The 45,182-nt window shown below is 55.0% G+C and carries 43 protein-coding genes and 2 pseudogenes (1 of these 45 only partly in view); 18 read left to right on the top strand and 27 right to left on the bottom strand.

Annotation, left to right across the window (positions count from 1 at the left end; all coding sequences use genetic code 11):
• Positions 1-17 precede the first annotated feature (17 nt).
• Together B498_RS11415 and B498_RS11420 are read right to left on the bottom strand one after the other, a co-directional pair.
• Positions 18-1,058: an NADP-dependent oxidoreductase gene (locus tag B498_RS11415; RefSeq protein WP_008501302.1), complete on the bottom strand. Its 1,041-nt coding sequence runs from the start codon at positions 1,056-1,058 to the stop codon at positions 18-20.
• A gap of 65 nt (positions 1,059-1,123) precedes the next feature.
• Entirely contained in the window at positions 1,124-1,699 is a 576-nt protein-coding gene (locus B498_RS11420) for a helix-turn-helix domain-containing protein (protein WP_008501301.1), read from the bottom strand.
• Positions 1,700-1,847: 148 nt separating this feature from the next.
• On the opposite strand from B498_RS11420, the gene B498_RS11425 reads away from it, so the two are divergent.
• Both B498_RS11425 and B498_RS11430 read left to right on the top strand, forming a co-directional pair.
• Positions 1,848-2,366 (top strand): GNAT family N-acetyltransferase, encoded by a 519-nt coding sequence (locus tag B498_RS11425; RefSeq protein ID WP_008501300.1) that lies wholly within the window; start codon positions 1,848-1,850, stop codon positions 2,364-2,366.
• The gene (locus B498_RS11430; RefSeq protein WP_008501299.1) at positions 2,363-2,812 is read left to right on the top strand and encodes a DMT family transporter; all 450 of its coding nucleotides are present in this window, start codon (positions 2,363-2,365) and stop codon (positions 2,810-2,812) included. Before B498_RS11425 ends, B498_RS11430 begins: the two co-directional genes overlap by 4 nt.
• Positions 2,813-2,815: 3 nt before the next feature.
• Here the strand turns inward: B498_RS11430 and B498_RS11435 are convergent, their stop codons facing one another.
• Positions 2,816-3,049 (bottom strand): YdcY family protein, encoded by a 234-nt coding sequence (locus B498_RS11435; protein WP_008501298.1) that lies wholly within the window; start codon positions 3,047-3,049, stop codon positions 2,816-2,818.
• Positions 3,050-3,151: 102 nt separating this feature from the next.
• Positions 3,152-4,750, bottom strand: coding sequence for an ABC transporter substrate-binding protein (locus tag B498_RS11440; RefSeq protein ID WP_008501297.1), 1,599 nt, complete (start codon positions 4,748-4,750; stop codon positions 3,152-3,154).
• Between the two features lie 283 nt (positions 4,751-5,033).
• Between B498_RS11440 and B498_RS11445 the strand changes: the two genes are divergently transcribed.
• From B498_RS11445 to B498_RS11455, 3 genes are read left to right on the top strand one after another with little or no spacing between them, the layout of a single operon-like run.
• Positions 5,034-6,383 (top strand): SrfA family protein, encoded by a 1,350-nt coding sequence (locus B498_RS11445; protein ID WP_008501296.1) that lies wholly within the window; start codon positions 5,034-5,036, stop codon positions 6,381-6,383.
• A gap of 4 nt (positions 6,384-6,387) precedes the next feature.
• On the top strand, positions 6,388-9,369 hold the full coding sequence (locus tag B498_RS11450) for a virulence factor SrfB (RefSeq protein WP_008501295.1): 2,982 nt from the start codon (positions 6,388-6,390) through the stop codon (positions 9,367-9,369).
• The gene (locus B498_RS11455; RefSeq protein ID WP_008501294.1) at positions 9,366-11,543 is read left to right on the top strand and encodes a virulence factor SrfC family protein; all 2,178 of its coding nucleotides are present in this window, start codon (positions 9,366-9,368) and stop codon (positions 11,541-11,543) included. Before B498_RS11450 ends, B498_RS11455 begins: the two co-directional genes overlap by 4 nt.
• A 71-nt stretch (positions 11,544-11,614) precedes the next feature.
• Here B498_RS11455 and B498_RS11460 read toward each other — a convergent pair whose 3' ends face one another.
• The 9 genes from B498_RS11460 to B498_RS11495 all read right to left on the bottom strand — a co-directional run bounded on the left by B498_RS11460 (position 11,615) and on the right by B498_RS11495 (position 20,132).
• Positions 11,615-12,370, bottom strand: coding sequence for an alpha/beta fold hydrolase (locus B498_RS11460; protein WP_008501293.1), 756 nt, complete (start codon positions 12,368-12,370; stop codon positions 11,615-11,617).
• Positions 12,371-12,456: 86 nt separating this feature from the next.
• Positions 12,457-12,630 (bottom strand): GhoT/OrtT family toxin, encoded by a 174-nt coding sequence (locus B498_RS0121455; RefSeq protein WP_013096478.1) that lies wholly within the window; start codon positions 12,628-12,630, stop codon positions 12,457-12,459.
• Positions 12,631-12,812: 182 nt separating this feature from the next.
• On the bottom strand, positions 12,813-14,237 hold the full coding sequence (gene patD / locus B498_RS11465; RefSeq protein ID WP_008501292.1) for an aminobutyraldehyde dehydrogenase: 1,425 nt from the start codon (positions 14,235-14,237) through the stop codon (positions 12,813-12,815).
• 24 nt (positions 14,238-14,261) lie between these two features.
• Positions 14,262-15,068: an ABC transporter permease gene (locus B498_RS11470; protein ID WP_008501291.1), complete on the bottom strand. Its 807-nt coding sequence runs from the start codon at positions 15,066-15,068 to the stop codon at positions 14,262-14,264.
• Positions 15,058-16,002, bottom strand: coding sequence for an ABC transporter permease (locus B498_RS11475; protein ID WP_008501290.1), 945 nt, complete (start codon positions 16,000-16,002; stop codon positions 15,058-15,060). The genes B498_RS11470 and B498_RS11475 overlap by 11 nt, the downstream gene beginning before the upstream one ends.
• A 1-nt stretch (position 16,003) precedes the next feature.
• Positions 16,004-17,017, bottom strand: coding sequence for an ABC transporter ATP-binding protein (locus B498_RS11480; protein ID WP_008501289.1), 1,014 nt, complete (start codon positions 17,015-17,017; stop codon positions 16,004-16,006).
• A 17-nt stretch (positions 17,018-17,034) separates the two neighbouring features.
• The gene (ydcS, locus tag B498_RS11485; protein WP_008501288.1) at positions 17,035-18,180 is read right to left on the bottom strand and encodes a putative ABC transporter substrate-binding protein YdcS; all 1,146 of its coding nucleotides are present in this window, start codon (positions 18,178-18,180) and stop codon (positions 17,035-17,037) included.
• Between the two features lie 271 nt (positions 18,181-18,451).
• Positions 18,452-19,861, bottom strand: coding sequence for a PLP-dependent aminotransferase family protein (locus tag B498_RS11490; protein WP_008501287.1), 1,410 nt, complete (start codon positions 19,859-19,861; stop codon positions 18,452-18,454).
• Positions 19,862-19,943: 82 nt separating this feature from the next.
• Positions 19,944-20,132 (bottom strand): hypothetical protein, encoded by a 189-nt coding sequence (locus B498_RS11495; RefSeq protein WP_008501286.1) that lies wholly within the window; start codon positions 20,130-20,132, stop codon positions 19,944-19,946.
• Between the two features lie 391 nt (positions 20,133-20,523).
• On the opposite strand from B498_RS11495, the gene B498_RS11500 reads away from it, so the two are divergent.
• From B498_RS11500 to hslJ, 4 genes are all read left to right on the top strand, one after another.
• The gene (locus B498_RS11500) at positions 20,524-21,924 is read left to right on the top strand and encodes a cytochrome ubiquinol oxidase subunit I (RefSeq protein WP_008501285.1); all 1,401 of its coding nucleotides are present in this window, start codon (positions 20,524-20,526) and stop codon (positions 21,922-21,924) included.
• On the top strand, positions 21,924-22,934 hold the full coding sequence (gene cydB, locus B498_RS11505) for a cytochrome d ubiquinol oxidase subunit II (RefSeq protein WP_008501284.1): 1,011 nt from the start codon (positions 21,924-21,926) through the stop codon (positions 22,932-22,934). The genes B498_RS11500 and cydB overlap by 1 nt, the downstream gene beginning before the upstream one ends.
• Positions 22,934-23,062: a DUF2474 domain-containing protein gene (locus tag B498_RS11510; protein WP_008501283.1), complete on the top strand. Its 129-nt coding sequence runs from the start codon at positions 22,934-22,936 to the stop codon at positions 23,060-23,062. The genes cydB and B498_RS11510 overlap by 1 nt, the downstream gene beginning before the upstream one ends.
• Positions 23,063-23,188: 126 nt before the next feature.
• The gene (gene hslJ / locus B498_RS11515; RefSeq protein ID WP_008501282.1) at positions 23,189-23,626 is read left to right on the top strand and encodes a heat shock protein HslJ; all 438 of its coding nucleotides are present in this window, start codon (positions 23,189-23,191) and stop codon (positions 23,624-23,626) included.
• On the opposite strand, the gene B498_RS11520 is transcribed toward hslJ, so the two are convergent.
• On the bottom strand, positions 23,627-23,893 hold the full coding sequence (locus tag B498_RS11520; protein ID WP_008501281.1) for a DUF333 domain-containing protein: 267 nt from the start codon (positions 23,891-23,893) through the stop codon (positions 23,627-23,629).
• Between the two features lie 272 nt (positions 23,894-24,165).
• Between B498_RS11520 and nifJ the strand changes: the two genes are divergently transcribed.
• Together nifJ and ompC are read left to right on the top strand one after the other, a co-directional pair.
• Positions 24,166-27,690 (top strand): pyruvate:ferredoxin (flavodoxin) oxidoreductase, encoded by a 3,525-nt coding sequence (gene nifJ / locus B498_RS11525; protein ID WP_008501280.1) that lies wholly within the window; start codon positions 24,166-24,168, stop codon positions 27,688-27,690.
• Positions 27,691-28,077: 387 nt separating this feature from the next.
• A complete protein-coding gene (ompC, locus tag B498_RS11530) occupies positions 28,078-29,238 on the top strand; it encodes a porin OmpC (protein WP_008501279.1) in 1,161 nt (386 codons plus the stop codon).
• Positions 29,239-29,576: 338 nt separating this feature from the next.
• Here the strand turns inward: ompC and B498_RS23360 are convergent, their stop codons facing one another.
• The 7 genes from B498_RS23360 to B498_RS23115 all read right to left on the bottom strand — a co-directional run bounded on the left by B498_RS23360 (position 29,577) and on the right by B498_RS23115 (position 33,396).
• Complete coding sequence (locus tag B498_RS23360) at positions 29,577-29,654, bottom strand: hypothetical protein (RefSeq protein WP_223239581.1); 78 nt, start codon at positions 29,652-29,654, stop codon at positions 29,577-29,579.
• A gap of 68 nt (positions 29,655-29,722) precedes the next feature.
• The gene (locus tag B498_RS11535; protein WP_008501278.1) at positions 29,723-30,145 is read right to left on the bottom strand and encodes a GFA family protein; all 423 of its coding nucleotides are present in this window, start codon (positions 30,143-30,145) and stop codon (positions 29,723-29,725) included.
• Between the two features lie 2 nt (positions 30,146-30,147).
• Positions 30,148-30,345, bottom strand: coding sequence for a hypothetical protein (locus B498_RS11540; RefSeq protein ID WP_008501277.1), 198 nt, complete (start codon positions 30,343-30,345; stop codon positions 30,148-30,150).
• Positions 30,346-30,384: 39 nt separating this feature from the next.
• Positions 30,385-30,834 carry a hypothetical protein gene (locus tag B498_RS11545; RefSeq protein WP_008501276.1) on the bottom strand — a complete coding sequence of 150 codons (450 nt, stop codon included), beginning with the start codon at positions 30,832-30,834 and terminating at the stop codon, positions 30,385-30,387.
• 177 nt (positions 30,835-31,011) lie between these two features.
• Positions 31,012-31,365 (bottom strand): DUF1294 domain-containing protein, encoded by a 354-nt coding sequence (locus tag B498_RS0121450; protein ID WP_021240259.1) that lies wholly within the window; start codon positions 31,363-31,365, stop codon positions 31,012-31,014.
• Between the two features lie 95 nt (positions 31,366-31,460).
• Positions 31,461-32,984 (bottom strand): cyclic diguanylate phosphodiesterase, encoded by a 1,524-nt coding sequence (locus B498_RS11550; protein WP_008501274.1) that lies wholly within the window; start codon positions 32,982-32,984, stop codon positions 31,461-31,463.
• 202 nt (positions 32,985-33,186) lie between these two features.
• Positions 33,187-33,396: a hypothetical protein gene (locus B498_RS23115; protein WP_126287803.1), complete on the bottom strand. Its 210-nt coding sequence runs from the start codon at positions 33,394-33,396 to the stop codon at positions 33,187-33,189.
• Between the two features lie 288 nt (positions 33,397-33,684).
• On the opposite strand from B498_RS23115, the gene B498_RS11555 reads away from it, so the two are divergent.
• On the top strand, positions 33,685-34,095 hold the full coding sequence (locus tag B498_RS11555) for an ASCH domain-containing protein (protein ID WP_008501273.1): 411 nt from the start codon (positions 33,685-33,687) through the stop codon (positions 34,093-34,095).
• A 33-nt stretch (positions 34,096-34,128) separates the two neighbouring features.
• Here the strand turns inward: B498_RS11555 and B498_RS11560 are convergent, their stop codons facing one another.
• Positions 34,129-34,644 carry a GNAT family N-acetyltransferase gene (locus B498_RS11560; protein ID WP_008501271.1) on the bottom strand — a complete coding sequence of 172 codons (516 nt, stop codon included), beginning with the start codon at positions 34,642-34,644 and terminating at the stop codon, positions 34,129-34,131.
• A 286-nt stretch (positions 34,645-34,930) separates the two neighbouring features.
• Here B498_RS11560 and B498_RS11565 point away from each other — a divergent pair, with 286 nt between their 5' ends.
• Together B498_RS11565 and B498_RS22275 are read left to right on the top strand one after the other, a co-directional pair.
• Entirely contained in the window at positions 34,931-35,299 is a 369-nt protein-coding gene (locus tag B498_RS11565; RefSeq protein WP_008501270.1) for a hypothetical protein, read from the top strand.
• A gap of 54 nt (positions 35,300-35,353) precedes the next feature.
• Positions 35,354-35,596: pseudogene (locus tag B498_RS22275) on the top strand (integrase core domain-containing protein); the annotation flags it as partial.
• Here the strand turns inward: B498_RS22275 and B498_RS22270 are convergent.
• Positions 35,561-36,277, bottom strand: a complete 717-nt coding sequence (locus B498_RS22270) for a YnfC family lipoprotein (protein ID WP_008501268.1) — start codon at positions 36,275-36,277, stop codon at positions 35,561-35,563. The pseudogene B498_RS22275 and the gene B498_RS22270 sit on opposite strands and share 36 nt — an antisense overlap.
• A 152-nt stretch (positions 36,278-36,429) precedes the next feature.
• Here B498_RS22270 and B498_RS23355 point away from each other — a divergent pair.
• A pseudogene (locus B498_RS23355) lies at positions 36,430-36,519 on the top strand (hypothetical protein); the annotation flags it as partial.
• Positions 36,520-36,554: 35 nt separating this feature from the next.
• Positions 36,555-37,490, top strand: a complete 936-nt coding sequence (gene ttcA, locus B498_RS11570) for a tRNA 2-thiocytidine(32) synthetase TtcA (protein WP_008501267.1) — start codon at positions 36,555-36,557, stop codon at positions 37,488-37,490.
• A 42-nt stretch (positions 37,491-37,532) separates the two neighbouring features.
• Here ttcA and dbpA read toward each other — a convergent pair whose 3' ends face one another.
• The 4 genes from dbpA to B498_RS11585 form a co-directional block, all read right to left on the bottom strand.
• Positions 37,533-38,906, bottom strand: a complete 1,374-nt coding sequence (gene dbpA, locus B498_RS11575) for an ATP-dependent RNA helicase DbpA (protein ID WP_008501266.1) — start codon at positions 38,904-38,906, stop codon at positions 37,533-37,535.
• Positions 38,907-38,933: 27 nt separating this feature from the next.
• Complete coding sequence (locus B498_RS23350; RefSeq protein WP_304665500.1) at positions 38,934-39,098, bottom strand: hypothetical protein; 165 nt, start codon at positions 39,096-39,098, stop codon at positions 38,934-38,936.
• A gap of 291 nt (positions 39,099-39,389) precedes the next feature.
• Positions 39,390-40,373, bottom strand: coding sequence for a zinc transporter ZntB (gene zntB / locus B498_RS11580; protein ID WP_008501265.1), 984 nt, complete (start codon positions 40,371-40,373; stop codon positions 39,390-39,392).
• A gap of 155 nt (positions 40,374-40,528) precedes the next feature.
• On the bottom strand, positions 40,529-41,671 hold the full coding sequence (locus B498_RS11585) for a methyl-accepting chemotaxis protein (RefSeq protein WP_008501264.1): 1,143 nt from the start codon (positions 41,669-41,671) through the stop codon (positions 40,529-40,531).
• 457 nt (positions 41,672-42,128) lie between these two features.
• Here B498_RS11585 and B498_RS11590 point away from each other — a divergent pair, with 457 nt between their 5' ends.
• Together B498_RS11590 and B498_RS11595 are read left to right on the top strand one after the other, a co-directional pair.
• Positions 42,129-44,252 (top strand): putative bifunctional diguanylate cyclase/phosphodiesterase, encoded by a 2,124-nt coding sequence (locus B498_RS11590; RefSeq protein WP_008501262.1) that lies wholly within the window; start codon positions 42,129-42,131, stop codon positions 44,250-44,252.
• Between the two features lie 92 nt (positions 44,253-44,344).
• Positions 44,345-45,182, top strand: partial view of a sensor domain-containing diguanylate cyclase gene (locus tag B498_RS11595; RefSeq protein ID WP_008501261.1) — the 5' portion only. It continues 398 nt past the right edge of the window; only the first 838 of its 1,236 coding nucleotides appear in the window; it begins with the start codon at positions 44,345-44,347; its stop codon lies off the right edge, out of view.

Here is a 45,182-nt window from a genome sequence, read left to right as displayed (position 1 = left end):
CCCCGCCATATTGCGCTTTATTTATTGTCACTCGCGACGCGAATCACGACTTTGCCGAAGTTTCGTCCTTCCAGCAGGCCAATGAGCGCCTCGGGGGCGTTTTCCAGCCCGTCCGTGACCTGTTCGCGATAGTGGATTTTTCCCTCCTGCACCCAGCGCCCCATCTCTTCCTGGAACTCATGGATGCGATGTCCATAGTCCTGGCCGATGATAAAGCCCTGCATCCGAATGCGTTTCTTGAGAAGGGTCGCCATCAGAAGCGGCAGGCGGTCCGGCCCGTCAGGCAAGCCCGTCGCGTTGTAGCCGCTCACCAGGCCACACACCGGCACGCGCGCGGGGGTGTTCAGCAGGGGCAGCACGGCGTCAAACACTTTCCCGCCAACGTTTTCATAGTAGACATCAATGCCGTTCGGGCAGGCCTGCTTGAGCTGGTCGGCAAAATCCGCGGCGTGGTGATCCAGACACTCGTCAAACCCGAGCACCTCAACGGCATGGCGGCATTTCTCTGCGCCACCGGCGACGCCGACCACCCGGCAACCTTTGATTTTGCCGATCTGCCCAACCGTCGCGCCAACCGGGCCGGTCGCCGCCGCCACCACCAGCGTTTCACCCGCTTTCGGTTGCCCGATATCCAGCAGCCCCATATAGGCGGTAAAGCCCGGCATACCCAGTACGCCCAGCGACCAGGAAGGATGAGACGGATTTTCGCCCAGCTTCACCAGGCCGCTGCCGTCCGAGAGTTCATACTCCTGCCAGCCGCTGTAGCCCAGCACCCATTCACCGGCTTTGTAGTCGGGATGGTTTGACTGCTCAACGCGGCTGACCGTTCCCCCCACCATCACCGCACCGAGCTCAACCGGCGGGGAATAGGATGGCGCGTCGCTCATGCGACCCCGCATATAAGGATCCAGCGACAGCCAGACGGTACGAAGCAGAAGCTGCCCCGCACCCGGTTCCGGAACAGGCTGCGTTTCTAGACGAAAATTTTCCGCCACCGGTGCGCCCTGTGGACGAGAGGCCAGCACCCAGCGGCGGTTATGCGAAACAGAGTGATTCATCAGGATCTCCTTCTGGGACAAATGTCATTACAGCCTGGCTCACGTTCAGCGTTATCGCATTAGCATTACGAGCCAGACTGATTGAGGCGTACAACCAGATAGATGCAGGTTTCATTCGTCTCGTTGATGAACCGGCAGTCATTAGGCGGCCCCAGCTCAAGACAGTCTCCGGCGTGCATCTCGTGGCGGGTGTCGCCCTCCTGAAACACCAGCTCACCGGACTGCAGCCAGATAAGCTGACGCGCCAGCGCGTAAGAAGAAGCCGGCATCGGAACGTCGCTTCCCGCAGGCAGTTCCACCTGAACAAGGTCGATGGGCAGATCGGTACGGGGAGAAACATGGCGGCGGAGGTAGTGCGTCTGCGGATCGCGCCAGACGGGCTGGTTTGCCAGGCGCAGCAGCTTACCCTCCTGCATTTCGGCCCGGGCAATTAGCGTTGACATGCTGATGCCAAACGCGCCCGACAAGCGGGCAAGCAAGGTGGCTGTCGGGCTACTGTCCCCGCGCTCTATCTTATGGATCATGGCGCGGGAGACCCCTGCCCGGTCCGCCAGCTCGCTCAGGGACCATCCGCGAGACTCGCGTTCAAGGCGAATTCTTGCGCTAATCCGTTGATTCATCGTGTCTGTTATGGTGTTCATGACGTCATACTATAGTGTATGAACGGCAATTCAATGGGCTTTTGATAACAAAAAAATATGGCTTATGCCATAGCGATCGGGCGATACAGTTGTGTAATATCGTAGTGATAACGTAATACTATAGTGAACAACACACAGAGGCTTCATCATGATCGTTCGTCATGCCTGCAAAGAAGACTGCGCTGCGATAGGCGAGATTTACAACCACGCGGTGCTGCACACTGCCGCGATCTGGAACGATAAAACCGTCGATACCGATAACCGAATCGCCTGGTTTGAGGCGCGCTCGCTTGCGGGCTACCCGGTTCTGGTAAGTGAAGAGGACGGCGTAATCACCGGCTACGCCTCTTTCGGCGACTGGCGGGCCTTTGACGGCTTCCGTCATACGGTTGAGCACTCGGTCTATGTCCACCCGGCCCATCAGGGCAAAGGGATTGGCCGCACGCTGATGAAGGCGCTGATTAACGAGGCCCGCACCATCGGGAAACACGTGATGGTGGCCGGCATTGAAGCGCAAAACCATGCCTCGATTCATCTCCATGAAACGCTCGGCTTTGTGACGACCGGACAAATGCCGCAGGTGGGAACCAAGTTTGGCCGCTGGCTGGACTTAACCTTTATGCAGCTGCAGCTGGACGAGCGCAGCGATCCGGACGCGATCCCATGAATCAGTCACTGACGCTGGCGTTTCTGGTCGCGGCGGGCATCGGTCTGGTGGTGCAAAACACTCTGATGGTGCGTATCACCCAGTCCTCCTCCACCATTCTCATCGCGATGCTGCTGAATTCGCTGGTCGGCATCGTGCTGTTTGTCAGTATTTTGCTTCTGAAACAGGGCGTGGCCGGATTCAGCGAGCTGGCCGCGACGGTGCGCTGGTGGACGCTTATCCCGGGGCTGCTGGGGTCATTTTTCGTGTTTGCCAGCATCAGCGGCTATCAGAATGTTGGCGCGGCGACGACCATCGCCGTGCTGGTCGCAAGCCAGCTGATTGGCGGGCTGGTGCTGGACGTGCTGAGGAGCCATGGCATCCCGCTGCGCGCCCTGATCGGCCCGGTGTGCGGCGCGGTGATGCTGGTGGTCGGGGCCTGGCTGGTGGCGCGACGCCAGTTTTGATGGTTACAGTATGGTGCCGCCTTTCGTCAGCTGTTCCTCACGCGCGTCCATCTCCTCTTTATGCTGCTTACCATGGTGCGAAATCGCGGTGCGCAGACGCTGCTGCTGGGTGTAGCGATCTTCACGGCTGAGCTCTGCATCATCGCTTAATTCAATCAGCAGCTCGTTCATGTGGGTAATGACGCTCTCTTCGATAGCGGCATCGACGCGGGCGATAACTTCGTTTAAATGTGACATTGTCACTCCTTGTAATGTGCCCGGTGGCGGCTCCGCCCTTCCGGACCTACGCGTGCCAAATGTAGGCCGGGTAAGGCGTAGCCGCCACCCGGCTAAAAAGGCTTAGTTCAGCTTCGCTTTCGAGAAATCGCTGCCCATCAGGCTTACGCTGTACCCGGTCACATTGCTGCGGGTCGCGTAGAACGTTTTCCCGTTGGCCAGCGCGATCCACGGCGCCTGCTGGTAGAAGATCTCCTGCGCCTGGCCATAGAGCTTGGCGCGCTCAGCCGGGCTGCTGGTCAGCTTCGCTTTTTGTACCAGGGCATCATACCCCTTATCGCACCAGCGCGCGGCGTTTGAGCCGGTTTTAATGCTGTTGCAGCCGAGCAGCACGTCGGCAAAGTTGTCCGGGTCGCCGTTGTCGGACATCCAGCCAAAGAGCGCGGAGTCATGTTCGCCTTTACGCATTCCGGAGAGATATTCGCCCCACTCGTAGGAGACAATTTTGGCCTTCACGCCAACTTTTGCCCAGTCGCTTTGGATCATCTCCGCGATACGACGCGAGTTCGGGTTATACGGACGCTGAACCGGCATTGACCACAGCGTGACTTCCGCGCCCTTCTCCAGACCCGCCTGCTTCAGCAGGGCTTTCGCTTTTTCAGGATCGTAGCTGTAGTCCTTGAGGTCTTTATTGAAGCCCAGCATATTTGGCGGGATCGGCGATTTTGCCACCGTGCCCGATCCCATAAACACCGCATTAACGATGGCCTTCTTGTCGGTCGCGTAGTTGAGCGCCTGACGCACCAGCACGTTATCAAACGGTTTTTTCTCGGTATTAAACGCCAGATAACCGACGTTCAGCGCATCGACCGAGTGCAGCGTCAGGTCTTTGTTGTTTTTGATGGCGTCAAACTGAACCGGGGATGGCGCAGGAATGATCTGGCACTCGTTGGTCTGCAGCTTCGCCAGGCGGGTTTCCACGTTTGGCGTAATGGAGAAAATGAGATGCTTCGTCGGCACCTTGCCTTCCCAGTAGTTCGGGTTCGCGACGTAGCGGATCAGCGAATCCACTTTGTACTGCTGCAGCACGTAAGGCCCGGTGCCAATCGGCCAGGTGTCCACGTTCTCAGGCGTGCCTTTTTTCAGCATTGCGTCGGCGTATTCAGCGGAGAGAATCGAGGCGAAATCCATTCCCCAGTCGGCCAGAAACGCGGCGTTGGGTTCGCTGAGGGTGAACTGGACATGGTAATCATCGACCTTTTTAACGTCCTGGATCAGCTTATCGAGACCGACATCATTAAAGTACTCGTAGTTGCCCTGCGACACGTTGTGGTACGGGTGTTTAGGGTCTTTCTGACGCATGACCGAGAAAATAACGTCATCGGCATTAAAGTCGCGCGTCGGTTTGAAGTATTTGTTGCTGTTGAACTTCACCCCTTTACGCAGGGCAAAGGTATAGGTCTTGCCGTCCGGCGAAATCGTCCAGGACTCCGCCAGCGACGGCACCGGGGTGTTTTTCACCGGGTCGAAATTGATCAGACGGTTATACAACACCTGAGAGCTGGCCACAAAAGACGGGCCAGAGCTGGCGATTTGTGGGTTGAAGGACTCGGGGGAGGCTTCTGAACAGTAAATAAGGGTGTCGTTATTTGCCGCCCATGCGGCACCGGCTGGTAACAGCGCGCTCAGCGCAAGGGCGAGCAGTGTTTTCCCTGTAGACATGGTTATAACCCTGACAGTTTTATTATATAGGACAGTAATAACAGCACAGGCGTTTTGACCTGGCAAATAACGAAACACTATCAGGTTATTCTAAAGCCGCGTTTTTTGCTGTTTTAACCGCCAGCGCTCAAAAAGATGATTTGCCTTAAGTGCCATTATTCGTCAAGCACAACCGTCACTTTCTATGCCGCAAGAAATCGGCGCTTTTAGCGTCTCTTCCTCCGTTTGTTTGCTTCCTCGTTTCGTTAAAGTAATGGTGTGAAGAAGTATATGGGATCAAATCGTGGCAAAAACTCTTTTACGCAGCGGTAATCTGGATGATTTTCAGGCCGTTGGCGGCGGCGGACAAGCCGTTTTCGAATCAGCGTTGCAAATCCGTGAAGCGCTCCGTTTGCGCAAACAACAGGCCATCGTCGACTGTCTGGCGATTCCTCAGGTCAACGACAGCGGCGACCGCGTGGACTGGTATTCCCCGGTTGAAGGGAGCGTAATCAGCTGGAAAGCGGCCGATGAAGATGATCGCTATCGCGCCCTGCGCTATCTGGAAAACACGCTCTCCAGCGTCGAGTCATTAAGCAAGAAATGCCTGCAGTCGCCTAAAACCGCGCAACAGCTTTTTGGCTCTCTGCTGTCAAAGGCGTTTCAGTTTCCGGGCGAAAACTTCCTCTTCCTGGTGGACGGAAAGCCGGTCATCAGCTTCTGGGGGTTTGTAAACCTGAACGAGAACGCGCGCGACGATGTCCTCGACTGCCTGCGTGAATCGCTGATCCCTGAGCCAGCCCCCGTTGTGATTGACGATCCTGAACCCGAGCCTGAGCCAGAGCCGGTGATGACCTTTGAGCATGCTGACGAGCCGCTGATCGCCCCATCCACGGTGGTGCGTATTACGCCGGAGGAGCTGTATGAGCCCGAACCGGCCCCCGCCGTTGCACAACCTGTTCAGGCGCCTGCTCCGGCGAACGTCGTGAAAAAGCGCCGCGTTCCCCTGTGGACCCTGCCGGTTGCCGCCGTGATCGTCGCCGCCATTGCCGCCCCGCTGCTGTGGCCAAAACAGGCACCTTCCGCTGAGCCCGCCCCGGCACCCACACCTGAACCTGTGGAGATTGCGCCAAAACCGATCAAAGCGGTTGAGCCGCTGGCGATGAAGCTACCGCTGCATCAGGCGGAGGTCGTGGCCAGCAAAGAAAAAGAAGCCGCTCCGGCCGCTCCTGCGCCACAGCCCGCTCCGGTGGTGATTGTCGCCATCCCGAAAGACGCCATGGTGATGGAAGCGAATCAGGTAAAAGCGGGATCGACGCGCTTCCTGAACGGCACCTGGCGCGCCATCCTCGATGTGAAAGATCCAGTTACCGGCAAGCCGCCGTCGCTGCGCTATCAGATCCAGAACAATAAAGGTTTCGCCCGCGTTGTCCATGGTGACAACATTGTCTGCCGCGCGGAGGTCTTTTCCGGGCTGCACAGCAATGGCGAGCTGATGATTAAGAGTCGCGGCACTGCCCGCTGCACCGACGGTTCCCGCTACCCGATGCCGGAAATAGCCTGTAAAGCAGGCACCAGCGATATCGCAGAATGTCGCGCCCGTTATGATGCCAACACCGTCGTCCCACTGACGTTCAAGAAAGCAGGTGCCTGATCTTATGCTGGTAAATCTTTGCGACTATAAACAAAGCGTCACGCTTATTGCCAACAGCGGCGTGCAGTTCCTCGATTTCGGTCTGACGCCGCAGGACTCCGCCAGCAACGGGCGCTTCGTACGTAAAACCGCGAACGGCCCGCTATTGCGCCTCGATTTCGACCTGGTCAACGGTCGCTATACCCTGCCCGGCATGAATGGCGGGCAGCCAGAAGTGGTCAAACCGGAAACCACTATCCCGCTGCATCAGTCGCTGGCGGTACTGGATGGCGTCTGGCTTCCGGTTCCGTTCCTGCGCTTCAACCCACCACGGACTTTTGTTGAAGGGCCGGATAACTGGGCGCGCGTTCAGGTGCGCAAGCTTGACACCCCGGACACGGCAGGCAATACACACCGCGTCACGCTCGCGCTTGACAGCCAGATTGCCGACCATGCCACGTCCGCGCTCTCTCCGGTGGAAAACGATATTCTGAACGGGACCCGCTTCGCGCTGGCGTGGCGCGATAACGAGGTAGACAGTTTCCTCGATCAGACCTGGATTGACGGCTGGCTGCGCGAGGCGTTTACCCAGTATGCCGACGGCGTTGAGAACCGCTCTGAACGCGACCTGCAGCAGGCGATGCGCAGTTTTGAATATCAAGCCCACTGGCTTAACCTGCTGACCATGCTCGGTGAACAGCTCACCGTACCGGAAGTGAAATTTGTCACCCATACGCTCAGCACGCCAGCCATTCCGGTCGACCTGATCCTTGACGTGGGTAACACCCACACCTGTGGCGTCATTATTGAAGACCACGGCGATGCGAACGATGGGCTGCGTCAGACCGCCGAGCTGCAGGTTCGCTCGCTCAGCGAGCCGCAGTTCCTGAACGAGCCGCTGTTCACCAGCCGTCTCGAGTTTTCGGAAGCGCGTTTTGGCAAGCAGCACTTCTCGGTGGAAAGCGGTCGCGAAGACGCCTTTGTCTGGCCGTCGATTGTCCGCGTCGGCGATGAGGCCCGCAAGCTGGCGATGCAGCGTCTGGGAACCGAAGGCAACAGCGGTATTTCCAGCCCGCGTCGCTACCTGTGGGATGAAACCCCGGTCGTGCAGGACTGGCGCTTTAGCCAGATGAACAGCAAGACCCAGCGTGAACCGCTTGCCACCGCGTTCCCGCTGATGAACCTGATGAACGATGACGGCGAGCCGCTCTTCACGCTGCCGCAGGACGAGCGCCTGCCGGTCTTCTCACCGCAGTACAGCCGCAGCACCCTGATGACCCATATGCTGTGCGAGCTGCTGGCACAGGCGCTGGGGCAGATCAACAGCGTCGCCACGCGCCTGCGCCTGGGCTTCCCTGCCTCGCCGCGCCAGCTGCGCACGCTGATCCTGACGCTGCCCTCCGCCATGCCAAAGCAGGAGCGCGAGATCTTCCGTCGCCGCATGTTTGAAGCCATCGCGATTGTCTGGAAAGCGATGGGATGGCACCCGCAGGATGAGGATTTTGTCACCCGCAAACAGCAGGAAAAAAGCGTGGTGCCGGTACCTGAAATCCAGATGGAGTGGGATGAAGCCAGCTGCGGTCAGCTGGTCTGGCTGTATAACGAAGCCATCTCCCGCTTTGGCGGCCAGACCGAAGCCTTCTTCGCCTCCCTTGCCCGTCCGGACCGTGAGCCTGAGCCGGGTAGTCAGCCGGGGCGCGCGCTGCGCGTCGCGTCCATCGACATCGGCGGCGGCACAACGGATATGGCGATCACCCATTACCAGCTGGACGACGGTTCCGGCAATAACGTCAAAATCACCCCGCAGCTGCTGTTCCGCGAAGGGTTTAAGGTCGCGGGCGACGATACGCTTCTGGACGTGATTCAGCGCTACGTGTTGCCCGCTCTGCAAACGCAGCTGCAGAAATCCGGTATCGCGGATGCCTCGCTGCTGATGGCCTCGCTGTTCGGCGACTCCGGGCGCATTGATACCCAGGCCGTACTGCGCCAGCAAACGGCGCTGCAGCTCTTTATGCCGATTGGCCATGCCATTCTTGCCGGATGGGAATCCAGCGACGTTGACGATCCGCTGGCCGGTCTGCATGCCACCTTTGGCGATCTGCTGCCACAGAAGCCGACTCGCAACGTGATGAACTATCTGCAGCAGGCGATCGATCATGCCCTGCCTGCGGGTTCAGACGCTTTCGATCTTTTCGCTGTGCCGCTGCATGTGAATTTCCGCGAAATGCAGGATGCGATGCTGGCCGGGCAGTTTACGCTGGCCTCCCCGCTCCACGCGGTATGTGAGGCAATCTCCCATTACAGCTGCGACATTCTGCTGATCACCGGACGCCCGGGCTGCCTGCCTGGGGTTCAGGCGCTCATTCGTCACCTGCAGCCGGTGCCGGTCAACCGCATCGTCTGGCTGGATAAATACCAGGTACATGAGTGGTATCCGTTCAGTCAGCAAGGGCGCATTGGCAACCCGAAATCGACCGCTGCCGTGGGGGCCATGCTCTGCAGCCTGGCGCTTGACCTGCGTCTGCCGCGCTTCAACTTTAAAGCCGCGGACATTGGCGCGTATTCCACCGTGCGCTATCTGGGCGTGCTGGATAACACCGTCAATACCCTGCGCGAGGAAAACGTCTGGTATCAGGATATCGATCTTGATAAACCCGGCGCGAAGCTTGATGCGCGTCTGCACTTCCCGCTGCGCGGTAACGTGACTCTCGGCTTCCGTCAGCTGGCAAACGCGCGCTGGCCGGCCACGCCACTCTACACGCTCAGCATTAACTCGGCCGAACTGGCAAAAGCGATTGCCGGCGACGGCGTGCTGAACGTGCGGCTCAAGCTCTGCGGCGGCAGCAAGCAGGAAGGTCCGGAGGCCTTCGAGCTGAGCGATGCCTGGCTGCAGGACGGCACGCCGGTGGCACCTGACGCATTAACTTTCAAACTGAATACCCTGGCCGATCGCCGACACAGCGGTAGCCACTACTGGATCGACAGCGGGAGCGTATACCTGAAATGACAGCGACCACGAACACCACTCAGGCCTTAATCGGGTGGATTAACGAGACGCGCCTGACCGCCCCTGTGCTGGATAACGATGCCGACGCCCTGCTTGCTCGCATCAACGCGGTGCAGGCGCGGGAGCAGGCCATTGAACGCGCCATGACCCGCCAGAGCAGCATTGGGCTTTACGGCCATTCGCAGAGCGCGAAAGCGCACCTGCTCTTATCGCTGTGCGGCAGCGGCAATGGTCGCCTGAACGTGACGCCAGGCCAGCGCACTTTTGACTATTTTTCGCATATCAATCCAGGACATGCCCTGACCAATATGGCCGTCCGCTTCACCCGGGAAATCCCGGAAGCGCTTGACGAGGCGTTTCCGCTGCGCCTGAGCCTGGTCACCGAGGCCGAGCTGGTACAGCTGTTTATTGCCCGCACGACGCAGCACCCGCAGATGCGCGCGGTGGATAAGGCGGTCATCGAGACACGTCTGGAAAAATGGCGCGGCCTGCGCCAGCCGCAGGGCGTGCCCGGCATCACCGCTCAGGAAGTGGGGGCAATTGCCCGCTTCTGGCAGAGCACGGTACCCGCAGCGAAACAGCAAATTGATGATGCCCTGTGGCATGAGTTTGCCCAACTGGTGCCTTCACTCGATCTCAGCACGCGAGCCAGCGTCTGGTCGCTGCTCTGGGGCGAACAGCAGGAACTGACCCAGCAGTGGTTAAACCTGGCCCATGTGCTGCACCAGACCAGCCATGCCAGCGAGCTTGCGGCCCCCCTTAGCCTGCTGGTGGACAGCTTTGGGCTGCCGGGTGAAGGGTTCCTGACGCACGACGGCTCGATAGCGCTTCAGCATGCACAGGAGACGCTTCTCCATCCGCTGAACAACGGTGAAATGCTTAACGCCATCAGCCTCCCGGTCGATGTGCTGGCCTTCCTGACCCGCGAACTGGTGCTGCCCGTTGAGAGCGGCGCGCTGGATAATGTTGATATCATTGATATCCCGGTGTTTGAAGAGCACCATGCCGATCCGCTACGCCAGGCGAAATCCCAGTGGCTGCTTGAGCACTATCGCCAACAGCTCCAGCCGGATGTGCTGGTCATTTGCAACGCGACGGCGCAGCACGAACAGACGGCCAAAAAAGCAAAAGTGTTAATGAACTGGGTCAGGGAGACGCAGCCTGCCGAAGAATCAGCCCTGCCGGGTCTGGTATGGGCGATAACCCCGCACGACGCGCGCTTTACCACCCGGCAGAATCTCGATGAAGCCGTACAGCATCTGCTCGGAAAGCCCGGCTTGCGCTGGGGCACGCTACAGGCTCTGGACAGCCACAGCATGCAGCGCGTCATTGAGTGGCTGTCTCAGGCCACGCTGCCCGCGCAGCGACAGAAGCGTCTCGGCACGCTCAAAAACGCGCTGCGTCTGGAGCTCTCGGCGATGATGCAAAGCTACCTGGCACCGCTGGTTGAGGAGCCAGGTATCCGACGCACTCAGGCAGAAAACATGGTGCGCACGCTGCAAAGCAGTGCCGCCCGCCACGGCGAGCTGCTTGAAGGCCTGCTGCCGCCGCTGAAGGCCTTTGAAACGCTGCTGGCCGTTCAGCAGCCGCGCGAGGAGCAGGTTAACGGGCTGTTTACGGATACCATTGACCTGTTTGCTGATAATGCCCAGGAAAGCGCAGGCCTGTTCCAGACCAAAGACAAAGCGCGTCTGGCGCACAGAGTATGGATAAATCATCTGCGCCAGTGGAGCCGCAACGAGGCGACCGCCGCCCGTCTTGGGCTGGATCCTGTGGTGTTACAGCAAATCGCGGATGTACTGGTCGTCACCAGCTACCGGCTGAATCTGCCTCAACAGCTGCAGCGAATTGTCGAAGCAGACAAAAGTAGCGCTGCGCAACTGCATGCCGTGATGGGCAATTTCGTTGGCTGGCTGGGTTACGACCAGACGCCCGTGGCGACGCGTCCGGCAAGCCGCATCCGTAAGGGCCATGCCATCTTCGTCACGCCGGTGGTCAGCAGCGCCGAACCTCGCCTGACGCGCCTGGGAGAACAGCCGGTCCATGCGGCTACCGCATATGTTTACGACTGGCTGGTCGCACTCTATAGCCGCGCGATAGAGAACATTGATTACCAGCACCCGCATGATGTTCAGCCTGACGCACGTCAGGCACTACGGGCTTTAATAAAGTAGCCGCCCTTCTTGCCGGGTGGCGCTGCGCTTACCCGGCCTACATTTCGCAACGATGATACATTGCACAATAATCACATCGTCATACATTCGGCTAAGGCCCGCGCCAGCGCAGAGGGGTTTTCCCAGGACATTGAGTGCCCCGCCGCAGGAATAATTTTCACCTCAACGCCCTTCTGCTGGAGATTTTCCACATCGTCATCCGGCAGAGAGAGCTCGCCAAAAATCAACGTTACCGGGCAAGGGAGTGACAGGAACTGCGCTTCCCATTCCGGTTCAACGCCCGCCACCAGGCTGGATGCACCGCGCCAGACGGCATAAGCCGCATTGCTCTGCAGGCACCCTGCCCACGCCGTTTTTTCTGCGCTGAGCATGGCGTCGTAACCCTGCTCCAGAAACTGTTGCTCGCTTTGCGCCGCGATTGACCGGCTGAACATGCCCCCACCCGCGTGAAAATTGGGTTCTGACACCATCAGCCCCTTCACGCGCGTAGCCAAAAGCCCCGCCGTTTCGATAGCAATACTGCCGCCCATGCTGTGGCCGTATAACCAGAAGAAATCCAGTTTAAGATGTTCAATCAGCTCCGCCACAACGTGCGCCTGGTCGGTGGTTTTATAGCTGTAGTGCTCAGGCTTATCGCTGTAGCCGCTGCCGGGCAAGTCGATGAGAATCGCTCTGCGCGCGCCAAAAAGCGGGTCACAAACGACGCGAGGATATTCATAGGAAGCGGCGCAGCCCAGCCCGTGAATGAACACCACGGGATCGCCGGAGCCGGGCAAGTCGTGCCAGCGCACGGTGCAACCGGCCTGCTGCGAGTAAAAACTGTTCATAAGCACTCCTTTTATGATGCACTGTGTATTTATACAGTTATCACATCAGGAATGCTATGTTCATCTTTTAAAACTGGAAGCGTGCTTCAGAAAAGCGAGACCAGCAGCGCAACGGGAAAGCTCATCGGCCAGGTTGACCCCACCAGGAAAGCGCTGAGCAGGCGGATACGTTTGCGGTCTTTAGAGAGGAACCAGGTGATTAATGCGCAGATGGAAGCCATGATTGCGTAAAAAACCAACATCTTTTGATACAACGTCATTCTGTATACCAGAGCCGAAAAAATAACCGCACGCAATATGCGTCATATGTTGACACAGATCAAGTTTTTTCGTTACAGAATAACCACTTAAAAATTACGGCTAATAACAATTGAGTATCTTACGTAACACGGGTGGCGGGCAAGGAGAACGCCTGGCCGCGCAAGCGACCAGGCTGAGCGGATCAGTGTTTGATCATCACATGCCTGACGACCGTATAATCCTCAAGCCCGTAGACCGACATATCTTTCCCGTAGCCCGATAATTTCATGCCGCCGTGCGGCATTTCGCTCACCAGCATAAAATGGGTATTCACCCAGGTGCAGCCGTACTGCAGGCGCGCGCTCAGGCGATGGGCACGCCCCACGTCTTTGGTCCAGACCGATGACGCCAGGCCGTATTGCGAATCGTTCGCCCAGGCCAGCACCTGCGCCTCGTCATCAAATTCGGTGACGCTCACCACCGGGCCAAACACCTCGCGTTGAACGATGGCATCGTCCTGTTTTGCCCCCGCCAGCAGGGTTGGCTGGAAGTAGTAGCCCGCCCCCTCTTTTTTGCTCCCGCCGGTGACAACCCGGATATGGCCGAGCGTTTTCGCCTCATCGACGGCCTGGCAGACGCGTGAAAGATGGGCGGCCGAGCTGAGCGGACCGAGTTCGGTAGACTCGTCCTCCGGGGCACCCATTTTAAGACTGGCAACCGCGGCGCCCAGCTTTTCCACCAGTTGAGCATAAATTCCCTTCTGGGCATAAATGCGGCAGGCCGCCGTACAGTCCTGTCCGGCATTGTAGAAACCAAACGTCCGCACCCCTTCAACCACCGCATCCAGGTCGGCATCATCAAACACGATCACCGGCGCTTTGCCACCCAGCTCCATATGGGTGCGTTTAATCGAGGACGCCGTATGGCCGATGATATGTTCCCCGGTCGCAATCGAACCGGTCAGCGAAACCATGCGGACCTTCTCGTGTCCGGTGAGCGGGTCGCCGACCGTTTTGCCCCGACCAAACAGCACGTTCAGAACGCCCGCCGGGAAGATATCTTTTGCCAGCTCTGCCAGCTTAAGCGCGGTCAGGGGCGTGATCTCAGAGGGCTTAATCACCACGCAGTTCCCTGCTGCCAGCGCGGGGGCCAGCTTCCAGGCTGCCATCATCAGCGGGTAGTTCCACGGCGCGATAGAGGCCACCACGCCCACCGGGTCACGGCGAATCATTGACGTGTGACCGTCAAGGTATTCGCCAGCGGCGAGGCCGTTCAGGCAGCGGGCGGCCCCGGCAAAGAAACGGAAAACGTCGACCACCGCCGGGATTTCATCCCCCAACGCGCAGTGCAGCGGCTTGCCGCAGTTGAGGGACTCGAGCCGGGCAAACGCCTCACCGTGCGCTTCAATCGCATCCGCCAGCTTCAGCAGGCACTCGGCGCGGGTTTTCGGTGTCGTTTGTCCCCACGCCGCAAAAGCACGATCAGCAGCCAGCACCGCCGCGTCGACCTGGGCCGCTGACGCCTCAGCAATTTCCAGCAATACCTCTCCGGTGGCCGGGTTATAAACTGGCTGTTTTTCACCTTCTCCGGCAACCAGCTCACCGTTTATCAGCAGATGTTTTTGCATAGCATTTTCCTGTTGAATTCACTGTTATTTCCCGCTGCCGGCAATGTTTTCGCCGTCGCGGGTTAGCCACCAGGCTCCCAGAATGGGGATAGTTGTCACCAGCATCACCAGCAGAGCCACGACGTTGGTGACCGGCACGTCGCGCGGACGCCCGAGCTGGTTGAGCAACCACAGCGGTAACGTGCGCTCGTGTCCCGCCGTAAATGTTGTGACGATTATCTCGTCAAACGACAGGGCAAACGCCAGCATTCCCCCGGCCAGCAGCGCGGAACCCAGATTGGGTAGCACCACGTAGCGAAAGGTTTGCCACCCGTCAGCCCCGAGATCCATCGACGCTTCCACCAGGCTCCAGGAGGTGCGTCTGAACCGGGCAATCACGTTGTTAAACACCACCACTACGCAGAAGGTGGCGTGTCCGACGACGATGGTGAAAAACCCCGGCTCAAGATTGATCGTTTTGAAAGCCGTCAGCAGCGCCAGGCCGGTGATGATCCCCGGTAACGCAATCGGTAACAGCAGCAGCAGAGAGATCGCATTCTTGCCAAAAAACTCGCTTCGCCACAGCGCTGCTGCAGCAAGCGTGCCAAGCACAAGGGCAATGGCGGTGGAAAGCGCGGCAATTTGAAGTGACAACGTCACGGATTCGATAATGTCGCCGCGCCCCGCCGCCACGCTAAACCACTTCAGCGTCAGCCCCTGTGGCGGAAAACTGAAGGCGGCGTCTTCGGTGTTGAAGGCATAGGTAGCGATAATCAGCAGCGGGAAGTGCAGGAAGATGACGCCTCCCCATGCTGCCACTTTCAGGAACAGCGGTGCGCGTTCAGAGTGCATCGAATGCTCCCAGACGTTTCACGAACGCCAGATAAAGAGAAATCAGCACGATGGGAACCAGCGTGAACGCGGCGGCCATCGGCATATTGCCGATAGCGCCCTGCTGCGAGTAGACCATGTTACCGATGAAGTAGCCCGGCGGGCCGACCAGTTGAGGAACGATGAAGTCCCCCAGCGTCAGGGAAAACGTGAAAATGGACCCCGCCGCAATGCCCGGAATGGCCAGCGGCAGAACGACATAGCGGAACGTCTGACGGGGACGCGCGCCGAGGTCGGCTGAGGCCTGCAGCAGCGAGGCCGGCAGGCGTTCCAGCGCCGCCTGGACGGGCAGGATCATAAACGGCAGCCAGATGTACACGAAGACCAGAAACCGTCCCAGCCCGGAGGTGGACAAGGTGTTGCCGCCAACTGCCGGGAGCGTCAGGATTGAGGTCAGAATCGGCTCCAGTCCGAGATGGCTGAGAAACCACTGGGCCACGCCGTCCTTCGCCAGCAGCAGCGTCCAGGCATAGGCTTTGACAATATAGCTCGCCCACATTGGCAGCATCACGGCGATATAGAAAAACGCTTTCCACTTGCCGCTGGTGTATCGCGCCATGTACCAGGCCATCGGGAACGCAAGGATGGCGCTGGCAATGGTCACCGCAATCGCCATCGTTAACGTGCGCAGGATGATGTCGTAGTTTGCCGGGTTGAAGAGCGCCTGAATGTTCGCCAGCGTGAGATCCGGCGTGACCGCCATGGTGAAATCGTCAAAGGTGTAAAACCCCTGCCACAGCAGCGTCAGCAGCGATCCTAAATAGACGATGCCAAACCACATCAGCGGCGCAAGCAGAAGCAGGAACAGACCGAGCGACGGCTTTCGCCAGAACAGGGCCGTCATGCGGCTCAGACGGCCGCGCGGGGCTGGAGGATGCGCAACGCTCATATCCATTTCACCTCTCCTCGTGAAGGCGGATCATCGCATCGCGTGACCATGACGCCATAACCGCCTGCCCCGGCGCAATGCCGCTCAGCGGCGAGGCGTCACTGAAGTTAGCCTGGCTCACCAGCAGTTTGGCGCCATCGGCGAGCTTCAGCTCCAGACGCGTGGCAGCCCCCTGATACTGAACGGCCTGCACGACGCCCTGAACCTGAACGTCACCCTGTTCATTAAGGCGAATATGCTCCGGGCGCAGGGAAAAGGTGCCCTCCATGCCGCAAAGCGTCTGCGCAAGGCCCGCATCAAAAACGTTGGAGGTGCCGACAAAACCGGCGACAAACGGCGTGCGCGGACGCATGTAAAGATCGCGTGGGGTATCCACCTGCTCGATGCGCCCGTTATTGAACACCGCCACCCGGTCCGACATGGAAAGGGCCTCGCCCTGATCGTGGGTGACGAAAATAAAGGTGATGCCGAGTTCTTGTTGAAGCTTCTTCAGCTCGAACTGCATCTGTTCCCGCAGCTTGAGATCGAGCGCCCCTAAAGGCTCGTCCAGCAGCAGGACGCGCGGTTCGTTTACCAGCGCGCGGGCGATGGCGACACGCTGACGCTGGCCGCCGGAAAGTTGCGAAGGTTTGCGGGCGATGGCAAAGCTCAGGCCCACTTTTTCCAGAGCATCGCGGGCCTGCGCATGGCGTTTTTTCTTGTCGACGCCTTTGACCATCAGCCCGTAGGCAACATTGTCGAGGATCGACATATGCGGGAACAGCGCGTAGTCCTGAAACACGGTGTTCACGTCCCGCTCCCAGGGGGGCAGTTCGCTCGCCTCTTTGCCGAAGATGGAAATCGTCCCGCCTGACAGCTGTTCAAAACCCGCTATCAGACGCAGGCAGGTGGTTTTGCCGGAGCCCGAAGGCCCCAGCATGGAGAAAAACTCTCCGTCGCGGATCGCAATGGTGACCCCATCCACCGCCCGGACGTCGCCGTACAGACGGGAAACATTGTTAAACTCGACTGCGTACGTCATGTTCTGCTCCCGGGCAATTAACGACCGCCCATGATGGCGATGTAATCCTGCGTCCAGCGGCTGTAAGGGACAAATTTGCCGCCTTCTGCGATGGGGGTTTTCCAGAACATGATTTTGTCGAACTCATTATAACCGTTTGTTTCGCAGCCTTTATCGCCCAGCAGCGTGCTGGCTTTACACCCTTCCGGCACCACGGGCAGGGAGCCAAACCATGCGGCCAGATCGCCCTGCACTTTTGGCGTCAGCGACCAGTTCATCCATTTGTAGGCGCACATCGGGTGTTTAGCCTGCGCGTGGAGCATGGTGGTGTCCGCCCAGCCTGTCACCCCCTCTTTCGGGAAGACGGTGGCAATGGGCTGGTTCTCGGCCTTCAGGGCATTCGCCTGATACGGCCAGGCGCTGGAGGCCACCACGCCCTCGTTTTTGAAATCGCTCATCTGGACGGTGGTGTCATGCCAGTAGCGGTGGATCAGCGCATGCTGGTCGCGCAGCACTTTCAGCACGGCGGCATACTGTGCTTCGGTGAGCTGGTAAGGGTCTTTGATACCCAACTGCGGCTGGGTCGCTTTGACGAACAGCGCCGCATCGGCGATGTAAATCGGGCCGTCATAGGCCTGCACGCGTCCCTGATTGGTTTTACCGTCCGGCAGATCCTGTTTGGTAAAGACGACGCTCCAGCTGTCCGGCGGCGTCGGGAAGGTTTTGGTGTTGTACATCAGCAGGTTTGGCCCCCACTGGTACGGCGTGCCGTAGACTTTACCGCCGACGTTAAACCATTCCCCTTTCACAATCCGCTCGTCGAGGGTTTTCCAGTTGGGGATAAGATCGGGGTTAATCGGCTGGACGCGTTTGCCCATGATCAGCCGCAGGGAGGCATCACCTGAGGCGGTCACCAGGTCATATCCCCCTTTCGCCATCAGGCTGACCATTTCATCCGACGTGGCCGCCGTTTTGACGTTAACCGCACACCCGGTCTCTTTTTCGAACTCGGTGACCCAGTCGTAGTTTTTATCCGTCTGCCCCCGCTCGATGTATCCCGGCCAGGCGATAATATCCAGTCGACCTTCCCCGTCGCCAATGGCCTTTGGTGGTTCTGCGGCTTGCGCTGTCATGATAGTCATGCCGAGCGCGCACAGGCTGCTGCGGGCAAATTTTTTGCTCATAAGAGTTACTCCTGTCGCAATGAAATTTAGCGGCAGCCGTGCCGTAAAAATATCTCCCTTATTAAACGTAGACCGCGCAAATGCGCCGCACCGTTCGGCTTCAGGAAATTTCATCAAGGTGTGACCGAGGGCGCATTCCCCGTTAACTGGATTATAGACAAGGGGTTAGGCGCGAGAGACGGTATGCAGATTTCCTATGACGGGTCACCGCGAAATAGTCGCAGCGCCGTCATCAGGATAAGAATTGATTATTTAAATAACGGAAAAAGGATTATTCCAGCATCGTGCTAATTAATTTTCCTAACTGAATGACCGCCTGCTCTTCCCGCTCTCCCCAGGCCCAGGAGGTATTAAAACGAAAGAACGGCGTCCACGCGTCAGAGGTGGAAAACATTTTTCCGGGAGCAATGCTGATGTGGTGCGTTAAGGCCTTTTCGCTCAGCAGCCCCGCGTCCAGCTGTGCCGGCAGTTCCAGCCATAAAAAGTAGCCGCTGTCGTTATGGTGAATTTTGACACCGGCAGGCATATGGCGCAGAAGTGACTGCCAGGCCTGCTGCTTCCGCTCGGCCAGCGTACGCCGCAGGCGGCGCAGGTGGGCGTCATAGCGTTTGGTCGCCAGGTAATCCACCAGCGCCAGCTGCATGGGAGAACTGGTTGAAAGCGTGCTCATCAGCTGCAGCTGCTGAATGCGCGGCGCGTGTTTTCCTGCCGCCACCCAGCCGATGCGAAAACCGGCCACCAGACATTTTGAAAAGGACGAGCAGTGTAGCGTCATGTCCTGACGATCCCACGCTTTCGCCGGGAGCGGCTTTTCACGTCCAAAATAGAGCTCGCTGTAGACGTCATCTTCAATCAGCGGGACGTTGTGCTGGGTTAACAGGGCGACAAGCTGGGCTTTTTTCTCCGCGCTCAGCGTGAAGCCGAGCGGGTTTTGGCTGTTAGTCATGATCCAGCAGGCTTTAACCGGGTATTCATTCAGCGCCTGCTCTAAGGCATTGAGATCGATCCCCTCGCGAACGTCCGTCGCAATCGACAACGCTTTGAGCTTCAGGCGTTCCAGCGCCTGCAGCGCACCGTAAAAACAGGGGTTTTCGACAATCACCCAGTCACCCGGCTCGGTTACCGCCTGAAGGCTAAGATTCAGCGCTTCGAGCGCGCCTGCGGTGATCACGATCTCTTCCGGGGAGATGTTCATCCCCTGCTGCGCGTAGCGGCGGGCAATGGCGTGGCGGAGATCGACGTTTCCCGGCGGCAGGTTCTCAATCACGCTCATCGCCGTCGCGGTTTTGCTGACGTTTGCCAGCGAACGGTTGAGCTGCTGAAGCGGGAAAAGTCTGGGGTCGGGAAACGCGGAAGCAAAGGGAACAACGGACGGGTCGCGGCTGGCCTGTAAGACGTCGAAGATGTAGGTATTTATATCCACCGCTTCGTCACGCATCACCTGAGCGGGTGGCGCAGGCTGTTGTGCGGTCGGGCGCGAGGCAACGTAATAGCCCGACTGCGGTCTGGCGACAATGCGCCCCTGACTTTCCAGCATCTGATACGCGTGGCCAACGGTCATAAAACTCATGCCGCTGCTTGCCACCTGCTCTCGCAGGGAAGGCAGCTTATCGCCCGGCAGCCATACGCCAAGCTCAATCTGCGAGATAATTTGTTGCGCTAGACGCTGGTATTTTTTCATCAGATTCTCCTTAAGACCGACAGTGTATATCAGCAGGAGAAAAAGAGAAGATTTAGCGAACTGTTATAGTCTGGAAGATGAATTACTTACGGTATTCGGTCACGTGGCTCTGAGCGGAACGCGCGGCGGCCAGGTGGTCGAGCGTGATCATCGACGATTTGCAAAAAATGCATTTCGCGCCAAACGGGTTTTTCTCAGACACGTCAAAGGCTGAGGTACGGTACTGCGAGCCATGACAGCATGGGCAGCGAAAATGGATATATGAAGTCATAGGTTTCTCCTGAAACGTAAAAACGTAAATTACTAATGGGCCGATTGGGCATAATGGTTTTAAACAAAACGAATCGGAATGTAGATAAAGACCCAAGAGAGGCTGCGGAGAGGCACAACGTGATGAGAACTGCTTTATAAAACTACGTCAGATATTTATTTGGACTCAAAACCAGAAGGCCATTAACGCACGACGCTGACGACAAAGCAAGCGGTTTAATGCGGAAAAATCATAAAAAGAATATTTTTATTCCACAACGGCGAGGTATATCAGATGGCTAAAGCGTGAAATTTACGCCAACTGTTATGGTTAAAATTCGCTTTTCTGCGTCTGCTCGTCCGATCTTCGCCCCTATACCATAACAGCACACCGTTTGACATTGAGGCTGTGCATGTTTGGTTTAGATGCTTTTCACCTTGCGCGGATACAGTTTGCCTTTACCGTATCCTTTCACATTATTTTCCCGGCCATCACGATTGGTCTCGCAAGCTACCTTGCCGTGCTCGAAGGGCTGTGGCTGAAAACAAAAAATCCGGTCTGGCGCTCGCTGTACCATTTCTGGTCGAAGATTTTTGCCGTCAACTTTGGCATGGGCGTGGTCTCCGGGCTGGTGATGGCCTACCAGTTTGGCACCAACTGGAGCGGCTTTTCGCAGTTTGCGGGCAGTATTACCGGCCCGCTTCTGACCTATGAAGTGCTTACCGCCTTCTTCCTCGAAGCCGGGTTCCTCGGCGTGATGCTGTTCGGCTGGAATAAAGTCGGGCCGAGGCTGCACTTCTTTTCCACCTGCATGGTGGCACTGGGGACCATTATCTCCACCTTCTGGATCCTCTCCTCCAACAGCTGGATGCAAACCCCGCAGGGCTATGAGATCGTCAACGGTCAGGTGGTACCGGTGGACTGGTTCGCCGTGGTGTTTAACCCCTCCTTCCCTTACCGCCTGCTGCACATGTCGATAGCCGCGTTCCTGAGCAGCGCCCTGTTTGTTGGCGCATCCGCGGCATGGCATCTGCTGCGCGGGAATAATACCCCCGCCATCCGGGCAATGTTTTCAATGGCGCTGTGGATGACGCTGATTGTCGCGCCCCTCCAGGCCATGGTGGGCGATATGCACGGGCTGAACACCTTAAAGCACCAGCCCGCGAAAATTGCCGCCATTGAAGGGCACTGGGAAAATCCACCGGGCGAGCCTACCCCGCTACTGCTGTTTGGCTGGCCGGATATGGAACAGGAGCGCACCCGCTTTGGGCTGGAGATCCCAGCGCTGGGAAGCCTTATTCTGACACACAGTCTGGATAAACAGGTTCCGGCGCTCAAAGAGTTTCCAAAGGAAGACCGCCCAAATTCCACCATCGTCTTCTGGTCGTTCCGCATTATGGCGGGCCTGGGCATGCTGATGCTGCTGCTTGGGGTAACGGCACTCTGGCTGCGCTATAAAAAGCGCATTTATTCTTCCCGTCCTTTCCTGTGGTTTGCCCTGCTGATGGGGCCCTCCGGGCTGATTGCTATTCTGGCCGGGTGGATCACCACCGAAGTGGGCCGCCAGCCGTGGGTGGTCTATGGGCTCCAGCGCACGAAGGATGCGGTTTCTGCCCATGGCGATTTGCATATGAGCGTGAGCCTGCTGGCCTTCTTCGTGGTTTACACCTCGGTATTTGGCGTGGGTTACAGCTATATGGTGCGCCTCATCCGAAAAGGCCCGCAGCCGCATGAATCTTTCGCCACCGAGTCCGACGGACGTCCGGCGCGCCCGCTTTCTGCTGTCACAACTGAACATAAGGAGCAGCCGTAATGGGTATCGATCTTTCCATTATCTGGTTTGTGATCATCGTTTTTGCCACGCTGATGTATATCGTGATGGACGGTTTTGATCTGGGGATTGGCATTCTGTTCCCGGCAACGCAGAACGCCGACGATCGCGATGTGATGGTTAACAGCGTCGCGCCGGTCTGGGACGGGAATGAAACCTGGCTGGTGCTTGGCGGGGCCGCCCTGTTCGGCGCCTTTCCGCTGGCCTACGCCGTGATTATCGATGCCCTCACCATTCCGCTCACATTAATGCTGATCGGTCTTATTTTTCGTGGCGTAGCGTTTGAGTTTCGCTTTAAAGCCACGCCAGCACACCGTCCTTTCTGGGATAAGGCGTTTATAGGCGGTTCCATTCTGGCGACGTTTACCCAGGGCGTGACGGTGGGCGCCGTCATTAACGGCTTTAGCGTCACCGGCCGGGCCTATACCGGCGGCCCCTTTGACTGGTTTACCGCGTTTAATCTGTTTTGCGGCGCGGGCCTGGTGGTGGCCTACGCGCTGTTAGGCTCGACCTGGCTGGTTATGAAAAGCGAAAATGCATTACAACAGCGGATGCGTCAGGTATCGAAAACCCTGTTACTCGTACTGCTGGCGTTTATTGCGGCGATCAGCCTCTGGACACCGCTGGCGCAGCCGGCCATCGCGGCGCGCTGGTTTACGCTGCCGAACCTGTTCTATCTGCTGCCCGTCCCGGCCCTGGTGGTGATTTTTAGTTTGTATCAGTGGCGCTGCCTGAATAATCCCGACAGCCATAGCCGACCGTTTATCCTGACGCTGGGGCTGATTTTCCTCGGCTTTAGCGGGCTTGGGATCAGCATCTGGCCGCACATCATTCCACCGTCAATCACCCTGTGGCAGGCCGCCGCACCGACGCAAAGCCAGGGCTTTATGCTGGTCGGCGCGCTGTTGATCATTCCCGTTATCCTGGTCTACACCTTCTGGAGTTACTACGTATTTCGCGGCAAAGTTCAGCATGGGGAGGGTTATCACTGATGCAACAACCAGTCTGGAAAAGATTACTGTGGCTGGCCATTATCTGGGGCGGCAGCGTACTGGCGCTGGCTGCGGTCAGTATGCTCTTCCGTATGCTGATGACGGCGGCAGGGTTTAAATCACATTAACGTCATCCCGGGCAACCGCTGCGTTGCCCGGCTCCTCCCCGCACTTTCAGATAAACCCCATTAACGCATGGCAGAGTATCGTTACACTGGAAAAAGATTCACAGTGTTTATAGTTTGAGAAGAAAAATGAAAAAGCTCATTGCGTTAAGTGTTATCAGTCTTGTCCTTACCGGCTGCGTTAATCCGGGTAAAGCCTCCGTTCAGCCGGAGCAACTTAAGAACCACCGCTTTGTGCTGGAAAGTGTGGACGGTAAGGCCGTGAAGACCGCGACAACGCAACCTGAGATCGGTTTTAGCGCACTGCCAGATATCAGCCTGGTGAATAACATCAGCGTTTCTGGCCAGATGTGTAACCGCTTCAACGGACAGGGGAAATTGTCCGAAGGCGAGCTGAAGGTGAAAACGCTGGCCATGACGCGCAAGCTCTGTAGTGAGCCGCAGCTTAACGAGCTGGATCAGGCCATCGGCGACATGCTGCGCAAAGGCGCGCAGGTCGATCTGACTGAAGACCAGTTAACGCTGGCGACAGCCGATAAAACGCTGATGTTTAAGCGTGCAGAATAATCAGTAGTTACCGCAGGTTCCAACGGCAAGCGACTGTTCACTGCAGCGTTTGCCGTTTGGCAAGGCGCACATCCCAATAGCTGAACCATCAAGCTGGCGAGCTACCGACAGCGAACCGCCAATCATCGCGCAGTTGGCCTGACCGGAGCTGGACATCGCGGCTTTCATACCCGGCACCACGTGCGCGGCCGTTGCCTGCTGGACAGGTTCACTGCTACATGCCGACAACAATAATGCGGCACACCCTACCAAAAATGCTGAGCGCATGCTCTCTCCCCCATGAATAATGCGAAACCTATGCATAATAGGCATCCCATCCCGTGTCGTCGAGAGCGGAAGTGCGTATTTATGCGTTCCTGAAACAATTTCTCGCAATTTTTCTGCCAAAAGTTTGATCTACTCATTGATGGCAGGAATAACGAGGACACAAAAGCGAAAATCGAAAAATCCCCCGTTTGCTAGAATACACAGATAATATTCAGGGTTTGTTGCCGTAATACAGACCCCTATTTTTTTGCGCAATGTAAGGGTGTTGTCCTATGCAAACTATTGACGGTAATGGTGCAGTTGCCTCAGTCGCGTTTCGCACCAGTGAAGTTATCGCCATCTACCCGATTACGCCAAGTTCTACCATGGCTGAGCAGGCGGACGCCTGGGCGGGTAACGGGTTAAAAAACGTCTGGGGCGATGTCCCGCGAGTGGTTGAAATGCAGTCGGAAGCCGGTGCGATTGCCACGGTCCACGGCGCGCTTCAGACCGGCGCGCTTTCCACGTCGTTTACCTCTTCCCAGGGATTGTTATTAATGATCCCGACGCTGTACAAACTTGCCGGACAACTGACTCCCTTCGTTCTGCACGTCGCTGCGCGTACCGTTGCCACCCACGCGCTCTCTATCTTTGGCGATCATTCTGACGTGATGGCCGTTCGCCAGACCGGCTGCGCAATGCTGTGCGCCAGCAGCGTTCAGGAAGCCCAGGACTTTGCCCTGATTTCGCATATCGCCACGCTCAAAAGCCGGGTGCCGTTTATTCATTTCTTTGATGGTTTCCGTACGTCCCACGAAATTAACAAAATCGTTCCGCTGGCTGACGAGACAATTCTGAATCTGCTTCCGCAGGCGGACATTGACGCGCATCGCGCCCGCGCTCTGAATCCGGAACACCCGGTGATTCGCGGCACGTCGGCGAACCCGGATACCTATTTCCAGTCCCGCGAGGCCACCAACCCGTGGTACAACGCGGTTTACGACCATGTTGAACAGGCGATGAATGACTTTGCTGCCGCAACGGGTCGGGAATACAAACCCTTTGAGTATTACGGCCATCCGCAGGCGGAACGGGTCATTGTGCTGATGGGATCGGCCATTGGCACCTGCGAGGAAGTTGTTGATGAGCTGCTGACGCGCGGCGAAAAAGTTGGCGTGCTGAAAGTGCGTCTCTATCGGCCGTTCTCGGCGAAACATCTCCTCTCTGCGCTGCCGGAAAGCGCGCGTACCGTTGCGGTGCTCGATCGCACCAAAGAGCCGGGCGCGCAGGCGGAACCGCTGTATCTGGATGTGATGACCGCCCTGGCCGAGGCCTTTAATCATGGCGAACGTGAAACGCTGCCGCGCGTGATCGGGGGGCGTTACGGTTTGTCCTCCAAAGAGTTCGGACCGGACTGCGTGCTGGCGGTCTTCAACGAGCTCAGCGAAGCGAAGCCCAAGCCGCGCTTTACCGTCGGCATTTATGATGATGTGACGAATCTGTCCCTGACGTTGCCGGAAAACACCCTGCCCTCGACCGCCAAACTCGAGGCGCTGTTCTATGGTCTGGGCAGTGACGGCAGCGTCTCCGCGACCAAAAACAACATCAAAATCATCGGGAACTCCACGCCGTGGTACGCCCAAGGGTACTTCGTCTATGACTCCAAGAAAGCCGGCGGCCTGACCGTTTCCCACCTGCGGGTGAGCGAACAGCCCATCCGCTCTGCGTATCTTATTTCTCAGGCTGATTTTGTTGGCTGTCACCAGCTGCAGTTCATTGATAAGTACCAGATGGCCGAGCGCCTGAAGCCTGGCGGTATTTTCCTCCTGAATACGCCATACAGCGCGGATGAAGTCTGGTCGCGCCTGCCGCAGGAAGTGCAGGCGGTGCTGAACCAGAAAAAAGCCCGTTTCTATGTGGTTAACGCGGCGAAAATTGCCCGCGAATGTGGCCTTGCCGCGCGTATCAATACCGTTATGCAGATGGCCTTCTTCCATCTGACGAATATCCTGCCGGGCGACAGCGCGCTGGCGGAACTGCAGGGCGCGATTGCCAAAAGCTACAGCAGCAAGGGCCAGGAGCTGGTCGAGCGTAACTGGCAGGCGCTGGCCCTGGCGCGCGAGTCGCTGTTTGAGGTCCCGCTGCAGCCGGTCAATGCCGCAAGCCCGAACCGCCCTCCGGTGGTGTCTGATGCGGCACCTGATTTCGTGAAGACCGTGACGGCGGCGATGCTGGCCGGGCTGGGTGATGCCCTGCCCGTCTCTGCCCTACCGCCGGATGGCACCTGGCCGATGGGCACCACCCGCTGGGAAAAACGCAACATCGCCGAAGCGATCCCCATCTGGAAAGAAGATCTGTGTACCCAGTGCAACCACTGCGTGGCGGCCTGCCCGCACTCTGCCATTCGTGCCAAAGTGGTGTCGCCGGAAGAGATGGAGGCCGCCCCGGCCAGCCTGCATTCCCTGGATGTAAAATCCCGCGATATGCGCGGACAGAAATACGTTCTGCAGGTCGCGCCGGAAGACTGCACCGGCTGTAACCTGTGCGTCGAGGTCTGTCCGGCGAAAGACAGGCAGAACCCGGAGATTAAAGCCATCAATATGATGTCGCGTCTGGAGCATGTTGAAGAGGAGAAGGTCAATTATGACTTCTTCCTGAATCTGCCGGAAATCGATCGCAGCAAACTGGAACGCATTGATATTCGCACTTCGCAGCTGATCACGCCGCTGTTTGAATACTCCGGCGCCTGCTCGGGCTGCGGTGAAACACCGTATATTAAGCTGCTTACCCAGCTGTACGGTGACAGGATGCTGATTGCCAACGCCACCGGCTGTTCGTCTATCTATGGCGGCAACCTGCCCTCCACGCCGTATACCACTGACACCAACGGTCGCGGTCCCGCGTGGGCCAACTCGCTGTTCGAGGATAACGCCGAATTTGGTCTGGGCTTCCGCCTGACCGTTGACCAGCACCGCGCGCGCGTGATGCGCCTGCTGGAGCAGTTTGCCGGGCAGATCCCCGCCGGGCTCAATGACGCGCTTCACGCCGACGCGACGCCAGAGGTACGTCGTGAGCAGGTTGCAGAGCTGCGTCAGGCGCTTCAGGGCGTGGCGGGCGCTGAACAGCTGCTGACCGACGCGGACGCCCTGGTCGAAAAATCGATCTGGCTGATTGGCGGTGACGGCTGGGCTTATGACATCGGCTTTGGCGGACTGGACCACGTGCTAAGCCTGACGGAAAACGTCAATATCCTGGTGCTGGATACGCAGTGTTATTCCAACACCGGTGGTCAGGCGTCGAAAGCCACGCCGCTGGGTGCCGTCACGAAATTCGGTGAGCACGGGAAACGCAAGGCACGCAAAGATCTCGGGGTGAGCATGATGATGTACGGTCACGTTTACGTCGCGCAAATCTCGCTGGGGGCACAGCTTAACCAGACGGTAAAGGCGATCCAGGAGGCGGAAGCGTATCCCGGCCCGTCGCTGATCATTGCCTACAGCCCGTGTGAAGAGCATGGCTACGACCTGGCACTCAGCCACGATCAGATGCGACAGCTAACCGCGACCGGCTTCTGGCCGCTGTACCGGTTCGATCCGCGCCGTGCGGACGAGGGTAAATTACCGCTGGCACTGGATTCACGTCCGCCGTCAGATGCTCTGGCCGAGACGTTAATGCAGGAACAGCGCTTCCGCCGCCTTAACGCGCAGCAGCCGGAAGTGGCCGAACAGCTATGGAAAGACGCTGCGGCGGATCTGCAAAAACGGTATGACTTTCTGGCGCAGCTGGCGGGTAAAGCCGAAAAATCGACCAACGACTAGTCTCTCTGCCCGGCGCGTCCGGGCATTTTTTGCCATAAAAAAACCCGGTGTATTCACACCGGGCGAATCCAGATAATCATTAAATATCTATTTAGTTCCCTAAATATTATTCATGCGAATTATGGATAAATAATCTTAAAGGCATATAACGCCATCAAGAATAGCTTAATTCATACCTGATTAATAATTTTAATTTATTATGTTTAGCCTTAAAGCATTCACCAAACCAATGACCATTACCGTTGATGTATTCAGTTTAGATTTTACTTAGTTCGTAACAATTATAATTTATTACTCTTACACGGGAGTGATTTAGCATGAGACAACTTTCGCATTCGGAAAGTTCAACAGGTAATTAAATAAAAACAACCGCAAAGGAATATCAAAATGCAAAGAAAAGTACTGGCCCTGATGATTCCGGCTCTGTTAATGGCTGGCGCAACTCATGCAGCAGAGATTTATAATAAAGACGGTAACAAATTAGATCTGTACGGAAAGGTAGATGGTCTGCACTATTTCTCCGATGATAAAGGCGCTGACGGGGATCAAACCTACATGCGTTTGGGCTTTAAAGGCGAAACCCAGATCAACGACATGATGACTGGCTACGCACAGTGGGAATACAACATTCAGGCCAATAACACCGAAGGGTCTGATAACCAATCCTGGACGCGTCTGGCCTTCGCCGGTATCAAAGTGGGCGACTACGGTTCCTTCGATTACGGTCGTAACTATGGCGTACTGTACGACGTGGAAGGCTGGACCGATATGCTGCCTGAGTTCGGCGGCGACTCCTACACCAAAGCCGACAACTTCATGACCGGCCGCGCCAATGGCGTAGCAACCTACCGTAACACCGACTTCTATGGTCTGGTGCAGGGTCTGAACTTTGCGCTGCAGTATCAGGGCAAAAATGAAGGCAGCAACTGTGACGAGAATGGTTGTTCTCAGGAAGGAACGAACAACCGTTCTGATAACAACATTCGTAACCAAAACGGTGACGGTTTCGGTATCTCCACAACCTATGACTTCGGCATGGGGATTACTGCGGGTGCAGCGTATACCTCTTCAGATCGTACTAATGACCAGGTGATCGCAGGCACTGGTGCTGCATCTCAATATGCGGGCGGCGATAAAGCGGACGCATGGACCGCGGGTCTGAAATATGACGCTAATAATATCTACCTGGCGGCAATGTACTCTGAAACCCGCAATATGACGCCATACGGTTCCAGTGACAGCACTTCAGGCGGCGGTATTGCCAACAAAACCCAGAACTTCGAAGTGACCGCACAGTACCAGTTCGACTTCGGCCTGCGTCCGTCCCTTTCCTACCTGCAGTCTAAAGGCAAGGACCTTGGCAACGGCCAGGGCGACCAGGATCTGGTTAAGTACGCTGACGTCGGCGCAACCTATTATTTCAACAAAAACATGTCCACCTACGTTGATTATAAAATCAACCTGCTGGATGAAGATGACAGCTTCTACAAAAACAACGGCATCGGCACGGATGATGTCGTGGCACTGGGTCTGGTTTACCAGTTCTGATTGCCAGAGCCCGCATCAGTATGCGGGCTCACCCATCTTTTGACGTTCGTCACAAAAAGCAGGTTCTGAAATCACGTGGTTGAGGGTAAGTTGAGGTAAAGCTGTTTAAACTCAGGTGATAGCCTTTCCATCACTAAGGATAACAGCGTTGTTTGGTCGTGTATCCGTTGTCGTACTAACTCTTTTAGCGCTCATCTGGATGGCGTTAATTTTTGATTTTGCTGATATTGTCGGGCATCTCAGCGCTGTGTTGAACCACCTGGATGGCGGTTAACATTATTCCCTGAGAAATGAAAAGCCACCAGCAGTGCCGGTGGCGGGAAAACGCACAGGTTGCGTTATTTTTTCACGGGTTGAGGCTTTTTATCACCTGATTCAGGGGCCTCACGCGGATCGTCTTTTTCAACACAAAGCATAGTTTCTCCTGTTTCAGATAACCACCCTCCACTATAGCCAGGCTGATTACAGAGTGGCCAGGCGGCAATTACGCCTGACCTGTTCCTTTCTTGCGAAAAGAGAGGTAGCCAAACACCCCGCTATCTCCATCCGAGGGATGGTTAACCCCGTCCATCACCGTCACTTCAGGGAAATCGAACGGTGAGACGTTATCAAAGCAGGCCACATTCACGCCGTATTCGTTTGGATTAGAACGCCGCTGATGGAACGTGTAAATTCCGCACACCGAGCAGAAAAAGTGCCGTGCCGTTCCCGTATTGAAGCGGTACTCCGTGAGCTTATCCTCACCTTTGGTCACGGTAATCCCTGACAGCGGCGCAGAGACGACGACCGCACCCCGCATGCGACAAAAGGAACAACTGCAGCGCCGCGCGGTATTCAGGCCATCCGTTAGCGCAACGGTAAAGGCCACCGCGCCACAATGGCACTGCGCATGACGAATATCAGCCATGGCTAGATCCCCTTCCTCACCAGGTCAGCAGCCTTGACGAAAACCTCATCCTCTACACCATCGCCTTTCTGCCTGCCGAGCCTGACCAGCTCATCAACAATGCTGTCGCGATCGATTGGTTTCTGGGCAGAAACCAGACCAATAACGGCCGCCCCAATCGCCAACCCCACTAATCCTGTTTGTTCGTCTTTGTTCTTCATACTCATGCTCCTGATACAACAAACAAGCGTAGCATGATTTTAAAAGCGCGGGGTTAGCCCGTATTTTGGCGCTTTGATATTTGCTGCCCAAATTTTGATATCGTTTTGCAGGAGAATAGTGAAATCAGATTTCAGATGCGTCACCATGCCATTAACGCTGTCCGCATCCACCACTGAAAAATGTTCAATTCTGTTCTTTCCTATTTGAACACAATTATATTTGGCGGGCAGCACCTTACCATTCACATTAAGCGGCAGATTATTCTCACTACAGCGGCCTTCCGTAATATATGACACCAGCAAATTAGCGGATTTTCTCCCAGGCTGGGATACGCTCACCATGACGGGAAAACCTTCCGAGGTCTGCGTCATATCATAAAGCACCGCATTTTTCATATACCAGGTATTATATTCCCGCTCCTGAAAAGCGGACCAGGCAGGTGCAGAATAAAGCACCAGCGCTGCCAGCGTAATAGAGACTATTTTCATGGGATGTTGCCGTCCGTGTTGTTGCACGTATTATTCAGATTGTGCAAAAAACAGCAACAACTTAAGAATAGTCCTACTACTATTGGCAGTGATGGAGGATTTATTCACGACGCGCTATCCGAATGACCGTCTTATCAACGTAGTGCTGGCATCTGAAAAACTCAGGTTAACTTGATGTCAAAACGGCCATAAAGAAGAAACAGGCGAGAAATGGTAAACCGCCGCCATCACGGCGATGCTAACGACAATGCTTAAGAAGAAGTAGGTTTTAAACGGCTGCTTTTGTGTTTTATGGCGAAAGAGCTGTTGGCCTACAATCGCGCCAGGCCAGCCGCCCGTTACGCCAAATACCAGCAGCGTGGCTTCCGGCACCCTGCGCATGCCTTTCCGCGCCGCCATTTTATCGGCGCCATACATGACCAACGTCAGCATATTGATCAGCAGAAACCACATAGCCAAAGGGCTCGAGGTAAAAAGACTGCCGATCGCAGCAAAGATCAGAAGTAAATAACAAACGCGATTGAGGGTCATAGTACTGGCCAGAGAAGTGTTGAGCGGTTTTCGACGCCGCATTATACGCTACTTATGAATGTATCGGGCGGGAATTGCTGACAACAGGACAAACGTCACTCCACCCTCACTTTAACCTTTGGCTTCGATAACAGAATTTTTATCAACTCCTTAAAAGGAACGGGTTTGTAGAAGAAGTAGCCCTGTAAAAACGTGATGTTATTGCGCATGAGGTAATCAAGCTGTTCCTGGGTTTCAACCCCTTCCGCCACAATACGGATTGACAGTTTTTTTGCCAGTTCCAGTACCGAATCCAGGATCAGGGTGGAATCCTCATTGGCATTCACTCTGGCAACAAAGCTTTGGTCGATTTTGATGTAATCAATGTGCAGGTCCTGCAGGTAGGACAGGCCAGAATATCCCGTTCCAAAATCATCCAGCGCGATTGCAAATCCCTTGTTATGCAGCCCATTCAGGGTCTTAACGAGATGTTCATCTACGTGGAGAGGTTCACGCTCGGTCACCTCCACAACGAGGTTAAGATCCTGTTGCACAAAGCTGCGCTTGTAATTCAGACACTCTTCAAAAAAGGTAGAGGCAACGATATGAGACGCACTGAAGTTAATCCCGACATGAAATCCTTCCGGCAGCAGCGTAGAAATTGCATTCATCTGCGTTGCAACCTGACGCATTAAGCTTTGGGTTAAGGGAATGATTAGCCCTGTTTTCTCAGCAAGAGGAATAAATGACGAGGGAGAAATAAACCCGGATTGCGAATGCTTCCATCTGGCCAGCACCTCTACACCGCGCAAGGTGCCCTCTTTTCCGCTCACGACGGGCTGGTAATAGGGAATAATTTCATTTCTGTAGATGGCAGTCCGCAGCGATTCTTCCGGCGAAATATCCTTAGACAGATATCGCTGCAGAAGATAAGCAGAAAGAGAGGAAACGAGCAGCAGAAATAACACCACTCCACCGGCCTGGTCGAATAATCGCGTTAGGCTAAAAAGAGGCGGAGCGTTAAATTGAATCGCGAAGGCATAATCAACGTCTTTTACCGTCAGAACATCGTTGTTTGAATGGGCTGCCGTCAAGACATCGCCTGATTGGCCTAAACGACGATTGCCGACCAGCAGCGAATACGCCACGCCACGTAGTGGCATATTCAGCGCATCCCGGATATGGCTGTCGCTGATGCTCACCATGATTCGGCTTCCGGCATGGTTTGTCTGGTATAAGAGAACCGGCAGGCCGTTGACCGTACTTTTCGATGGAACAAGTAACAATGGCGCTTCAGGCAGCGCTGAGCCGTTAACCAACAACACGCGGTTTCCCGGCAAGGAGGAGCACCATACCGCATCTTTTTTCAGAATAACGATCGTTCTCAGATGGGGTTGTAATGCCGCTTCAGTGCCGAGCCGATACTGTCCTTCAGCATCACACTCATTCTCAGCAAGCCGCATTGCAACCTGGGTCGCATGATGCGCTTCTGTAAGAATGACGTGCATATTCCTGACGACGTAGTGCGCCCCTGCAAGGCTGTCAGCCCGCGCCGAGTACCAGACCTGGATATTGATGATAAAAACGCCCAGCACAAAAATTGCCGTGGCTGCAGCTATGGAGATAGGTGCATGGCGCATTCAGGGTTCTCGACTCGAGTGACGTTGCCGCTTCGGTGATGCTGAAGTGATTGAATTATCTTCGCCTTAAGCATGGTTGATAAAGAAAGAAATACCATGTCCGCCGTCAGAAATTTTCCCCAAACCAGGCTCCGTCTTTGCACCTTCTCAAATGGGTAAATAAAAAGGCCGCCGAACGGCAGCCTTGGTTGTTAAGTGCTTATTAGTATTGCTTTATTGTCTTGACCGGCGTTCTTTCTGACCAGTCAGGCCGCTCGCCAGCCATGATTGCACGCTGTTGTGATGGCGTCACAGACTGCGTTATTTCAGGCATCGACTTGTATTCAGGTTGCTTAGGTGGGTTGAGAACCAGATCGGAGCTACAGCCTGACAGCAGCAAAACCGCCAGTAGAGATGTATTAAGCTTGAACACGCTAACCCCTTCCAATGGGATATAAGTTACAAAAAATGCGTGGTGCCGATAGCATCCCGATGACTCGTTACTGATTATAACGTCACGCGCCGGGCTGCAGGCAGCAGATTCACCACACAAATAACCCCATAAGAATATATTTACACAGCCAATGCATGCAACCCTTTGTATTCCAGGCAGCCTGTGTACAAAAGTAGAAGGAAAGCCGATTACGCTTCAAATATCGAGGGAGTTTATGCTAAAACCGCTATTATGTTTCTTATGGTCAAGGATTCAGAAGGGATTTGAATGGTTAAGGTTGAAGAATTAAAAACGAAGTACCCAGGCGCAGCGGCCTGGCAAATGGGTGACAGCCCGGAACTGGCGAACGCGCTTGCGGACCTGATTAAAAAAGGGCTCAAAACGGCCACCTGCGGATCTTTTGCCTCGTACTCGCAGGATGTATCTGCTCCACGGATAGGAAGCCACAACATAATCCTTGATGGTCAGAATGTCCCGGTCTGTGTGATCCGGCTGGTTTCCATGCGACTGGTGCGTTTTTGCGATGTTAATGAGGAATTCGCTCGCAAAGAGGGTGAAGGTGATTTAAGCCTTGAATACTGGCGGAAAGAGCATCAGCGATTTTTCTTCCGCGAAGGCCATTTTTCTGAAGATATGGAACTGATCGCAGAAGAATTTGAATTGGTTGAGGTGCTGTAAGCTGAGATAAAGTGGCAGAGATGTGTCGCTTAATTAAGCAGGCTTACTCATGTTAAGCTCGTACACAACGCATTCCGTATCGTAATGCCGCTCTATGGCTTTATAAGACATACCTACCCTTTTCATTACACGCTGCGATGCGATATTTTCTGGATCGGCCACGGCCACCAGATAAGATGCTCCCACCCGTTCTACAGCGTAATCAACGATCGCTTTCGCTGCCTCTGTAGCATAGCCTTTGCCATTGTGTTCAGGCACGAGGCGCCAGCCAATCTCTAATGGTGCCCCCTCCACGTTCGCCAGGTGCTGGAGGCATGCTGCACCAACGATCGCACCAGAAGATTTCTCTCTGATAGCCCACCACGAGAAGTGATACTTATCCCAGCGAGCCTGCACCATTCTGATGCCCTCCCAGGTTTCTTCGGGCGTTTTAACGATACCCTTATTGATATAGCGCATCACCTCAGCATCACTATCCATTACCCTTAAGCCTTCATAATGTGAATCATTAAAGGGTTCAAGGATTAAGCGGACCGTTTCTACATTCATCTTAAATTCCTCTTGCATTCAGCCAGGACCTTCGTTGAACTCGTCCCGATAAAACACCCTAGCACAATGTAAGTTACTTCCGCTCTGGCACACAGGGATCATGGGTGGCGCAGGGCTTGTGCTTTGGTTTACGTCTTGTCGAAGATTTTATATCAAATAATGACTGCTTTCTCCCATGGAAGGAAAATCAATGGCGTTATGCGCTAGCGGTGATATTAACCATTGAATGGATCTAATCTCGCTAATTGCCCTACAATGCCTAACTTACAAGCTAAAGGAAAATGACATGTTCCCCTTTCTGAACACATTTAAGCGATTAATAAGCAAACAGCAAGAAACACATACCGCTCCTCAGAAATATTCAAATGAACAGCTTATCCAGTGGGCTACCGGTTGCATGCTGGAAGGGCTCCCGGATGACTTCTACCAGGCCAGACTGCTATGCACTCGCCAATCCGATCCTGAAAACCCCGATGGATGGATAGTCAACGTTAATCATGATGTGATGCTTAACCCTGACTCCGAATATGAGCGGTTCCAGCCAGCCGATGACCTCTACCCTACCCAGTGTGTGGAAATGTTACTTGATGGCAAGGAATGGAGTAATGCATCAATAACATTCAATAAAAAAAACGCATCGTTTAAATGGAGTTAGCCATTACCAAGCCCAACCTCAGATGAACATTGTAATGGTTTATCCGATAAGCAAGTCAAGCAGGGTAAGCCGACGCAGAATGCGTTTATCGAACGGTTCAACCGGACGTACCGGACAGAAATCCTGGATTTTTACCTGTTCTGAACGCTGAATGAAGCCCGGGAAATCACTGAACGCTGGCTGAATGAATACAACAGCGAGCGTCCTCATGAATGCCTGAATAACCTGACGCCGGAGGTAGCTTATTGGAATCGTTTAAGTCTAGTAGAATTCAACTTTCGTATGCGCTGTCATTGAAACTGGTTTCGGCGCCGGATTACCTGCGTTCTGTACTGTGGCATTACATATTTCAGGCACAAGCATTTCGTTATAATGACAAGAACTGGTTGCTGTATACCCCTCCGAGAAAACTGATGAGTTTATTAGTTTATAATCAAGAGGCTTTCTTTTTTTATCAACATAAGATATTTCATTTTTAGACATAACGCTTTCTGAACTATAAAATTCAGAGCGCGTCAAATTATCGTCTTCATCATAAAAATGTTCAGATATTTTTTTGCCTAAAAAATAGGTGTCTTTAATTAATCCATTCGGGTAAAGAGTGTAACGCAACTCGTCACCATTTTCATTTTTACTCAAAATGTGACATTTTTCATCAAGTTGTATTGAGAAAGGCTTGCCATCTCTATGGCCAATAAGACTTCCATTTGTATATTTTAGAATGGTTTCATGCCCAGAAGAAACATTATCAAGGTTTAAGCTATCAACACAACCATTTTTATTCAGTCTGATGGAGATTTTATAAGTAATTTTTCCATTCTCCTCAACATCAGTATCTAAGGATTTAACAGCCCCCTTAACTGGATTGAAATCAAACATAGTCGATAAGTTATAAAGTAGAGGTATGTAGTGATTTTCTGCAAAAGCCATGCTTGAAAATAAGGAAGTACAAAGGAAAAGAGTAGAAGTTTTTATCATTTTTAAAATCTAAGCTCAAATTACCCTCAAATTAAGTAAGCTCATTACAGCATGCTTACTGCTAATCTTCAACATTGATACTGACGGAGATGATTGCGTCACAACTGCGCCGTTTGCCGTAAAGTCGCTATCGTATCCAAACGTCTGAACGCTACCCTTTATCACGTAACGGCGCCAGATTTCACGCAGCAGTAAAACGTGCTGGCATTCGCCGCCGGAATCCGTACCATACGCGGCATACAATTTTTGCCCCTGCTGGCTCCGAAGGTAGTACTCAATGCAACAGAATCAAGAGATTAACAAAAAAGAGCAATACAACCTGAATAAACTGCAAAAGCGACTACGCCGTAACGTGGGCGAAGCCATTGCAGACTTCAACATGATTGAAGAAGGCGACCGCATCATGGTTTGCCTGTCAGGGGGTAAAGACAGCTACACCATGCTGGAGATCCTGCGTAATCTTCAGCAAAGCGCGCCGGTGAATTTTTCCCTGGTGGCGGTCAACCTTGACCAGAAACAGCCGGGCTTCCCGGAGCACATTCTGCCGGAATACCTCGAAAATCTGGGCGTTGAGTACAAAATCGTCGAAGAAAATACCTACGGTATTGTGAAAGAGAAAATTCCTGAAGGGAAAACCACCTGCTCTCTGTGCTCTCGTCTGCGCCGCGGTATTCTGTATCGCACCGCGACCGAGCTGGGCGCGACCAAAATTGCCCTGGGCCATCACCGCGACGATATCCTGCAAACGCTGTTCCTCAATATGTTCTACGGCGGCAAGATGAAAGGTATGCCGCCTAAGCTGATGAGTGATGACGGTAAACATATTGTGATCCGCCCGCTTGCCTACTGCCGTGAAAAAGACATTGAGCGTTTCTCTCAGGCGAAAGGGTTCCCGATCATTCCATGTAACCTCTGCGGCTCTCAGCCGAACCTGCAGCGTCAGGTGATTGGCGACATGCTGCGCGACTGGGATAAGCGCTATCCGGGTCGTATCGAAACCATGTTCAGCGCCATGCAGAACGTCGTTCCTTCCCATCTCGCGGATGTGGAACTGTTCGACTTTAAAGGCATCAATCACGAGTCAGAAGTCGTGAACGGCGGCGATCTGGCGTTTGACCGGGAAGAGATCCCGATGCAGCCAGCAGGCTGGCAGCCGGAAGACGATGACAATCAGTTTGAAGCGTTGCGTCTGAACGTGCTTGAAGTGAAGTAAGCGGTTAGCGTCTCAGAAACACCGTCTGAGACGCTTCATGCTTTATTTCAGCAGACGTACGCGGCAGGTTTTACCCTTAATTTTCCCGTTTTGCAGCTGCTTCCATGCCTTATGGGCAACCGCATGGCGAACCGCGACGTAGACATGCGCCGGATGGACCGCAATCTTACCGATATCTGCCCCGTCCAGACCCACATCCCCGGTCAGTGCACCGAGTACATCACCAGGACGCATCTTGGCTTTTTTACCGCCATCAATGCACAGGGTCGCCATTTCGGCCTCCAGCGGCACAAGGCTGACGCCGGCTGGGGGATTCATCCAGTTCAGCTTAATCTGCAGCATCTCAGAGAGAATATTGGCGCGCTGCGCCTCTTCAGGTGCGCAGAAGCTGATCGCCAGACCGCTGTTTCCTGCGCGCGCGGTACGGCCAATACGGTGCACGTGTACTTCCGGATCCCACGCCAGCTCAAAGTTCACGACCAGCTCAAGCGATTTGATATCCAGGCCGCGCGCAGCGACGTCGGTCGCCACCAGCACGCGGGCGCTGCCGTTGGCGAAACGGACCAGCGTCTGATCGCGATCGCGCTGTTCAAGATCGCCATGCAGCGACAGTGCGCTCTGCCCGGCGGCATTCAGGGCATCACAAACCGACTGACAGTCTTTTTTGGTGTTACAGAACACCACGCAGGAGGCAGGCTGATGCTGGCTCAGTAATTTCTGCAGGAGCGGGATCTTCCCCTGCTGCGAAGTTTCAAAGAACTGCTGTTCGATGGCCGGCAGCGCATCTACGCTGTCGATTTCAATGGTAAGAGGATTTTTCTGCACGCGCCCGCTGATGGCGGCGATAGCTTCCGGCCAGGTTGCGGAGAACAGAAGCGTCTGGCGATCGGCCGGTGCGAAACGGATCACTTCGTCAATGGCCTCGCTGAAGCCCATATCCAGCATCCGATCGGCCTCATCCATCACCAGCGTTTGTAGCGCATCCAGCGAGACCGTGCCTTTTTGCAGGTGATCGAGCAGGCGTCCCGGCGTCGCGACAATAATGTGCGGCGCATGCTGCAGCGAATCACGCTGGGCACCGAACGGCTGCCCGCCGCAGAGGGTTAAAATCTTGGTGTTTGGCAGGAAACGTGCCAGGCGACGCAGTTCACCCGCAACCTGGTCTGCCAGCTCGCGGGTCGGACACAGCACCAAAGACTGGGTCTGAAAAAGCGCCGCATCGATATGCTGCAACAGGCCAAGGCCAAAGGCCGCCGTTTTCCCACTGCCTGTTTTCGCCTGCACGCGCACGTCACGGCCCTCAAGAATGGCGGGTAAGGCGGCCGCCTGAACAGGCGTCATCGTGAGGTATCCCAACTCGTTGAGGTTAGCGAGTTGGGCATCGGGCAGAACATTCAGGGTAGAAAAAGCGGTCACAATTGTCTCTCGTGGTGATCTTTGCGGTCAGATGGCGCGTATCCTCGCAGATCTCGCGGTCCGATGCGACAATTTAATCGGTTCTTCATCGGGCGGCGGGTCGGGCATCGGCTGGGGACGCGGGATGGGATCGGGCATAGGTACCGGATCGCTGGGGATAGGATCGGATTGACGCGATTGTGGCAGTAGCAGAGCGTTAAGGATGCTCATCATTCCCTCCATAATTTGCTGTCATCCCTTTTAGGGTAGACGCTCAGAATCAGGAGGCAAAAAAAAGCCGACTATGAAGTCGGCGTCGTACGAATCAATTGTGCTATGCAGTAATTCAAAAAAGGAAGTAAGACAATATGGAGCGCAACGCCCATCGCTTGACGTTGCATTCACCTGCGGGAGTAATATTGCACCTTACGGGGTAGATGTTTATTGACTTCGCTCAATTAAAAGAGCGTTTTAATCCCGGAAAAAGATGGAAAAAGCGTAAATTTACAGCCATTTACTACGATGCAACCACCATGCAACACCCCCAATCAAAACAACTAACATCACGCAAAACGCCGTAAAACCGTAGCGATAAGCGCCACCCGGAATTCCGCCCAGGTTGACGCCAAACAACCCGGTCAGAAACGTGCTCGGTAAAAACACCATCGCCATCAGGGACATCATATAGGTTCTTCGCGCCAGCGACTCCTGCATCACCTGCGCGATTTCGTCCGCCATCACCGCCGTTCTGGCAATACAGGAATCAATTTCATCCAGCCCGCGGCCCAGCCTGTCGGCAATATCCTGCATTCTGCGCCGATGATCGTCGTTCATCCAGGCGAGCCTTTCGTTGGCCAGCCGCGCATACACGTCGCGCTGCGGCGTCATGTAGCGGCGCATAACAATCAGCTGCTTGCGCAATAAGGCCAGAAAACCGCGCGGCGGGATCTGCTGATCGAGCAGGTTATCTTCCAGGTCGATGATTTTGTCGTGCAGCTCTTCAATAAACTCACTGGCGTGATCGGTAAGCGCGTCACAGACGTCCACCAGCCAGCTGCCGCAGTCGATCGGCCCTGTGCCCTCTTTCAGTTCGTTGACGATGTCATCCAGCGCCAGGACCTTACGCTGTCGGGTGGAGACAATCAGCCCATCGTCCATATAGACCCGCATCGCCACCAGCTGATCCGGACGTTCATCCGTGCTGCCGTTAATACAGCGGAGGGTAATCAGCGTCCCGTCACCCATGCGGCTTACGCGGGGCCGCAGGCTTTCACCCGCCAGCGCATCGCGCACGTTATTGGGCAAGAGCGGGGTCGACGCCAGCCAGTCAGCGCTTTCCGGATGGGTATAGTTCAGATGCAGCCAGCAGGGATGCGCACTGTCGATCGCATCATTATCTTCCAGCGGTCGGGCACCGCCGCGGCCGTCCAGCACCCACGCAAAAACTGCGTCAGGAACGTTAAGTTCAGATCCTTTAATGCTTTCCACAGCACCTCCACCTTTTTAACTCTTTCGGTGTCAGTCTAGCTTTCATGAGGGGTTAAGCAACAACTATGTATTCCATCGCGCTGAAATCGCTCGGGAAATGAGCTGGGTGGGCAGATGTATGCAAAAAGCCTGGCATGCCAGGCTTTGTGTCGCTTTCAGAGAGAGTGCTCTGGCTGCTGGAGGAAGGAGGGTGAGCCGGTCGGTAATGGGGACGAAGACCCGTGATCCAATCTAAAATTCCGCGTGCGGGCCTGGAGTTCAATCACCTGATTGCGCAGTACATCCGAGGAGCCGTTGAGTTCCTCCGCCATCGCCACGTTGCTTTGCGTGACCCGCTCCAGCTCCGATAGCGCCAGCGTGATCTGGGAAATACCTTTCTCCTGCTCAGACGTCGACGCGGAGATTTCATCCATTAAGCGACTGACGTTTCCCGAGCCCGTCACGATTTCATGCATATTCTTCTCTGCCTGCGACACCACGGTCGCGCCCTGCGTGACGTTACTGCTGGTGACTTCAATCAGCGCTTTGATATTCTTCGCGGCCTCTGCGCTGCGGTGCGCAAGGTTTCTGACCTCTTCCGCAACGACAGAAAAACCTTTTCCATGGTCGCCCGCTCTTGCCGCCTCAACGGCCGCGTTGAGCGCCAGAATATTGGTCTGGAACGCAATGCCGTCAATCAGCGAAATAATCTCCGTCATCTGCTGGGCGCATTCGGTAATGGACTGCATATTGTTGGCAACCTGCCCCATCAGCTCCCCGCCCTTACGCGCCTGCAGCGTCGCCATATTCGCCTGTTCACTCGCCAGGCGGGTGTTATCGGCGTTATTTTTAGTGCTCGCCGCCATTTGCTCCATGCTGGCTGCGGTTTGCACTAAAGACGCGGACTGCTGTTCGGTTTTGACCGAGAGCTGAGCGCTACGTGTCGAGAGCTGATCCGATAAGGTCATGGCGGTTTGCGATGACGCCCTGATCTCACGCACCAGCGTCGCAATGTTGCCGGACAGGCTGTTGATCCCGGGAATGAGTCGCCCCGCACAGTTATTGCCAAACTCCGGGATAGAAACCCCCAGGTTGCCGGCAGTCACCTCTTCAATACTTTTCTTCACCGTATTGATCGGCGTCACAAGATACCGGGTCATATAGACCCAAAGCAAAAATAGCGCAACGAAATTGATAACGTTAAGGGAAATAAAGAGAGAGGGCTTGCTGGAAATTAGAACAACGACACCTGCGTTTACCAAAAATAGCGATAAAAGGAACCCGATAATAAAGGTTCGGACACTAATATTTCTTAGCATGATGATACCCACATTTTATATTTTGGTCGGCATCTAGACTTATAGCATTGGCACAAACGTTTTTCCTCGGAAACTTCACGGGTTTGTTGTTTCGCCGTTAGCAACCTGGGATTTAGCTTAAGTCAGATGAAAAAAGCGTATTAGTGAAAATGTTCTTCGCAGCATGCTGTGATACTGGTCTGCCGCCACGTTAAGCGATACCATCCGCTGCGGCGAACCGATACAATCGCCGTTATATTTAAGGAGCTTTGCTACTTTTATTCGCTCTTGTTTAGCAATGCTTAATACGTTAACAATGAGAATATATTTTATATTCTTAATGCGATGTAGAGTATTAATATGACTGGTCATGCTTCACGATAAATAACTAATATTGTTTGAATGCGCATGTTCGTTGCCAGATTAAGATGTGCCCGGCAGGCGAAATCGGTAACCCTCTCAGGCGTGGGATTGCATAATGCTCAATATATCGTGGGACCCTGTGTTAATCGCTATCTCTTATCTGGTGGCATTTATCGCCTCCTTTGTGGCGCTGGACAGTGCCGGAAAGATCCCCCTTTCCAGCCGAAAGGCTGCCCTGTTCTGGCGCATTGCCGGGGGTATGACGCTGGGGATCGGCATCTGGTCGATGCACTTTATCGGCATGCTGTCGATGCAGATGCCGATGATGATGCGCTATGACCTCTGGTTAACCCTTGCGTCTCTGGGCGTCGCGATTATTGCGTCGACCACGGCCCTTGATATTGCCGTCGCGGGGAAAAAACGTTCTTCGTTTCGACCGATCGTTGCCACGGCTATCCTGAGCGCAGGCGTGGTATCTATGCACTATATCGGTATGGCTGCCCTGATGCTGGATGGCAGCATTATCTGGGATCGCCGTATTGTGGGGTTGTCGGTGGTCATTGCCGTGGTGGCGTCCGGTACGGCGCTGTGGCTGGCTTTCCGCCTGCGAGACAAAGGGGTTTTTATCGAGCGCCTTCTTGCCGCCCTGGTCATGGGCGCCGCCATTTGTGCGATGCACTATACCGGCATGAGCGCCGCGCATTACCCGGAAATGTCGCATACCCTCCCCGGGGGGATCGGCGAGCTGGGGTTATCCATCTGGGTTTCTGTCACCACGCTCTGCCTGCTTGGCGTGATGTTAATTATTTCCCTTATCGATTCTCACCGGCGCACCGGCCGGCTGACGGATAATCTTCGACAACTCAATCGGCAGCTTGAGCTCCAGGCGCGCTTTGATGCGCTCACCGGACTCGCGAATCGCCATCAGATGGATCTCCGCATGCAGGACTGCCTGCGCAGCGCGTTGCTGAGCAACAGGCAATTTGCCGTTATTTTCCTGAACGTCGATCACTTCAAACGCGTCAACGATACCTGGGGTCACAGCGTCGGCGATGAGTTATTGATCACCGTCGCACAGCGCATCACTTCCCGGCTCTCGCGTGAGATGACCCTGGCAAGGCTGGGAGGAGACGCTTTTATCCTGCTGGTGCCGGAATGTGACGACGACAAACTCAACGCCCTGCTCGCGTCGCTGCTCGAGGATGTGCGACGTCCTCTTTCGATCTGTGGTCATACGCTTAACACGACAATGAGTGCAGGCGTCAGCCTCTATCCTCAGGATGGCGAAACGCTGCATGAACTGAAACTCAAAGCAGATGCAGCCCTGCATCACGTCAAAGACGACGGCCGCAACGGCTGGGCGCGTTACAGAACCGAGATGTCGACAGCAATCCCGGCAAAACCCGGTTTTCTTCAGGAGCTCTCTCAGGCGCTTGAGCGCGATCAGTTTGAACTGTGGTACCAGCCAACCTGGTATGCGCAAGAGAAGACTATCCATGGTTTTGAAGCCCTGCTGCGCTGGCGGCACCCTGAGCAAGGCGTTGTGCTGCCTGGTCTGTTTATCCCCTCGCTGGAGCAAACCGGCTTAATTATTCCGGTGGGCAACTGGGCCATTGAAGCGGCATGCCGACAGCTGCATTTCTGGACTGAACAAGGGTTCAGCCAGTGGACGTTATCGCTCAACTTATCCCCCGTCCAGTTCGAGCAGCCGGACATTTTCCACATCGTATCGTCGATGCTGGAAAAATATAACTTGTCCCCGTCCAGGCTGATCCTTGAGGTCACGGAGAGCACCGCGCTGAAAAATCTCGATCGCAGCATTGAGTTGCTCAACGCTTTTAATCATGCGGGGATCACCGTCTCGATTGATGATTTTGGTACGGGCTACTCCAACCTGCTGATGCTGAGCGTGCTGCCAGCAAAAGAGCTCAAGATCGACAAAAGCTTTGTAACGTCGATGCTGGAAAATGAAAAAACCTACAAGCTGGTTGAAACCATTATGAGTATCGCCCGCACCATGGAGATGAACGTGGTGGCAGAAGGGATTGAAACGGAAGAACAGCAGGCGGTTCTCACCCGTCTCGGCTGCGACTACCTGCAGGGTTACCTCTTCTCCCGCCCCTTACCTGCCGAACAGGTGCCGTGGCTGCTTCTGCAGATAAACTCAGAAAGGCAAATTATCCCCCTTAATAAAATTCAAACGGACGCCGCATTTATTTCACAAAAAAACCATGCCTGACGGGGTTTAGTAGAGTATGTTTCAAAGCAGAACACACGAGTCACGTCTGTCATGATTGTCAGGCGTATTAAGCCGATGAACAGGAAATGCCTATGTCGCAAAACGGTTTTGAAGCGCTGAACGTTATTAAAACACCCGTGTGGCTTATTTCACCCGTTTCGGAAGAGATCGTTTTTGCTAACGTGGTCGCAATGCAGCTTATGGGAGATAAGACGCTCGATCAGCTGCGTAAAGGCATCTATTCCGCGAATGCACAAGCTCTCCTGTCGATGTATGTACCTGAACTGAAAACCGAGCAGGAGATCGTCGAAATCTGGACAATAAGAAGCCGGGATGGGCTGGATACGCCGTTAAGCTGTCGTCTCTCGCTTGCCCGCTACGCCCCCTGGGGAGATGTGATTGTCTTCGAGGGGATCGCCCAACATATCCTCTCAGGACTGAAGGCCAGCCGCTCCGCAACCTACCGGCGAAAAAAACAGGGGTTTTACGCCCGTTTTTTTCAGACCAACAGCGCGCCGATGCTGTTAATCGATCCTGCCCGCGATGGTCAGATTGTTGATGCCAACCTGGCTGCGCTCAATTTTTACGGTTACTCGCATGATGGTATGTGCAGCAAGCATACCTGGGAAATCAATACCCTGGGGCGAGACGTGATGCCCATTATGACCGCGATTGCCGCGCTGCCCGGCGGCCATAAGCCGCTCAACTTTGTTCACCGCCTTGCCGATGGTTCCACCCGCCATGTTCAGACGTATGCCGGACCCATTGAGATCTACGGTGACAAGCTGATGCTGTGCATCATCCACGATATCACCGAGCAAAAAAGACTGGAGCAAGAGCTGGAACATGCCGCGTTACGTGACTCCATGACCGGGTTACTCAACCGACGCCAGTTCTACGCGATTACCGACCCCAACAATCTCAATAATC

Origin of the sequence: Enterobacter sp. SST3, assembly GCF_000286655.1 — a bacterium.
GTDB lineage: Bacteria > Pseudomonadota > Gammaproteobacteria > Enterobacterales > Enterobacteriaceae > Enterobacter > Enterobacter roggenkampii.
This window is presented reverse-complemented; position numbering and strand designations above follow the sequence as displayed.

Coding starts and splice junctions, on each gene's coding strand:
- B498_RS11430 (WP_008501299.1), top strand. CDS start 2,363: ATGAATCAGTCACTGACGCTGGCGTTTCTGGTCGCGGCGGGCATCGGT.
- B498_RS11545 (WP_008501276.1), bottom strand. CDS start 30,834: ATGAAAATAGTCTCTATTACGCTGGCAGCGCTGGTGCTTTATTCTGCA.
- B498_RS11520 (WP_008501281.1), bottom strand. CDS start 23,893: ATGCGCTCAGCATTTTTGGTAGGGTGTGCCGCATTATTGTTGTCGGCA.
- B498_RS11510 (WP_008501283.1), top strand. CDS start 22,934: ATGCAACAACCAGTCTGGAAAAGATTACTGTGGCTGGCCATTATCTGG.
- B498_RS0121450 (WP_021240259.1), bottom strand. CDS start 31,365: ATGACCCTCAATCGCGTTTGTTATTTACTTCTGATCTTTGCTGCGATC.
- B498_RS0121455 (WP_013096478.1), bottom strand. CDS start 12,630: ATGACGTTGTATCAAAAGATGTTGGTTTTTTACGCAATCATGGCTTCC.
- B498_RS11470 (WP_008501291.1), bottom strand. CDS start 15,068: ATGCACTCTGAACGCGCACCGCTGTTCCTGAAAGTGGCAGCATGGGGA.
- B498_RS11490 (WP_008501287.1), bottom strand. CDS start 19,861: ATGAAAAAATACCAGCGTCTAGCGCAACAAATTATCTCGCAGATTGAG.
- B498_RS11420 (WP_008501301.1), bottom strand. CDS start 1,699: ATGAACACCATAACAGACACGATGAATCAACGGATTAGCGCAAGAATT.
- B498_RS11440 (WP_008501297.1), bottom strand. CDS start 4,750: ATGTCTACAGGGAAAACACTGCTCGCCCTTGCGCTGAGCGCGCTGTTA.
- B498_RS11555 (WP_008501273.1), top strand. CDS start 33,685: ATGGTTAAGGTTGAAGAATTAAAAACGAAGTACCCAGGCGCAGCGGCC.
- B498_RS11425 (WP_008501300.1), top strand. CDS start 1,848: ATGATCGTTCGTCATGCCTGCAAAGAAGACTGCGCTGCGATAGGCGAG.
- B498_RS11565 (WP_008501270.1), top strand. CDS start 34,931: ATGTTCCCCTTTCTGAACACATTTAAGCGATTAATAAGCAAACAGCAA.
- patD (WP_008501292.1), bottom strand. CDS start 14,237: ATGCAAAAACATCTGCTGATAAACGGTGAGCTGGTTGCCGGAGAAGGT.
- cydB (WP_008501284.1), top strand. CDS start 21,924: ATGGGTATCGATCTTTCCATTATCTGGTTTGTGATCATCGTTTTTGCC.
- ydcS (WP_008501288.1), bottom strand. CDS start 18,180: ATGAGCAAAAAATTTGCCCGCAGCAGCCTGTGCGCGCTCGGCATGACT.
- B498_RS11585 (WP_008501264.1), bottom strand. CDS start 41,671: ATGCTAAGAAATATTAGTGTCCGAACCTTTATTATCGGGTTCCTTTTA.
- B498_RS23360 (WP_223239581.1), bottom strand. CDS start 29,654: ATGCTTTGTGTTGAAAAAGACGATCCGCGTGAGGCCCCTGAATCAGGT.
- B498_RS11450 (WP_008501295.1), top strand. CDS start 6,388: ATGCTGGTAAATCTTTGCGACTATAAACAAAGCGTCACGCTTATTGCC.
- B498_RS11500 (WP_008501285.1), top strand. CDS start 20,524: ATGTTTGGTTTAGATGCTTTTCACCTTGCGCGGATACAGTTTGCCTTT.
- B498_RS11415 (WP_008501302.1), bottom strand. CDS start 1,058: ATGAATCACTCTGTTTCGCATAACCGCCGCTGGGTGCTGGCCTCTCGT.
- B498_RS11480 (WP_008501289.1), bottom strand. CDS start 17,017: ATGACGTACGCAGTCGAGTTTAACAATGTTTCCCGTCTGTACGGCGAC.
- ompC (WP_008501279.1), top strand. CDS start 28,078: ATGCAAAGAAAAGTACTGGCCCTGATGATTCCGGCTCTGTTAATGGCT.
- B498_RS11460 (WP_008501293.1), bottom strand. CDS start 12,370: ATGAACAGTTTTTACTCGCAGCAGGCCGGTTGCACCGTGCGCTGGCAC.
- B498_RS11495 (WP_008501286.1), bottom strand. CDS start 20,132: ATGACTTCATATATCCATTTTCGCTGCCCATGCTGTCATGGCTCGCAG.
- B498_RS11455 (WP_008501294.1), top strand. CDS start 9,366: ATGACAGCGACCACGAACACCACTCAGGCCTTAATCGGGTGGATTAAC.
- B498_RS22270 (WP_008501268.1), bottom strand. CDS start 36,277: ATGATAAAAACTTCTACTCTTTTCCTTTGTACTTCCTTATTTTCAAGC.
- B498_RS11560 (WP_008501271.1), bottom strand. CDS start 34,644: ATGAATGTAGAAACGGTCCGCTTAATCCTTGAACCCTTTAATGATTCA.
- hslJ (WP_008501282.1), top strand. CDS start 23,189: ATGAAAAAGCTCATTGCGTTAAGTGTTATCAGTCTTGTCCTTACCGGC.
- B498_RS11540 (WP_008501277.1), bottom strand. CDS start 30,345: ATGAAGAACAAAGACGAACAAACAGGATTAGTGGGGTTGGCGATTGGG.
- nifJ (WP_008501280.1), top strand. CDS start 24,166: ATGCAAACTATTGACGGTAATGGTGCAGTTGCCTCAGTCGCGTTTCGC.
- B498_RS11590 (WP_008501262.1), top strand. CDS start 42,129: ATGCTCAATATATCGTGGGACCCTGTGTTAATCGCTATCTCTTATCTG.
- B498_RS11475 (WP_008501290.1), bottom strand. CDS start 16,002: ATGGATATGAGCGTTGCGCATCCTCCAGCCCCGCGCGGCCGTCTGAGC.
- B498_RS11535 (WP_008501278.1), bottom strand. CDS start 30,145: ATGGCTGATATTCGTCATGCGCAGTGCCATTGTGGCGCGGTGGCCTTT.
- B498_RS11550 (WP_008501274.1), bottom strand. CDS start 32,984: ATGCGCCATGCACCTATCTCCATAGCTGCAGCCACGGCAATTTTTGTG.
- ttcA (WP_008501267.1), top strand. CDS start 36,555: ATGCAACAGAATCAAGAGATTAACAAAAAAGAGCAATACAACCTGAAT.
- B498_RS11435 (WP_008501298.1), bottom strand. CDS start 3,049: ATGTCACATTTAAACGAAGTTATCGCCCGCGTCGATGCCGCTATCGAA.